The following is a 56312-nucleotide window of genomic DNA, read 5'->3' on the forward strand; positions in this document are numbered from 1 at the left end:
CGGCGCCGGCCGAAGCTGCGGCGCACCGTCCTGCCCCGCCTGGGACAGGACGGGCGCCGCCAGCGCCAGCGCGAGGGTGGAGGCCCCCGCCAGCTTGGCAGCGCTGCCCATCGCTACCTGCCGACGGCCAGGTTGGCCTGCACGTTGACGCTCTGCTGGATCAGCGACGAGAAGCCGTTGTTCTGGCTCACGGTCATGATGCCGGCAGCCGACTGGCCCACGCTGCTCATGGTGTTGGACATGTTGAAGGTGCCGGCGTTGACGGTGTTGCTGCCGCCCTGCCCGCCGCTGCCGCCCTCGCCCGCACCGCCGGCGGCGTTGCCCGCCGTCTGCGTGCCGCCCTGGCCGCCCGCGCCGCCATTGGCTGCGCCGCCCGCCGCGCCCGCGCCGCCGGTATTGCCGCCGCCGCCGGCGCCACCGCTGCCGCCGTCACCGGCCGAGGCGTTGCCGTTGGTGGCCGCACCGCTGCTGCCTGCACCGCCGGTGGCGCCGCCGCCAGCTGCCCCGGCGCCGCCCGTATTGCTGGCCGTGCCGCTGGTGCCGCCGGCCCCGCCTGCCGCCCCGGCTCCGCCCGCACCGCCGCTGCTGGCGCCGTTGCCGCCGGCAGCGCCGCCGCCGCCATTGCCGCCGGTGGCAGCCGCGCCGGCCCCGCCGGTGTTGCTGGCGGAGGCGCCCGCGCCGCCGCCGCCGCTGGTGTTGGTGCCGCCGTCGCCGGCCGCGCCGCCGGCGTTGCTGGCCGCAGCACCGGCTCCGCCGTCACCGGACGCGCCGCCGGCCGCGCCCGCGCCGCCCGCGCCCGAGGTGGGCGCACCCGACGTGGCGCCATTGGTGCCGGCGCTGGGCGAGCCGCCGGTTCCGGCACCGGACGTGGCGTCGGCACTCTGGCCGCCGCCGACGCCCGGCATGCCGCCGCCGCCCGGCAGGCCGGTGGACGAGGCCGAGGCCGTGCTGGCTGCGGCGCCGCCCTGCCCGTTGCCGCCGTAGGCGGTCTGCTGGGCCGACGCGTTGCCGCTGGAGGCCGAGCCGCTGGCCCCGCCGGCGCCGCCGTAGCCTGCCGCGCCGCTGCCGCCGCCGTTGCCGCCGCTTGCCGCGCCGGTGCCGCCGCCATAGCCGCCGTTCGCGCCACCGGCGCTGCCCGAATTGCCGCCGGCGCCGCCGTTGGCGTTACCGGTGGCGCCGCCCGCGCCGCCCGAGGCCAGCCCGCCGGCGCCGCCATTGCCGCCATAGCCGCCGTTGCTGGCGCCCGCCGCGCCGCCGTTGCCGCCGTAGCCGCCCATGCCGCCGTCACCGGCCCGGCCGCTGTTGGCGTTGCTGGCGTTGCCGCCGTTGCCGCCGTTGGCCCCCATGGCTTCGCCGCCGGCGGCCGCGCCGGAACTGGCGCTGCCATTTTGCGCGGTACCGCCGGTACCGCCGTTGCCGCCGGCGCCGCCGAAGGCCGAGGCGCCGCTGCCGCCTGCGCCGCCGAACGCGGTGGCGCCATTGCCGCCGTTCGCCCCGCTGTTCGAGCCGCCCGTCGCATTGCCGCCGTAGCCGCCTTGCGCGCTGCCGCCATTGCTGCCGCCCCAGTTGCCGGCGGTGTTGCCAATGTGGTGGACCGCGTTGCCGCTGACCGAGCCGTTCAGGCGGCTGATCGCCGTGGCGGACGACCGATTGAAGGCGTTGCTCAGATTCGACGTCGCGGTGGCGCCGCGGTCCGCCGCCGCCTTGGCGTCGGACAGGGCGCGCGCCATGGCGTCGGCGTTGGTTTCAGGGTCGCTTTGAGCATATGCGCTTGAGCAGCAGAGCATCGCGATGGTTGTTGCCAGCAATGTTATCTTCATTTCCATGCCTCACCAGGTTAAAAGTTCAACGTTAAAGAGCGCCGGGAACTGGCCCCGGTCAGAGGCTGATTTGCAAGCGCGATGCCAGCCCGGCGCGGCGCGCCAAGTGCTTGATAACGCTGGCTAATTTCTGGAACACCGGAGGAAAGGGGAAGCTATGGCGGCGGACCCGTCACAGCTTCGTGACATGCTCAGCCGCAGATTTCAGGCAAAGAAAGCTGATCTGGCTGGGCAGCGCCCGCGTCCCGCGTGTAACACGCTTGTGGCGGACGCGACGCTATGAGGGAGGCCGGGCTATTTGCCGCGCACGCGCGCCGGGTGGCTGATGCCGTGCTTGGCCATCAGGCGGTACAAGGTCATGCGCGACACCCCCAGTTCCCCGGCCACCTGGGTCATGCTTTTGCCCAGGCCGAGGCCAAATTCGATGGCTTGCCGCTCGGCACGAACGCGCACCCCTCCCAGCGGCTCGCAGCCCTCCGGCGCGGCCTCGCCGTCCAGGCCAAGATCGGCTGGCTGGATCAGCTTGCCTTCTGCCATGATCAGCGCGCGCCGGATGCGGTTGATCAGCTCGCGCACATTGCCGGGCCAGTCGTAGCGCCGCATGGCCGCCAGGGCCGCCGCGCTGTAACCCCGGATGCGTGGCGCGCGCTCGGCGGCGTACTGTTCGAAGAAATGTTCAGCCAGCAGCGGCAGGTCGTCTTTGCGGTCGCGCAGCGCCGGCACGCGCAGCGCCAGCACATTGAGGCGGTAGTACAAATCCTGGCGGAAGGCGCCGCGCGCCACCGCCGCCTCGAGGTCAACGTGCGAGGCAGCGACCACGCGCGCATTGACCGGCACGCTGCGCGTGCCGCCCACGCGCAGCACGCACTTTTCTTGCAGGAAGCGCAACAGATTGGCTTGCAGCTCCAGCGGCAGGTCGCCTATCTCGTCCAGGAAAATGGTGCCGCCGTCGGCCGATTCCAGCAGCCCGCGCCGGTCTTGCGCCGCGCCGGTAAAGGCGCCGCGCACATAGCCGAACAGCTCGGACTGCGCCAGGCTGGGTGCAATGGCGGCGCAATTGACCGCCACGAAGGGCCCGGCCGCCGCACCGGAGCGGGCGTGTATGGCATGCGCCACCAGTTCCTTGCCGGTACCGCTCTCGCCCCAGATCAGCACGGCCGCATCGGCCGGGGCCACGCGCGCAATCTGGCCCTGCAGGCGCCGCATGGCGGGGGCGTGGCCAATCAGCCGGCTGCGCCCGGACGGCCCGGACCAGGCGCCCGCCGCCGCGCCGGCAAGCGCCTGGCCGCCTTGCGCCGGCTCGGGCGCCGGCAAAGGTGCGGCCCGCAGCGCAGCCAGGCCGAGCGCGTGACCCAGCGTGTGCTGCAGGCGGGCGCCATCCAGCGGCCAGGTGTGGAAATCGCTGCAGTGTTCGCGCACCAGCTGGCGGCACGGCTCGCGCTGCAGCAGCGCGCGGTGGCACACGGCGATCCAGTACGGCTGGTGGTGTTCGCGCAGGAAGGCGTCCATGCCGGCCAGCAACGGACCGGGGTCGGCCCCGTCCGGCTCGAAATCCAGCAGCAACAGGCCTACACTGAAGCGGCGCCCGCGCAGCCGGCGGCTGGCGTCGCGCAGATTGGCGGCCTGGCACAGTTCCCATCCCGGCAGCAAGGCCTCCAGCTCGCGCGGCGAAGCAGCGGACCAGGCGGACGTGGCGGACGTCCCCAGGGTAAGGCAAAGCAGTATTTTTGTTGTCATTGCGTAGTCTCCGTGCTGGCCTGCTTGGCAATAGTGACAAAACAGCAATGCATACTGTATCAGAGCTCAATCTGCTGAGCGTTGTTTTCCTGTTGAGCAGCCGTGCGGCGGCGCGCCGCGCTTGCCGCGGCCTTTCCACCCGGATAGAATGTCGGCGCACTTTTTCCGACAGGCAAGCAGACCAATATGAACAATGATCAACTGAAACCGGCAGACCTGCCCAAGCTGGGCCAGCGTGTCGCGCTGCGCGTGTTGACGCTGTTCGGCTGGCGCGTGCTGTACCGGCCGCTGCCCGGTCCGCGCGGCATTTGCGTGGTGTATCCGCACACCTCGAACTGGGACTTCATGGTCGGCATCTTCACCAAATGGGCGCTGAACCTGCCGTTCCGCTGGCTGGCCAAGGACACGCTGTTCAAGATCCCGCTGCTGGGAACATGGTTCCGCGCCATGGGCGGCGAACCGGTCGACCGCAGCGCCAAGACCGGCATGATACAACGCCAGGCCGAGCGCATGCACGCCGCCGACTGGTACTGGCTGGGCATTACGCCCGAAGCCACGCGCGGCTACCGCGCCAGCTGGAAAAGCGGCTTTTACCACCTGGCGCTGGCGGCTAAAGTGCCGCTGTGCCTGGTGTACATCGATTACCCGAACAAGACCCTGGGCATCCGGGACCATTTGTTCCTGAGCGGCGACCAGGACGCCGACATGGCCGCCATCCGCGCGGTGTACGCAGGCCACCAGGGCCTGCATCCGGAGAACGCGGCGCCCATCGTGCTGTCGGACCGCAAGCCGAACTAGGCGGCCAGCAGCAGCATGCCGGTGGCGGCAATGCCGGCGCCGGTGATGCGCACCATGTCCAGCCCGGCCGCCCGGCCGAACCAGCGCCCACCCAGCATCAGCGCGCCGCTCGCGGCCAGGAAGCCAAAGGCGCTGCCCGCCAGCGGCAGCTCGTGGCCATGCGCGTTGCCGTGCAATACCGCAAAGGCGGCGATCAGCGCGGCGCTGGCCCACAGTGGCAGGCGCGCGGCCATGGCGATCAGCACCCCGGCCAGCACCACGGTGGCGGCGATGCCCGCTTCCAGTCCCGGGATAGTGGCGCCCGCCACGCCGCTCAGCGCCCCCAGCAGCATCGCCCCCAGGAACACCAGCGGCAGCGCCTTGCCCTGCGGCTGGCGCGCGCTCCAGATGCCGACCGACAGCATGGCCAGCAGGTGGTCGAAGCCGGTGAAAGGATGCAGGAGACCAGCCTGGAAGGCGTCCATCCAGCTGGCCTGGGCGGCAGCCAGCAGCGGCTCGGCGGCGCCGGCATGGGCGTGCGCGATGCCGGCGGCGTCCGGATGGGCCAGCGCCGGCAGGCACGCCCCTGCCGTCAACAGCACCAGTATGGCGTTACGCGGGGTCAGCTTGACGCTCATGTTCAGGCTTGCTTTCATGCTTGCTCCTTGTGCGCCTGTTCCAGCAGGCCTTGTTCGCGGATAAAGTCGATCACGGCGGCCACCCCTTCGCCGCTGCGCAGATTGGTAAACAGGAACGGCCTTGCGCCGCGCTGCTGTTTGGCGTCGCGCGCCATGACGGCCAGGTCGGCGCCGACGTGCGGCGCCAGATCGGTCTTGTTAATGATGAGCAGGTCCGAGCGCGTGATGCCGGGCCCGCCCTTGCGCGGTATCTTCTCGCCGCCAGCCACGTCGATCACGTAGATGGTGAGGTCGGACAGCTCGGGGCTGAAGGTGGCGGCCAGGTTGTCGCCGCCCGATTCGACCAGGATCAGGTCCAGGTCCGGGAAGTCGGCCTGCATGCGGGCGATCGCTTCCAGGTTGATGGAGGCATCCTCGCGGATGGCGGTGTGCGGACAGCCGCCGGTCTCCACGCCCATCAGGCGCTCGGCCGGCAAGGCGTCCGCGCGCAGCAGGATCTCCATGTCCTCCTTGGTGTAGATGTCGTTGGTGATGACTGCCATGTCGTAGTGGTCGCGCATGCCTTTGCACAGCATTTCGCACAGCGCGGTCTTGCCGGAGCCGACCGGGCCGCCGATGCCGACGCGCAGCGGGTTGGATGGGTTCATGTCATTTTCCTTCTTTAAGATCGGTATAAACGGCTGTACTGCACCTCGTGCCGCATCGACAGCAGCGACAGGCCGGGCGCCCAGTTGCTCAGGTCTTCGTCGGCCAGCTGCTGCGCATGCAGCGCAGCCGCCTCCAGATCGGGGCGCAGCGACAGCAGCATGCGCTGCCCCGCCACCTGCCCGAGCGGGACCGACTTGACGCACACCAGCACCTGGTTCTCGGTCCAAGCGAACAGCATGGCCAGCAAGGCTTCCTGGTGCGGGATGTCGAGCGCGGCCACCGCGCAGGCGTAGGCGACCGGCAGCGCCAGCTCGGTTTCCGGCGGCAGCATGGCGGTGACGGCGGCGTCGGCGATGCCCAGTTCGGCCGTCAGGCGGGCCAGCGAATAGCCCATCTGCAGCGTCTCGGCGCGGAATTCGGCGCTGTCGCGCGAGGCCAGGAAGCGCTCGCTCCACTGCGCCACGGCCTGCGCATCGCGGCGCCGGAATGCCTGCATCAGGCGCCAGCAGACCGGCGCTTCCCATTGCGCCATCACCTCGTGCAGCTGGCGCGCGATCCACGCGCGGGCCGTGTCCGCGTTGTGCACGGCGCCGCACTCGAGCGCCGCTTCCAGTCCTTGCGAATAGCTGTAGGCGCCGATCGGCAAGGCCGGGCTGGCGAACTGCAGCAGGTGCAGCAAGGCCGACGCGTGCATCATGGAGCGGCACCGGTTTGGCGGGCTACGCGCAGGCAGCGCAGGTCCGCAGGGCGGGTTAGCCGGCACGGCGTATCCCGCCCTGCCGCGGCGACGCGACGCGTGCTCATGCCGCACTGTCCCCGGGACGGTGTATTTTTTGGCGCAGCGGAATGGGGGCCAAGGGATGGCCGCCGTGGGCGTGGCTGTCGTGGCTGTGGCCATGGCCGCCGCCGTAGGCACCCGATTCCGGTTCGAATGCGGCGTCTTCGGCCACCACGGTGGCGCCCAGCCCGGCCAGCATCTCTTTCAGCACCGCGTCCGCGCGGATGCGCAGGAAGCCGTCGCCCACCTGCGCCTGCGTGTGGCGGTTGCCAAGGTGGAAAGCGCAGCGCAGCAAGGTGTGGGGGTCGGCGCAGGTGACCTTGTAGGTCGGTTCGCGCGCGGCCACCACCTGCACCACCTTGCTGCGGTCTTCGCCCACCAGCAGGTCGCCGTCGCGCAGCACCGTGCCGCGCACGGTGAATACGCCCACTTCTTCGCCGTTGCTGAGCACCGCGCGCAGGCGGCATTTTTCGCGCAGCTCGTAAGGCAGCACCAGGCGCGCGGACGGTTGCACCGCGCCGGGGCCGGCGCTGGCGGGCAGTTTGGTATGGAGGGTAAGCATGCGGGCCTCGTCAGAACAGGAAATAGCGCTGCGCCATCGGCAGCACGGCGGCCGCTTCGCAGACCAGCAACTGGCCGTCGGCGCGCACTTCATAGGTTTCGGGATCGACTTCCATGTGCGGCGTGGCGCCGTTGTGGATCATGTCGCGCTTGCGCAGGGTGCGCATGTTTTTCACGGCGATGGTCTGCTTCTGCAGCCGCAGCTGGCCGCCGATATCGGCGTCGAACGCGGCCTGCGACACAAAGGTGAAGGACTTGCGCAGCCCGCCGCCGTAGGCGCCGAACATCATGCGGTAGTGCACCGGCTGCGGCGTGGGAATCGACGCGTTCGGGTCGCCCATCTGCGCGGCGGCGATCATGCCGCCCTTCAGTATCATGGACGGCTTGACGCCGAAGAAGGCCGGCTTCCACAGCACGATGTCGGCGATCTTGCCCACTTCCAGCGAACCGACCACGTGCGAAATGCCGTGCGTGATGGCGGGGTTGATGGTGTACTTGGCGATGTAGCGCCGGGCGCGGAAATTGTCGTGCCGCGCGCTGTCCTCGGCCAGCGATCCGCGCTGTACCTTCATCTTGTGTGCGGTCTGCCAGGTGCGCATGATGACCTCTCCCACCCGGCCCATGGCCTGCGAGTCCGACGACATCATGGAAATGGCGCCGATGTCGTGCAGGATGTCCTCGGCGGCGATGGTCTCGCGCCGGATGCGCGATTCGGCAAAGGCCACGTCCTCGGCGATGGCCGGGTCGAGGTGATGGCACACCATCAGCATGTCGAGGTGCTCGTCGAGCGTGTTGACCGTGTAGGGCCGGGTCGGATTGGTCGACGAGGGCAGCACATTGCCCTGCCCCACCGCCGCGATGATGTCCGGCGCATGCCCGCCGCCCGCGCCTTCGGTGTGGAAGGTGTGGATGGTGCGGTCCTTGAAGGCGGCCAGCGTGTGCTCCAGGAAGCCGCCCTCGTTCAGCGTGTCGCTGTGGATGGCCACCTGCACGTCGAGCCGGTCGGCCACGGACAGGCAGTTGTCGATGGCGGCCGGGGTGGTGCCCCAGTCCTCGTGCAGCTTCAGGCCGATGGCGCCGGCCCGGATCTGCTCCTCCAGCGGTACGGGCTGGCTGACATTGCCCTTGCCGAGAAAGCCCAGGTTCATGGGGAAAGCGTCGGCCGCGCTCAGCATGGCGTGCAAATGCCAGGGGCCGGGCGTGCAGGTGGTGGCGGCGGTGCCCACGGCCGGGCCGGTGCCGCCGCCCAGCATGGTGGTCACGCCGCTCATCAAGGCTTCCTCGATCTGCTGCGGGCAGATGAAGTGGATGTGCGAGTCGATGCCGCCGGCGGTGACGATCAGCCCTTCGCCGGCGATGATCTCGGTGGCCGCGCCAATCGCCATGGTCACGCCGGACTGGATATCGGGATTGCCGGCCTTGCCGATGGCGGCGATCAGGCCGTTCTTCAGGCCGATGTCGGCCTTGACGATGCCCCAGTGGTCCAGGATCACCGCATTGGTGATGACGGTGTCCATCACCTCGGCGTGCGGGCGCTGCGACTGGCCCATGCCGTCGCGGATCACTTTGCCGCCGCCGAATTTCACTTCCTCGCCGTAGATGGCGTAGTCGTGCTCGATCTCGATGAACAGTTCGGTGTCCGCCAGGCGGATGCGGTCCCCGGTGGTGGGGCCGTACATTTCGGCATAGGCGGCGCGCGGGATGGTGGCCATGTTTTACGCTTTCGGCGGAGTGTCGGCCAGCTTGCCGTTGACGGCGCCGTTAAAGCCGTGCACCACGCGGTCGCCGGCCAGCTTCACCAGTTCGATGGTGCGGGTCTGGCCCGGCTCGAAGCGCACGGCGGTGCCGGCGGCGATGTTCAGGCGCATGCCGTAGGCTTTCCAGCGCTCGAACCCCAGCGCGGGGTTGACCTCGAAAAAGTGGAAGTGCGAGCCGACCTGGATCGGGCGGTCGCCCCGGTTGGCGACGACGACGGTGACGGTTTCACGGCCCTGGTTGAGGCCGATCTCTCCTTCTTCGAGCATGAATTCACCAGGGATCATGATGTGCTCCTTAAGGTATGGGGTGGTGTACGGTGACGAGCTTGGAGCCGTCGGGGAATGTCGCTTCGACCTGGATGTCGGGGATCATCTCGGGCACGCCCTCCATGACGTCGGCGCGCGTGAGGATCTGCGCGCCGTCGGACATGAGTTCGGCCACGCTGCGGCCGTCGCGCGCGCCTTCCATGATGGCGGCGCTGATCAGCGCCACCGCTTCCGGATAGTTCAGTTTCAGGCCGCGCGCGCGGCGGCGCTCGGCCAGCAGGGCGGCAGTGAAGATCAGCAGCTTGTCTTTTTCGCGTGGGGTCAGGTCCATATTCTTGTCCTAGGTGCGCCAGCTGCGCGGGTCGAAGGGGGCGCGGCCGAGCAGTGCCGGCCGCAGGGTGCGCCAGGCTGCCAGCATGATTTCACGGGCGGCCTCGCTGTCGTCGCCGAGGTAGCGCACGGCCAGCAGGCCTTTCATTTGGGTGGCGCCGAATACGGCTGCGCTGGAGGCGGCGCCGGGCATGGCGGAGCCGCTGCCGGTCGCGGCGGCGCCGTCGCGGCGGATGGCGGCCAGCACGCTGGCCGGCAGCGGGGCGCCCACCGCCAGCAAGGTGGCGCACACGCTATGCCCGTCCATGCCCAGCGGGCTGGCGATGCCGTGCGGCGTGAGCGCACCCTGCTCCCACCACAGCAGCCGCGCGCCCTGGCGGATGCGGGTGCGCTGCGCCACGCGGCCGCTGCGGAAGGTTTCGCCTGACGCGCGCCGGCCCATGCACAGGATTTCGCAGCCGATGTAGCTGGCCCCCGCCTCCAGCGTGATGTCCTGCGCCAGTTCCACGCGGGCGTCGTCAAAGAAAATGGTTTCCTGAGGCAGCCACTCGATGGCGGCGCCGGCGCCCGCGTGCAGGCGCACCGTCTGGCGCGACACCTTGCCGTTGGCCTTGTACCACTTGGCCGCGCCGGGGGTGGTCAGGAAGGCGTGCGCGCCCTCGCCCACCGTGGCGCCCAGTTCGAGCTTGTCGCCGCCGACCACGCCGCCGGGAGGATGGACGATGATGGCATGGCAGACCGCGCCGCCTTCCGGGTACAGCGGCTTCTGCAAGCGCAGCGGGCCGCTGTGGCGGCGCTCCACCAGGCGCGTGGTGCCCTGGTCGTCGGCGAACCGCAGCGACAGGCTGGCCTGCCACGGCGGATGCGCAGCGTCCGCCCCGGCCGGTGGGGCGACCGGGGCGGTGCTGGAGGCGCTCATCGCGCTGGTAGCGCTATACAGCGGGTCTGCGCTGGCGGCGGTGTCGGGCATGCGGCGGATTTCTGGTCTCGTTATGTACTGGACATGCATTACGCAAGTAGCATGCCAGCACTTGCGTGCTTTTACCTCGCCGCTGGCTGGACGGAGCGCACCAATTCGGACCGCACGCACCAACTTGGCGCAAGGCCGGTCCGCCCCCCTTCGCCCGCCGCCCGTCCCGCAGCAATGCCGCGCCATTGCAGCAAAGCACAGCGTATATTGTTCCAGCATGAGTACCACTCTCTGGTTCATCCTGATCGGCTGCCTGATGCTGGCGCGCGGACTGGCCGCCACCACGCTGGCGCGCCTGCCCGTCACCTCGGCTATCGTCTATCTGGGCGTGGGGCTGGCGCTGGGGCCGGCCTTCTTCGGCGTGTTCGCGGTCGATCCCTATGCCGAGGCCGGCGTGCTGGAAGTGATGACCGAACTGGCGGTGCTGATTTCCCTCTTTTCGGCCGGCGTGAAAATGCCGGTGCCGTTCTCGCTGGCGCGCTGGGCGCCGTCGTTGCGCCTGGCGTGGCTGTCGATGAGTATTTCGGTAGGGCTGATGGCGGCCTTCGGCACGCTGGTGCTGGGCCTGCCGCTCGGCGCGGCCGTGCTGCTGGGCGCCATCCTGGCGCCGACCGACCCGGTGCTGGCCACCGATGTGCAGGTGCGCCACGCCGGCGACCGCGACCAGCTGCGCTTCGCCCTGACCAGCGAAGCCGGCATGAACGACGGCAGCGCCTTCCCCTTCGTGATGCTGGGGCTGGGCTTGCTGGGCCTGCACGAGCTGGGCGACTTCGGCTGGCGGTGGCTGGCAATGGATGTCCTGTGGGGCACGATGGGCGCGGTGTTGATCGGCATCGCGGGCGGCGCGGCGCTGGCGCAGCTGGGCTGGGCGCTGCGCAACACCGATCCCAGGCACGACGTGCTGGACGACCTGGTGGGCCTGGGGCTGATTGCGGTGGTGTACGGCGCCTGCCTGTGGCTGCACGCCTGGGGCTTCCTGGCGGTGTTCTTCGCCGGCGTGGCGCTGCGCCAGCGCGAGCTGGTGCTGGCGGGCGCCGGCAAGGACCGCCATGGCTTGCTCAAGGAGCCCTGCGCGGGCCAGGCGGCGGCAGGCGCGGCCACGCAGCAAGCACCGGGCGCCGCCACGCTGGCAGCAACGGGCGCGGCGGCGGCCGCCAGCCAGGGCGAAGCACGGCCCGGCGCGTCCCATGCGCCGGCACCCACCGCTACCGCTGCCGGTCCCGCAGCGGCAGCGGCGGAAACGCCGGCCGAAGCGCCGCTCACCGTCAGCGGCGAATCGCTGATCTTCAAGGAGCACCTGGAGCGGCTGTCGGAACTGACGCTGGTGCTGCTGCTGGGCGGCGCCGTCACGGCGCAGGCATGGGATTGGCGCGCCTGGAGCACGGCGCTGTTCCTGTTTGCGGTGGCGCGGCCGCTGAGCGTCTACCTGGGCCTGGTGCGCTCCACCGTACGCGGCCGGGTGCGCGGCATCAGCGCCTGGTTCGGCGTGCGCGGCATCGGCTCCGTGTACTACCTGATGTACGCGATCAACCACGGCCTGCCCCAGGCACTGGCGCGGGAGCTAATCGACATCACGCTGGTGGTCATCATGCTGTCCATCGCGGTGCACGGCATCAGCGTCAAGCCCCTGTTCGACCGTTTCTGGAGCGACTAGGCCGGCCCTGCCGGAGTTGCCTATATGATATTATCCGCCCTTTCATCTTTCAGGCGAATCCGCATGCGCCCACCGGGCATTGCTTTATTACTGCTACTGCTGCAAGCATCCGCCGCAGCCGAAGTCGATGTCCAGCTGAAACTGCTGTCGCCTGAGGCGCTGGAAGTGAGCTACACGCTGCCCGCCGCATGCCGCGCACTCCCCTTCGCCAAGCATGGCGACGCCGGACGCGCCACGCGCGAAGCCTGGCAGGCGCTGGACGGCTGCGGCACGGCCGGCGCCGGCGAGCTCGCCCGCCAGGACGCCGCCTGCTCCACCCTGCGCTTCCGCGTGCCCGCCGCCACCCGCCAGGCCGGCTACCCGGCCGCCTTCCCGATGGGCCAGGGCTTGTACGCGCACCTGTCGAACTACGCCGTGGGCGACGGCTGCGGCAAGGTGAACTACCGCTTCGCCGCGCCCGGCATCGCCGTCAACGGCCGCAGCTACGAGCACGCCGCCGAGGCGCAGTCCGGCGCCGACACCGCCGCCCTGCTGCTGGCCGCCCCGCTGGCGCAGCCAGGCGCCGAAACGCCAAGCTACTTCGATCCGCGCCTGCCGGCGGCCACCGTGGCCCACATCGGCATGGTGGCCGCCGGCACGGTGGGCTACCTGCGCAAGGCGCTGCCGGACGCCGTCTTCCAGCGCCCCATCGTCGCCGCCGCCTACGTGGCGGCCCCGGGCGGTGTGTATATAGGCGGCGACGCCAGCGACGTGCTGCGCCTGGCGCTGTACAACTGGCCGCGCGCCCCTTCCGCCGCCGACCAGGCCAAGGCCACGCTGCTGGTGGCGCACGAATTCAGCCACCGCTTCCAGCTGCGCGACGCCGTCGACGACTATCCCGACGCGCGCCTGATCCACGAAGGCGGCGGTGAATTCCTGCGCTGGATGGCCTCGATCCACAACGGCTGGCTGACGCCGGCGCAGGCCGCCGAAGAACTGGACGACGCGTTGGCCACTTGCATCCTGTACAGCGAACCGAAAAGCTGGCGCGCACTCACGCCGCGCCAGGTCGGCGGCAACCGGCTGGAGTACAAGTGCGGCCTGCCCGCGTACGTCTACGCGCTCGCTGCGCGCCAGGGCCAGGGCAGCGCCATGGCGCGCATCAATGGCTTCTACCGCAGCCTCCGGCAAGGGGCCCGGCCCGATTTTGCCCACGCCATGGAATGCGGCGCAGGTCCGGCCGCAACCCCGGCCTGCCAGCCGCGCTGGCTCCCCAAGCTGCTGGGCGCGGACGGCTCCATGGAACAACAATGGGACTCCATGCTGGACCGCACTGCCCTGGCCACGCCGCAGCCGCCCACGCAAGCCATGCGCGACGCCATGGTGCTGCGCGCTGTCGTCAAGCTGATGCAGGACGATTGCGGCGGCCGCAGCGGCACCACCGAAACGCCGCACGGCGTCATCCTGGACGGCATGAAAGCCTGCAAGATCTTCCTGCAGGAAGCCCATGCGACCACCATCGAAGGGCTGCCCGTGTTCGGCCATCCCGGCACCGGCCAGGCGATGGCGGCGGCCTGCACCGCGCGCCGCCAGGTGCTGCTCGGCCTGCAGGACGGCGGCACGCTGGCGGTGCCGTGCCAGCACCCCTACCGCATGCGGCAACAGTTCCACCGCGCCGACATCGACAAGGTGCTGAACGCGCTGCGGGCTGGGTAAAGCGCAACAAAAATCTGCAGCACTATTGACGCATTCGTAGTCCCGCCAGCTAACGGCGTGAAATATTGGTCACTCCCCTCGTCCCGGAGTACCGATGATTTCCTTCCTGCATCAAGCCTGGCACAGAGCGGCCTGGTCCAACTGGCTATCGCTGCTGCTGCACTTCGCCTTCTTCTGGATGGTGGCGGCGGCCAGCTTTTCCGGCTATATCGGCAAATGGGGCCTGCGCGACAACACCCCGCGCTTCTCGCTCGAAGCCATGCTGGAGGCCACCGCCGACCGTCCCTTCGTTTACCGCCAGCTGCTGCCGCTGATCGCCAACGCCGCCGACCGGGCAGTGCCCGAGCACATCAAAGCCCGCGTGGCCGACAAGCTCAATCCCAGCAAGGTCTACGTCAAGACCTACGGCGCGGCACGGCCGGCCTACGGTTTCCGCTACGTGGTGGTGTACTACCTGTCGTTCCTGTCGCTGCTGGGCAGCCTGTTCCTGCTGCACCGCATCGCGCTGGACGCCGGCACGGGCCGGCTGGCGGCCATCTTCGCGCCGACCGTGCTGTCGCTGGCCTTCCCTTACATGCAAACGCTGGGCGGCTATTTCTACGACACCGCCGAACTGCTGTTCTTCTGCCTGGCCTACCTGCTGGTGTCGCGCCGCCGCATCGCGTGGTTCTTCGCCATGCTGATCCCGGCCACGCTGAACAAGGAATCGTTCTTCTTCTATATCATCACGCTGCTGCCGCTGCTGCTGGCCGCGTATCCGAAGACCAAAGCCGTCGCCGCCACGGCGGCGGCGGTGCTGGTGTCCGGACTGGTGAACGTGGCCGCCAAGCTGCAGTTCGCCGCGGCGGGCGGAACCCCGGTCGAGCTGCATCTGGCCGACAACCTGGTGGCCTACCTGTCGCCGCAAACCTATAGCCAGATGGAGCTAACGTACGGCATCATGGGGCCGCGCCAGGCTTTTGTACTGACGCTGGTGCTGATTGCCGCCGTGGTCACGCGCGGCTGGCGCGCCAGTCCCAAGCAAGCGCGCCAGCATATCCTGCTGGCGGCAGCCATCAACCTGCCGCTGTTCGCCGCCTTCGCCGCCGTGGGCGAGTTGCGCAACCTGAGCCTGATGTATGTGGGCTTTACGATTCTGATAGGCAAGGCACTGGAAGCCGAGCCCGTGGCGCAGCCGGTGGCGGTCAGGCAGGCCGGGCGAATCGTCCAGCCCGGGCACTTGCAGCAGGCGCCCGAGACGCCCCCAGCACGCCGCGAATCCAGCTAAATGCCGTACTCGGCGGCCGCTTTGGCGGCCCACACCGCCTGGTCGCGGCTGGGGAAAGGCTGGTCGTAGTCATCCACCTCGCCGTCCGGGCCGACAAAGCAGGTCCACCAGCCCGCGTCGTCATGCCGGATGGCAATGCAGTTCGGTTTGCAATGTTCCAGCACGGCTTCGCCATCGTCCAAGGTGACAATGGCAACGCCGCGGTGCGTGATTTTGCTTGCCATGGGGAGTCCTTTCAGTCGTCCCTACAGTGTAGTCCGCCCCGCGCGCGGCCGCAAAGCAAACCGTAGCGCGCTCACTCGTCCTTGGGATACGGGCTCTTGCCGCCTTCCGCGATGAAAGTATCGATGCGCGCATGCAGCACCGGCAGCGGCACCGAACCCAGGTTGAGCACCGTGTCGTGGAAGGCGCGGATGTCGAATTTCGGCCCCAGCGCCGCTTCCGCCTTCTTGCGCGCCTGCTGCACCGCCATCTGTCCCAGGTAGTAGGACAGCGCCTGGCCAGGCCAGGAAATATAGCGGTCCACCTCGGTGGTGACTTCGTGCTCGGACAGCGCCGTGTTCTCGCGCAGGTAGGCCTGGGCCTGCGCGCGGGTCCAGCCCTTGGCGTGCACGCCGGTATCGACCACCAGGCGCGACGCGCGCCAGGCCTGGTAGCTCAGCATGCCGAAAATTTCGTACGGCGTCTCGTAGATGCCCATTTCCACGCCCAGCCGTTCGGTGTACAGCGCCCATCCCTCGCCGTAGGCCGAGATGTAGGCGTTGCGGAAGGCCGGACGGCCTTTCTGTTCCAGCGCGATCGGCATCTGGAACGCGTGGCCCGGGGCCGACTCGTGCAGCGTCAGCGCCGGCAGGCTGTACAGGGGGCGCGCCGGCAGGTTGTAGGTGTTGACCATGTAGACGCCGGGGCCGCCGCGGCCGGAGGTATAGTACGGCGCAATGTCCGGCGCCACCGGAATGATGGCGAAGCGGCTGCGCGGCAGGTAGCCGAAGTAGTCGCCCACCTTGGCGTCGAAGCGCTTGGCCACGTAGGCCGCGCGCATCAGCAGCTCCTCCGGGGTGCGCGCGTAAAAGCGCGGGTCGGTGCGCAGGAACTGCAGGAATTCCGGCAAGCCGCCCTGGAAACCGACCTGCTTGATCACCTCCAGCATCTCGGCGCGGATCTTGGCCATTTCGGCCAGGCCGGTCTGGTGGATCTGCTCGGCGCTCAGCGATGTGGTGGTGTACTCGCTGATCTTGGACTGGTAATACGCTTTGCCGTCGGGCAGGCGCTCGGCCGCCAGCGCCTCGGCCGCGCCCGGCAGGTACTCGGTGCGCAGGAAGGCCAGCAAGCGCTGGTGGGCCGGCACCACCGACTCGCGCAGCGCCTTGAGCGCGGCGGCGCGCAGCTCGGCCTGGCGCGCGGCCGGGATGGCGGCCGGCATGTCCTTGAACGGCCGGTAGAAGGCCAGTTTCTCCAGCGTCTTTTCCTCGGCCACGGCGGCCACCGATTTGTCGCGTCCCAGCAGCGTCACGCGCGGCGGCGTGAAGCCGCGCTGCAGGCCCGCGCGCATATTGGCGGTGGCTTCGGCGAAGTAGCGCGGCATGTCGTTCAGCTGCCGCACGTAGGCCGCGTATTCGGCCTCGCTGCGGAAACTCTTGTCGGCCTCGCCGGCGATGTTGGACCAGAAGGCCGAATCGGAGTTGAGCGGCTTTTCGTATTCGCGGAAGCGCTGGTTCTCGATCAGCGCAGCGATCTGCGCGCGGTACACCGCGTAATCGATGCGCTGCGCCGGCTCCAGCGCGGCCACCGGGATCGCGTCCAGCCTGGCCAGCACGCGCTGCCAGTAAGCCAGGCGCGCCTGCTGGGTGGCGGCGTCGATGCGCGGCAGGTCGGGCCGGATGCCGTTGACGTCGTCCTCCTCGTCCTCCAGGCGCTGGGCCATGCGCCATTGCCACTCCTCGGTGTAGAGCGCCTTGAAGGCGGCGCTTTCGCCGGCGGCATGGGCGGGCAGCGCGGGAACGGTGGCAGCGCCCAGCGCCAACAGCACGCCGGCGGCCAGGGAGGCAGCGGTTCTCTTCATGGACTTCCTTATTCCGGTAACAGGTTGAGCAAGCGCTTTTCACGCAGCAGCGCGGTGTAGGCGCCGGCCGCCAGCGGCCGGCTGAAGTAGTAGCCCTGCATTTCGTCGCAGCCGTGCGCCGCCAGGAACTCGACCTGTTCGCGCGTTTCCACGCCCTCGGCGATCACGCGCATGTTCAGGTTGTGCGCCAGCGAGATCACCGACAGCGCGATGGCCGCGTCGCTGGCCTTGGTGGTCACGTCGTCGACGAAGGATTTGTCGATCTTCAGCACGTCGATCGGGAAGCGTTTCAGGTAGGCCAGCGAGGAGTAGCCGGTACCGAAATCGTCCAGCGAAATGGCCACGCCGATATCCTTCAATCGGCCCAGCGCGGCCACCGCCTTGTCCGGATCGCCCATCACCGTGCCTTCGGTGATCTCCAGCCCCAGCGAGGCCGGCGGCACGCCGTGGCGGCGCAGCGCCTGCTCCACGCTGGCCACCGTGCTGTCGTGCGCGAACTGGCTGCCGGCCAGGTTGACCGCCACCTTCAGCGTGCCCAGGCCCTGCGCCTGCCAGGCCGCGATCTGCGCGCACACGGTGTCCAGCACCCAGACACCGATGGCGGAAATCAGGCCGTACTCCTCGGCCAGCGGGATGAAGCGGTTGGGCGGCACCTGGCCCAGCACCGGGTTGTGCCAGCGCAGCAGCGCCTCCGCGCCCAGCATGGTCCCGGTGCGCAAGCACATCTGCGGCTGGTAGTGCACCTCGAACTCGCCGCGCGCAATGGCGCCGCGCAGCTGCGCCTGGATGGCCAGCTTGGCGCGGATGTCGGCGTCCATGCGCTCGGTGAAGAAGGCATAGTTGTCGCGGCCGACCTCCTTGGCGCGGTACAGCGCGGTGTCGGCATTGCGCAGCAGCTCGTCGAAAGTGCTGCCGTCGGCCGGGCACACGGCAATGCCGATGCTGGTGGTCAGTCCCAGGTGCTGGGTGGACAACTGGGGCGATGGCTGGGCAGCTTGCGCCGCCCCCTCGGCTGCCGCCATGGCCAGCGGCAAGCCGTCGCGCAGCCCGGCCAGGATGGCTTGCGCGGCAGCCACGGTGGCGCCCAGCTGGGCGTCGTCCGGCACGATGATCTGGAACTCGTCGCCGCCCTGGCGCGACACGGTGGCCCCGTCCGGCACGCAGCTGCGCAACAGGCGCGCCACCGCTTGCAAGGCCTGGTCGCCGACCGGCGCGCCGTAGGAATCGTTCACGCTCTTGAAGCGGTCCAGGTCCAGGCACATCACGCCCACGCACTGGCCGTTGCGCTGCGCGGCCGCTTGCGCCTCGTCGAAGCACTGGCGCGCCAGCAGCCGGTTGGGCAGGCCGGTCAGCGCGTCGTGGTAGGACAGGAAGTCGATCATGTGCTGCTCGGCCTTGCGCTCGGTGATGTCCATGAACACGACGATGTAGTTCTCCACCTCGCCATTGGCGCCGGCCACGGTGGACACGCTCAGCAGGCCGGGGAAGGTGGCGCCGTTCTTGCGCCGCGCCAGCATCTCGCCCGACCAGTGGCCATGGCCGGCCAGCGCCGCCATCATGGCGTGGTAGGCACTGGTGTTGTGCTGCACGGTCTGCAGGGTGCTGACATGGCGCCCCACCATCTCGCTGCTGTCGTAGCCTGAAATGTCGGTGAAGGCCGGATTGGTGGCCACGATGGTGCCGCCGGCGTCGGCGATGACGATGGCGTCCTGGGTGGCGGCGAACACGCGCGCGGCCAGGCGCAGCGTGTCCTCGTTGGCGCGGCGGCGCTCCACCTCGCGCTCCAGCGAGGCGGCCAGCTCGGCCAGCTCGGCGGTACGCTCATGCACGCGCAGCTCCAGGTGGGCGCGTTCGGCGGCCAGCGCCAGCTGCGCGCGCCCCAGGCGCACCTGGGCATCGGTGCGGGCCAGGATTTCCTCGGCCTGGAACGGCTTGGCGATGAAGTCGGCGCCGCCCAGCGCAAAGCCGCGCACCTTGTCGTCCGTGTCGTGCTGGGCGGACAGGAAAATCACCGGCACATGGGCCGTGGCCGGCGAGGATTTCAGGCGGCGGCACACCTCGAAGCCGTCGATGCCGGGCATGCGCACGTCGAGCAGGATCAGCTCCGGCGGGCGCGACTGCACCGTCCACAGCGCCAGCTCGCCGTTGGGCGCCTGGCGCACGTAGTAGCCGGCCTCCGTCAACAGGTCGCTGAGCAGCTTGAGCGAAGCCGGCGTGTCCTCCACGATCAACACTTCGCCCTTGCTGCCTTGTTCCGACAAATCCCGATGCATCGCCTTGCGTCCTCTCCTGATCCAGAATCCCTCGCCACCCTACCATAGAATGGACCAGCCCCCAAGGGCAGCCGGCCTACAGTCCGGGTGCGTCCAGCGGCAGCCGCATGGCGAAGCGGGTGCGGCCAGGCGCGCTGGCCGCCTCAATGGCGCCGCCCAGCACATTGACCACCAGGTTGTGCACGATGTGCAGCCCCAGCCCGCTGCTGCGCCCCATGCTGGCGGTGTTGAACGGCTCGAACAGCCGCGCCATGCCGTCCGGCGCAATGCCGGCGCCGTTGTCCTCGAATTCCAGCAGCGCCGCCGCGCCGTCGGCCGCCATGCGCACGGTGATGGCGCCGCCGTCCGGCCCGAATCCGTGCAGCAGCGCGTTGCGGGTGAGCTGGGTCAGTATCTGGCACAGCGCGCCCGGGTAGCTGTCCATGGCAAGTCCGCCCACCGCCTCCACCCGCAGCGTTGCGCCGGCCGCGCGCAGCGACGGCGCCAGCGTCTTGGCCATGCCGTCCACCAGACTGGCCAGCTCGAAGCTGCGGCGCTGCGAACTGGTCTGGTCCACCGCGACCTGCTTGAAGCACTCGATCAGGTCGGCCGCCTTGTGCAGGTTGCGCAGCAGCAGTGCCGTGGCCTGGGCCGTGTCTGCGCCATAGCGCTCCAGCGCCGAACGGCGCACGCCGGCGCCTTCGGCCAGCGCGCCGAAAAAGGCGCGGCTGCGGTCCTCCAGCGCGCTGGCGGCCAGCACGCCGTTGCCGATCGGGGTATTCAGTTCGTGCGCCACGCCCGCCACCAGAGCACCCAGCGCCGCCAGCCGCTCCGAGCGCACGATCTCGGCGTGCGCCGAGCCCAGCTCATCCAGCGTACGCGTGAGCTGCGCATTGCTGGCGGCCAGCGCCTGCTGCGCGCGCGACAGCTGGATGTGGACGTGCATGCGCGCCAGCACCTCCTCGGACTGGTAAGGCTTGGCGATGAAGTCGACCGCGCCGGCGCGGAAGCCGCGCACCTTGTCATCGGTATCGTACTGCGCCGACAGGAAAATCACCGGAATCTCCTTCAGGCCGGGATCGGCCTTCAGCTGCCGGCACACTTCAAAGCCGTCGATGCCGGGCATGCGGATGTCGAGCAGGATCAGTTCCGGCGGACGGGCTTGCGCGCTCCACAGCGCCAGCTCGCCGTCCGGCGCCTGGCGCACCAGGTAGCCCGCGTTGCCCAGCAATTCGCTGAGCAGCTTGAGCGAGGCCGGCGTATCTTCCACCACCAGGATTTCGCCGCTTGAGTTCTGGTCTGCGCGCTGCATCATGCCGCCCCCTGCCCTGCATCGTGCGCCGCCGGCGCCAGCAGCGCGCATAGCTGCGGATACTGGTGCAGCGCCAGCATGCGCCCGACCGCGGCCGCCGTGCCTGCGCAGGCCGGCGGCAACGCTTGCAGCAGCCGCGCCGCGCGGGCCAGGTTCAGCTGCTGCACCGCTTCCCGCAACGCATCGGCGGCGCCCGCCGGCAGCGCGGCCAGCGCCGCCGCCGTCAGCGCCGCGCCACCGTTCTCGTCACCCCCGGCGCCGTCCAATGCGCTCGCCGCGCCGGCGGCGCCGTCCCGCGCGCCGGCCAGCGCCAGTCCGGCCGATACCCCGGCCGGCACCGCGAAGCGGAACACCGCGCCCTCGCCCAGCGCCGAATGCACGGTCAGCTCGCCGCCCATCAACTGCACGAACTCGCGCGAAATGGCCAGCCCCAGGCCGGTGCCTTCGGCCACGCCGTCCTGGCCGGCCTGCACGAAAGGTTCGAAAATGCGTTCGTGGTCGGCCGCCGCGATGCCTGGACCGCTGTCGCTGACGGCGAATTCGAGCTGCCAGCACCCGCTCCCGGCCGGGCCCGCGCCGTCCGTCCAGCTGGCCCGCGCCTGCAGCACGATGCCCCCGGCACGGGTGAACTTGACCGCGTTCGACATCAGGTTCAGCAGCACCTGGCGCAGCTTGGTGCCGTCCAGCTGCGCGCGCAGCGGCAGCTGGCGGCTGTCCAGGCGCAGCGTCACGCCCGGCGCCGCGCGCATGCTCACCATGTCCGTCACTTCCTGCAGCATCTCGGTCAGCAGCACCGGCTCGTTTTGCAGCGCGATGCGGCCGGCCTCGATCTTGGACAGCTCCAGGATATCGTTAATCAGCGTCAGCAAGTGCTGGCCGGAGCGGTGGATGATGCCCAGGTTGCGCTTGTCCCCGGCCTGCATGCCGGGCGCATCGGCCATCAGGCGCGAAAAGCCGATCACCGCGTTCAGGGGAGTGCGCAGCTCGTGGCTCATATTGGCCAGGAACACGCTCTTGGCCTGGCTGGCCGCCTGCGCCTGCGCCACCGCCACCGACAGCGCGCGCGTGCGGTCGGCCACCAGCTCTTCCAGGTGGTGGCGGTGCTGGCGCAGTTCCTGCTGCGCCGCCTTGTGCGCGCTGATGTCGTAGTTGACGCCTACCATGCGTAGCGGCCGCCCGGCGCCGTCGCGGAACAGCATCGAGTCGGCCTGGATATGGCGCACCGAGCCGTCCGGCCAGACGATGCGGAAAGCCTGGTCGAACTGGCCGCCGCCGTCCAGCGTGCGCTGCAGCGCAGCCTCGGCCTGCGCCTTGTCCTCCGGATGCAGCGCTTCGCGCCACAGTTGCAGCGGCTCGGCCACGGGCGCGCGCTGCACGCCGAACAGGCGGTACATTTGCTCGTCCCACTCCACCACCCCGCTGCCGATATCCCAGTCCCAGATGCCGATGGCGGCCGCCCGGGTGGCGATCTGCAGGCGCTGCTCGCTGGCGTGCATGGCGCGATAGCGGCTCTCGAGCAGCGCGATCATTTCGCGCAGCGAGGCCTGCAGGCTCTTCAGTTCGCCGAACAGCCAGGCGCGCGGGGCCGGCGCGGCGGGGTTCAGCCCGGCCTTGACGTCGGCCGCGTAGCGCCCGATGGCTTGCACCGGCTTGAGCATCATGTGCCACAGCACCAGGTACAGGCCGGCCACCAGCGCCACGTCCAGCACCAGTATCATGCCGGCGATGGCGTAGCTGCGGCTGCGCAGTTCGGCCAGCAGCCTGGCCGGCGAGGCGTACAGCGTGATGCTGCCGATATCCTGGTTCGCCGCCCGCATGGCGCGCCGCTCCTGCAGCAATTCGGCGCCGGCCGGGGCCTTGTCCACGCCGTGCAGCCGGCCGTCGGCGCCGCGCACCAGGATGTAGGGACGCACGCCGGCCGGCGCCACCATGCTGGCGTGCAGCCCCCGGTTGCTCAGCCCGCTTTTCATGATGGTAACGATTTGCGCTTCGTCGTAGTTCCACACCGGCAGCGCTGCCGCCGCCGCCAGTTCATCCGCGCTGGCGGCCAGGTCGGCCCGCAGCTGCGCCCAGCGCTGCGCTTTTTCGCTCTGGTAGAAATAGGCGGCGAAGGCGGCCAGCACCAGCGTCACCACTGCCGTCACCGCCACGCTGACCAGCAGCGCGATCGAGATCTCGCCCTTGGCGCGCAAACCGGCGACGCGGTGCGCGGGCGAGTGCATCAGAATTCTTCCCAGTCGCCGTCGGTTGCCGCCGGCACCGCCTTCAAGTGGCGCGGAGCGGCAGTTGCCTGGGCCGGGGACCGCGCCGCCGGCTTGGCGCCCCCCTTCCCCGGCTGGGCCAGGGCGGCGCGCGCCGGCTGCAGCGCTGGCCGAACGGCCGGGCGCCCGCCTTGCGCGGGGCGCGCTGCCGCCGCCGGCGCGCTGCGGGCCGCCGTGCGCAGCGCGCCGGCATCCAGCTTGAATACGCTCACCGCCTGCTCCAGCGTCCGCGCCTGGTCCTGCAAGGATTCGGCGGCCGCCGCAGCCTGCTCCACCAGCGCCGCGTTCTGCTGGGTGACAGTGTCCATCTCGGCCACCGCCTGGTTGATCTGTTCGATACCCGAGCTCTGCTCCACGCTGGCCGACAGGATGGACGACATCATGCCCGTCACGCGCTCCACGCTGGTGACCACTTCCTGCATGGTGGCGCCGGCCTGGTCCACCAGCTTGCTGCCCGCGCCGACGTGGGCCACCGAGTCGCCGATCAGTTCCTTGATTTCCTTGGCCGCCGCCGCCGAGCGCTGCGCCAGGTTGCGCACTTCCGAGGCCACCACGGCAAAGCCGCGTCCCTGCTCGCCGGCGCGCGCCGCTTCCACCGCCGCGTTCAGCGCCAGGATATTGGTCTGGAAAGCGATGCCGTCGATGGTGCCGATGATGTCGGCGATCTTGTTGGAGGACTGGTTGATCGCCCCCATGGTGGCCACCACCTGCGCCACCACTGCGCCGCCGCGCTGCGCCACCGCCGCCGCTTCGTGGGCCAGGGTGTCGGCCGCGCGCGCGCTTTCGGTGTTGTGCTGCACCGTGGAGGTCAGCTCTTCCATCGAGCTGGCGGTCTCCTCCAGGCTGGACGCCTGCGTTTCGGTGCGCGAGGACAGGTCGGCATTGCCGCTGGCGATCTCGCCGGAGGCCACGGTGATGGTTTCCGTGCCCTGCCGCACCTGCGCCACGATCGTCGCCAGGCTGTCGTTCATGCGCTTTAGCGCGGCCGTCAGCTGGCCCATCTCATCGTTCGAACTGACCTCGATGCGTTGCGTCAGGTCGCCCGCCGCCACCGCCTCGGCCACGCCGATGGCGCCGCGCAACGGGACCAGGATGGCGCGCAGCAGCCAGTAGCCCATCACCGCACCCACCGCCACGCCCAGCACGATGGAGGCGATGGATATGGCGCGGAAAGTGCTATAGCGCGCCTGCGAATCCGCATATTCCTGCTTGCCCACCGCCAGTTGCAGCGCCACCAGCGCTTCGAGCGCATGGTCGGCCGCCGCCATGGCCGGGTCCAGCTTCTTGTGCTGCAATTCCGCCGCCCGCTCGCGCTCGCCCGCCGCCAGCGCCGCCGCCATCGGCTGCATGGCCTGCTCGCGCATGGCGGCGTGGCTGGCCGCGAAGGCCTTGGCCAGCACCGCCTCGTCCGGTGTCAGGTAGGTGGCCATGTAGGCCGCCCACACCTTGTCGATCTCGCCGCCGCGCTGTTGCGCCTGGGCCAGCAGCGTGCTGTGGCCGCCGTCCTGCGCGTCCACCGCGTTGCCCAGCGCGATCTGCTGGTACAGCAGGCCGGTGCCGATCTGGTTCAGCATGCCCATCGCCACCAGGCGGTCGTCGTACACCGTCTGCAGCGACGCGTTGGTGCGGCTCAGGCTGTTCAGGCCGGCAAAGCCGATGGCCGCCAGCAGCACGGTCAGAAATGCGATGGCGGCGATAAGCCGGGCTTTGATCGTGAGGTTTTTCATGATGGTATCCCTGGTCGTCTTATGGTTATGGCTGGTGAGCGGCGGCCTGCTGCAGGGCGGCCAGCAGATCCTGCGAAGCGAAGGGCTTGCGCAGGTAGGCCAGGCAGCCCAGCCGCTGCGCCGCCGCCTCCATGCCGCCGTCGATCTGGCTGGTGACGAACACGATGGGCGGCGCGTTGCCGGCGCCGACCAGCATTTGCTGCAACTCGATGCCGGACAGGCCGCCCAGGTCGATGTCGAGGATCAGGCAGGCAATGTGGCTATGGTCGCCGCGCTGCAGATACTGCTCGGCCGACGCATAAAGCTGGGCCATATAGCCGGCCGCGCGCAGCAGCCGGCCCAGTGCCTTGAGCATGCCGGCGTCGTTTTCCACGACGGCAACGACGAGTTTTCCTGTTTCCATGACGCCATCCCTAAGGTGCAAGCACCGATAGTTATGACTGTAGGGAGATTTCACACGGCTGTAACGTGTCCTTTGGTACAGGTAGCGCGCGGACGCGCCGGCAAGGCGCTAGGCGGCAACCAGCCCCAGGCGGTTGGCCATCTGTACCAGCTCGGCCAGCGAACCGGCGCCCAGCTTTTCCATCAGGCTGTGGCGGTGCGCTTTCACGGTGCGCTCGGTGTTGCCCAGTTCGAAGGCGATCTGCTTGTTCAGCATGCCCTGCACCACCAGCACGAACACCTCGCGCTCGCGCGCGGTCAGCGTGGCGGCGCGCTTGCGCAGTTCGCTGAGCTGGCTGTTGTGCTGCGCCGCCGCCTCGTAGCGCAGCATGGCGCGGCCTATGGCGTCCAGCAACGCGTCCTTGCCGATGGGCTTGGACAGGAAATCCTCGGCGCCGGCCTTGATGGCGCGCACGCTCATGGCGATGTCGCCATTTCCCGTGAGAAATACAATGGGCAGGATGCTGTTGCGCGCACGCAAATGATCCTGCAGTTGCAGGCCGGTCAAGCCGGGCATGTCCACGTCCAGCAGGATGCAGCCGGCCTCGTCGCCGGTTTCCGCCTGCACGAAGGCGTCGCCCGATTCGTAGGCGCTGACCCGGTAGCCGCAGGCGCCCAGCAGGCGCGACAGCGCGGTGCGCAGCGGCTCGTCATCGTCGATGATGTGGATCTTCACGCCGCCGCCCCCGCCCTGGCCGCCAGCGGCAAGGCAAAGCCCACCGTGGCGCCGCCGCCGGGATTGTTGTCGGCCCAGATCCGGCCGCCGTGCGCCTGCACGATGGCCGCCGCGATCGACAGGCCCAGCCCCATGCCGTGCGCCTTGGTGGTGAAGAAGGACTCGAACAGGCGTTCCCGGTTGCCGCCGAAGCCGCAGCCATGGTCGCTCACCTGGACCTCGGCCATGGCGGCGTCGCGGCGGCGCGCGCACAGCGTGATCCGGCGCGGCTTGGCCGGCGCCGCGGCGGCGCCGCCCTGCGGCGGCTCGCCCATGGCGTCCATGCCGTTCAGGACCAGGTTGATCAGGATTTGCTGCAATTGCACCGGATCGGCCGACACCATCAGCGGCAGCGGGGCCGGCTCGGTGTGCAGCTGCACGCGCCGCATGCGCGCCTCGCTGCCCAGCAAGGCCGCCACCTGCGCCATGGCCTCGTTCAGGTCCAGCCGCTGCGCCACCGGATCGGACTTCTTCAGCATTTCGCGCATGCGCTGTATCAGCTCGCTGGCGCGGCGGTCGTCGCGCCGGATGTCGCCCAGGATTTCCTCCACGTCGGCCAGCGCCGGCGGATCCATCTTCAGGAACAGCTCGGCCGCCTCGGCATTGCTCATGATGGCCGCCAGCGGCTGGTTCAGCTCGTGCACCAGCGCCGCGCAATACACCGAGGCGCTGGCGTTGCGGTTCATGTGGGCGATTTCGGCCAAACGCTGGCGCGACTCGCGCTGCAGCTGGTCGTTGTGCGCCGCCAACTGCTGCTGCAGGCGGCGGATCTTGAGGTGCGCCATGACGCGCGCATTCACTTCCTCGAACTGGAAGGGCTTGGAGATGAAATCCACGCCGCCCACCTGGAAGCCGCGCAGCTTGTCGTCAGTGTCGCTGTGGGCCGACAGGAAGATCACCGGCACCTCGTCCAGGCCGGGCATCTTCTTCAGGCGGCTGCACACTTCGTAGCCGTCTATGCCCGGCATGCGGATGTCAAGCAGCACCAGTTCGGGCGCCTGGGCCTGCGCGCTCCACAGCGCCAGTTCGCCGTTGGGTGCCTCGCGCACGCGGTAACCGGCGTCGGTCAGCAGCTTGGACAACAGTTGCAGCGAAGCCGGCGTGTCCTCGACCACCAGGATATCGCCGCGCACCGGGTCCGGCTGCGCGTCGGCCCGCACCTGCTGTGCCTCGTCCCTGGCTTGCTCCCGCCGCCCTGCTGCTTCCATTCCCGCTCCTGTCTACGACGTCGCCCGCACGCGCGGTGCCCAGACGATATCGGCCACGACGGTATATTGCAAGCGTGTGTGGCCGCCGCGCTACAGTGTGGCCATGATCAGCGAAGCATGCGCCGACACCCCGGCCAGCACCCCGGCGGCGCTGGCCAGCGTGCCGTTGTGGCGCGCGGCGGCCGCGTCGCCCGCCGCGAACACGCCTGGCACGCTGGTCTGCTGTCCGGCATCGACCTGGATATGCGGGCCGGTCGGGCCCTGCTCGAAGGCGCAGCCCAGCTGTTCCGCGAGCGGCGACGCCATGCTGGTGACCGGCGCGGTAAACACCGCGCTCAGCGGCAGCACGCGGCCATCGGCCAGGCGCACCGCCTCCAGCTGCGGCGCACTGCCCAGCAGGGCCACCACCGGCACCCGCTCCACGCGCGTGCCGCGCGATTGCAATTGCGCAGCCTCCTCGGCGCTGGGTTCGTGCAAGCCTTGCGTAAAGTAAGTGGTATCGCCCCAGTCGGGCAGCAGCAAGCCCTGGTGCACCGATTGCGGGAACGCCGCCAGCACCCCCAGCGCGCCGCCGCTCACCTCGAAACCGTGGCAATACGGGCAATGCAGCACCGTCCGCCCCCAGCGTTCTGCCAGGCCGTCGATCGCGGGCAGCGTATCCTTGACGCCGGTGGCCAGCACCAGGCGCGCCGCGCGCTGCGCTGCGGCCGCCCCAGGCGGCAGCCCGTGCGCCTTGGCCGCGTCCCCGCCAGCGTCCGCCGGATGGGCCGGCGTCCATTGGACCACGAAACCGTCGGCATCCCTGTCGGCGCACTGCGCCGTCCCCGCCGCATAGGAAAACGTCGGATAAGCCCGCAACTGGCGCAGCGCCTGCGCGCGGATGTCCGCCGGCGCCATGCCATCCAGGGCCAGGAAGCCGTGCACCGCCGGCGACCAGCGGTTGCGCGGCTGGCCGCCATCGATCAGCAGCACCCTGCGCCGCGCCCGCGCCAGCTGCATCGCCGCCGACAAGCCCGCAAAGCTGCCACCCACCACAATTGCATCGTACTGATTCATGCCGCCCTCCAGTTTACGTATCATTGAAAGTTACATGATAGCAGCAATGCCGGCTAACGTAACTTTTCTTGTTACGCAAACTGGAAAACGCTAAGATGGGTGCATGAGACAAGACAGCCGCCTATCCCGCATGCTCCACGTGCTGATCCACATGGAGCGCCGCGGCGAACCCGCCACTTCGGAAGACATCGCCCAGATGCTGGGCACCAATCCCGTGGTCGTGCGCCGCACCATGGCGGGGCTGCGCAATGAAGGCTATGTCAGGTCGGGAAAAGGCCACGGCGGCGGCTGGGCGCTGGCGCGCCCGCTGAAGGCCATCACGCTGCTGGACGTGCACCGCGCGCTCGGCAACCCGTCCGTGTTCGCCATGGGCGTGGAGCAGGAAAATCCCAGCTGCCTGGTGGAACAGGCGGTCAACGCCGCGCTGGCGGACGCCATGCGGCAAGCGGAACAGATCTTGCTGGACCGATTGGGCAGCGTCACGCTGGCCGACCTGGCCACCGACGTCGACCGCCGCTTCTGCGGCTAGGCCGGGCCGGCGCGGGACATGCGCCGCGCGTCAGCCCAGCTGGCCCAGTTCCGCCTCGGTGAAGCCGGCCAGGCGGCGCGCCGCCAGGTTGAACGGGCCTTTCAGCACCGGCGCCCGGTAGCGCAGTGCCAGTTCGTCATATGTGGCGCGCGGCTCCAGCCCGCGCAGCTCGCACATATAGCGATACCAGCGGTTGCCGATCTCCACATGGCCGATCTCGTCGTGCAGGATGATGTCCAGAATGGCGGCCGCCGCCATGTCGCCGGCCTGCGCAATCTTGGCGCGCAGCGGCGGAATCGCGTCCAGCCCGCGCGCCTCCAGCGTGCGCGGCACCAGCGCCATGCGCGCCGTGATGTCTTCGCGGGTGCGCTCCACCATCTCCCACAGGCTGTCATGGGCCGTGAAATCGCCGTACTGGTAGCCCAGCGTTTGCAGGTGCGCCGACAGCATGGAGAAGTGGTAAGCCTCCTCTTTCGCCACGCGCAGCCAGTCGGTGTAGTACGCGGCCGGCATGCCGGGGAAGCGCCACAGCGCGTCCAGCGCCAGGTTGACCGCGTTGAATTCGATGTGCGACAGCGCGTGCACCAGCATTGCCCTGCCCTCCAGCGTGGCCATCGAGCGGCGCCCCACCAGGCGCGGCGGCACCAATTCGGGCCGCGCCGGACGGCCCGGGATGGCGCCGTCGGGCTGCGGGCCGGCGGCCGGATCCAGCGTCAACGCGCCGCCGGCCCAGGCTTGCGCCATGGCGGCGACAGCCTGGGCCTTGGCGGCGGGATCGTTTTCAAGCAAGCATTGCAGCGCCAGCGCGCGCAGCTCCTGCAATTGTGATGGGTACGGCATGAGGCAAACCTGCGGCGAAGAAAAGGACGCAGTGTACCAAACCGCCGCGCCCGCAGGGTGTCAGGCGGCAGCAGCGGCGCCGGCCGGCGCCATGCGCAGCTGCAGCTTGTCCCACAGCCGGTCGTGATAAGGCAAGGCGATCACGTTCAGTATGGGTTCCAGCACCGCCGCCAGGCCGCCCATGGCCATCGAACCGGTAGCCCACCACAGCATCAGGAAGGCCACGGTCGCGTGCATCAGGGTCTGGCTGATCTTCTCGCCGGCCAGGGCGGCATAGCGGGCGCGGGCCGCCACGGCGCGGGAGCGCAGCTGATGCCATGCGCGTTCATGGAACGGCAGCAGCAGCACATTGACCACCGGTTCCAGCACTGCGGCCAGTCCGCCGAAGACGACCGAGCCGGTCATCACATACATCAGGCTGAACGCAATACCCGTATGGGCGGCTACCTGGCTGACTTTTTTCGCGGCGGTGAGCATGAAAACCTCTTATTGACTGAGCGTGTCAGCAAATAATAACGATTCTCATTTAACTTTGAAAGACAATTGTTTTTACCGCATCGATAGATTTTTCCTAAGACGCCTGGGCAATCTCGCGCACCACCCTGCAAGGATTGCCCACCGCCAAACTATTGGCCGGAATCGACTTGCTCACCACGCTGCCGGCGCCGATGGTGCAGTTGTCGCCGATGGTGACCCCGTGCAGGATGGTGACGTTGGCGCCTATCCACACATGGTTGCCGATGGTGATGGGCAGCGCCTCGAACACGCCGGCCGCGCGCGCCACCGGGTCCACCGGGTGGCTGGCGGCCGAGATCACGGTGTTCGGGCCGATCAGCACGTGGCTGCCCAGGGTCACCGGCGCGCAATCCAGGATCACCAGGTTATGGTTGGCGAAGCAATGCTCGCCCACGCTGATGTTGTAGCCATAGTCGCAGAAGAATGGCGCCTCGAAATGCGCATTGTTCGGCTTGCGCAGCAATTGCTCGAGGATCGCGGCGCGCTTGGCCACGTCGTCCTCGCGGTTGAAGGCGGCGCACAGCAGCTTGGCTGCGCGGCGTTCCACGCTGCCCGGCGATTCGCCGGGGCGGTAAGGTTTGTCCTGCTGGTCCTGCATGTCTACTCCTAAATGTGTTCCGCCATGCCGCCTTCGCGGCCCTCTTGCAGCGCATTGCACGCCATCGCCGTGCTGAGGAAAATGGGGCCGCTCAACTGCTGCAGCAGATCGCTCTGGCGCAGGCGGTCCAGCACCGGCCCCTTGACCTCCGCCAGGTGCAGCGCCACGCCGCGCCGGCGCATGCCCGCATTCCATTCCGACAGCGCAAACAATGCCGTGGTGTCGATCGAACTGACGGCCGTCATCGCCAGCACCAGGTGGCGCGCCGACGGATGCGCCCGCAGTTCGTCCTCGATACGCTCGCCCACCGCTTCCACGTTGCCGAAGAACAGATTGGCGTCGATGCGCAGCACCAGCACCTCGGCCTGCGTTTCAGCCCGGTAGCGTTCGATATTGCGGTAGTGCTCGCTGCCCGGAATACGGCCCAGCACCGCGATGTGCGGCCGGCTGGCGCGCCAGATCAGCGTGCCCATCGACAATAACACGCCGACCACCACGCCCGCTTCCACGCCCAGCGCCAGCACGCCGGCGGCAGTGGCGCCCCAGGCGGCGGCGTCGCCCCTGTCATAGCGCCAGGCCATGCGCAGCGTGTCGAATTCCAGCAAGCCCAGCACGGCCACGATGATGGTGGCGGCCAGCGTCGGCAAAGGCAGCAGCGCCAGCCAGCCGGTGGGTGCCAGCAAGGCCAGCGTCAGCAGGCCCGACGTGATGATGCTGGCCAGCGGCGTGTTGGCGCCGGCCGAAAAATTGACTGCCGAGCGCGACATGCCGCCGGTGACCGGGAAGCCGCCGGACACCATGCTGGCCACGTTGGCCGCGCCCAGGCCGAACAGCTCCTGGTTGGCCACCAGCTTCTCGTTGCGCTTGAGCGCCAGCGACTGCGCGGCGGACATACTCAGCAGGAAGATGATAAAGCCGATCAGCAGGCCCGGCTGCAGCAGCGCGCGCCAATGGCTGGACGAGGTAGCCAGGTTCAGCTGCGGCAGGCCGGACGGCACCGCGCCCGTGGTCTGGACGCCCAGCGCCTGCAGGCCCAGCTGCGGCACGGCGGCCGTGGCAGCCAGCACCACCAGCATCGGCACCAGGCGCGCGCCCAGCTCCGCATGCGCGGCCGGCAGGCCGCACCGCCGCAGCAGGCCCGCCGCATAGCGCTTGCCCAGCACCAGCAGCAGCAATGACACGCCGCCCAGCACGGCGCTGGGCGCGTGGAAGGCGGGCAAAGTCGCGCCCAGCAGCGGCTTGACCTGGCCAGCGGCGATGATGACGACGGAACCGACCGTAAAGCCGCTCATGACCGGACGCGAGAAGAAATTAGCCAGGAAGCCCATGCGCAGCGCGCCGCACAACAGCAGCACCACGCCGGCCACCAGCGCCAGCTGCGCCGCCAGCACGCCATACAGCGCCGAGCCCGCCGGCGCCAGCGGCCCGATCACGGCCGCCGTCATCAGCGCCACGATGGCCATCGGGCCGACCGACTGCGTCATGCTGCTGCCGAACAGGGCGTAGAGCACCGGAGGCAGGATGCTGGCGTAAATCCCCGCCACCGGCGGCAAGCCGGCCACCAGCGCATACGCCATGCCCTGCGGGATCATCATCATCGCCACCACGATGCCGGCGCTGATGTCGCCCGGCAACATGGCACGCCGGTATTGCCTCAACCAATGCAGCATGCTCTAGCCTGTTCCGCCTTGAAAATAAGCGAAGCCTACCATACGGGCAACGCATATGGATATACGGAAAACGGATATGGCGCCTGCGCCTGGCGGCCGGGCTATGCCGGCCAGCTTGTACCGCCGCCACGGCCGGTTTCGCTCCGCCGCACGCCGGTTTCGTCGCAAACCGGTGGCCCGGCCGCGCGCCGCGCCGCATAGTGAGCCCACTTGCCTTATTCCACCCGACACCAACGGAGTCCACATGCTGCAGCAAATCCTGTCCCACACCCCGGCCTACGTCTGGGCCATCCTCGCCTTCCTGGTCTATCGCGGCGTAGCGGCCAGCCAGGACCGCGTGGTCCACTACCGCAGCGTGTTCATCATTCCGGGGGGGATGCTGGTGCTGGGACTGAACAGCGTGGCGACCGGCTTTGGTCTCTGGACGCCGGCCGGGGCCGCCTGGCTGGCGGCAACATTGGCGGGCGCGGCGCTGGCCCGGACCCGGGCGGGCGGCGATGGCGCAAAGGCCGTGGACCACGCGGCCGGCACCGTGACGCAGCGCGGCAGCTGGATGCCGCTGGCGCTGATGATGGCGGTGTTCTGCTGTAAGTACGCAGTCGGCGCCGCATTGGCAGTGCAGCCCGCATTGCGCGGCGACATGCGTTTTGCGGTGCCCGCCTGCATGGCGTTCGGGCTGTTCAACGGCATCCTCCTGGGCCGCTTGCTGCGCACCGCCGCCGCCTGGCAGGCGCTGCGCCCGGCCGCCGCCAGCCCCGCCTGAGGCCGCTCCTCCGGCCCGCCAGCGCGGCGCGCCGCCGGGCGCAGCGGCCTGCGGCGGTCAGGCGGACCGCGCCTGCCGTCCCCGCTCCAGCGCCGCCACCACCGCCGCCAGCACTTCCTCCGACTGGGCCGGGTCGGCCATCACGCGGGACAGCACCAGGCCGCCCACCATGCTGGCATAGTCGGCGATCGCTTGCTGCCGTTTCGCAGCGCCATCCGCGCCCGGCTCCAGCTCGGCCAGCAGTTTCAGCTGGGCCTGCACGCCGTCGGACATCGCCTTGCGCACTTCCGGCCCGGCCCGCGCCGCATCCGTGCCCAGCGTGCTGACCGCGCAGCCCTTGCCCGGCGCGTCGCGGTGCGCAACCGACAGATAGGATGCGGCAATCGCCGCCACCGGCTGTTCCGGCGCCCGGTCGGCCAGCTTGCGCCACGTCGTCACCGACTTTTCCAGCGCCTTGGCGGCCGCTTCGGCCAGCAACAGCTCCTTGGAGCCGAAATGGCCATAGAAGCCGCCATGGGTCAGGCCGGCGCCCTTCATCAGGTCGGCCACGCCGATGCCGTCAAAACCTTTTTCGCGGAACAGCCTGGCCGCTGTCTCCACGATGCGTTCGCGGTTCAACGCCGCCTGCTCCCTGCTCACCTTCATGTTGCTCTCCTTCCGCAAAGTTCTGCCTGACATTATACATTATGAACGTAATATATGAAGTATTGATGACGATCGTCATTCAACCGACGGCCAGCGTGCGCGAACTGGGCATCGATCCGGCGGTGGTGCAGATCGACGGAAGCGGCATGGCTATCGGCCACCCGCTGGGCGCCACCGGCGCGCGCATCACCGGCAAAGCCGCTGCGCGCAGGCCACCCAATGCGTCGGCGGCGGCCAAGGCGTCGCCACCGCCCTCGAAGCCCCCTAATGCAAGCAATCTCAGCAGCATCCCCCCACTTCGGGGTCAGACCCCGCAGCAGGCAGCATGCGGCTCAGTCCGTGTGTAGGAAATACGGCAAACGCGAAGGAGTTGACACCAGAACGCGTAGGAAACGCCTTCGCCTACCGCGCGCACGCCCCTGTCAACAAAGCGAACTGAGCCGCATTTTCCACACCCCGGGGTCTGACCCCGAAGTGGGGGGGATGCGGCTGAGGCTGGTTGGGCTTAGGAGGCCATGGCGAGTTCGACGCAGTTGCGGCCGGCGCGCTTGGCGCGGTGCAGGGCGGCGTCCAGGCGTTCGAGCAGGGTGGCGGCGCCCTCTTCGGGACCGGCCTGCGCCACGCCCAGGCTGATGGTCACCGCTTCGCAACCCGGCAGCTCGGTGCCGGCTATCGTTTCGCGCAGCTTTTCGGCCAGCTTGAGCGCGTCGATGGCGGCGGTGTGGGTGGCGATGATGAGAAATTCTTCGCCCCGCATGCGCACCAGCATGTCCGACGTGCGCAGCCGGCCCAGCACGGTCTGCGCCACCGCCCGCAACGCCTGGTCGCCGCACGGATAGCCGTAGATGTCGTTGACCGAACGGAAATTGTCGATGTCGAAGGCGATCACGCCCAGCGGCATGCCGTAGCGCCGCGCGCGGCGCATCTCATTGGCCAGCTCGCCCTCGCCGTGGCGCCGGTTGTACGCGCCGGTCAGCGCGTCCACCGTGGTGATCTGGGTCAGCTTGCCGGCCAGCGCGTCGTTTTGATGCTTGAGCTCGCTCATCGCCAGGCCGAAGCTGATGAACTGGGCCAGGCTGCCCAAGCCGGAAAACTGTTCGCGCGAAAACCCGATGTGGCGGTCGAACATCAGGCTGACCGCACCCTGCACCGGCCCGCCGGCCTCGCTGCGCAGCGGCAGCGCCAGCACCATGCGCGCGCCCTTGTCGTGCAGCGTCATCGCCAGTTCGGGATCGCCGGCCTTTTCCGGCGCGTCCAGCAGCACCATCTCGCCGCTGCCCACCGCCATCAGCGGCGGGAAACTGTGGGACAGCTCCGCCTGCAACAGCCGCTCGCTGCGCTGCAGCAGCCGGACCATGTCCAGATGGTTGCGCGATTCCTGCGCGGCCAGCACCAGGTTGCCGCGCTCCCGCATATGGAACAGCGCCGCGTGCCGCACGCCGGGGAAGCTGCACAGCGCGTTGCAGATGCGCGCCGCCATCACGTCCAGCTCGTCCATGCCGACCAGCGCCCGTTGCACGCTGCGCTGGATGGCCAGCAGGTCGCGCAGCTCCTTCTCCTTGTCCAGCAGTGCCTGCTGCGCGCTGGCCGCCGCATCCAGCGGCGCGGTCAGCGCCTGGCTCACGGATTGCTGCAAGTCTTCGCTGAGGAGCGGGCTGATACGGTAGGTCAGCGGCCCGGCCGCCATCAGCTCCGGCAGCCACGACGTGTTCCCGTAGGGGCACAGCACCAGCACCGGCGCGCCGTGCCGGGCACGGATCAGTACGCTGGCCGCAGCCAGGTCGCCGTTGTCGGCGAAGCCGTCCAGGTCAAGCACCAGCAGGTCCACCGGCTGACGCGCCAGCATGGCGGTGGCGCCGTCGAACGTTTCCGTGAGCAACAGGCGGTTGAACAGCTCGCCGCAGCTGGCCTGGAACTCGCCCCGCCGTTCACTGGCCAGATTGAGAAAAAGCCCTACCCGCCGGGCATGGCTGTCGATGTCTGCGGTCATGAGATATCCCCAAGTATTCTTATAGATTCTTCTACAGTTTGCCATAAAGTTCACAATTAGCAACGTAGGTGGGCTAAAAATACAGCTTTATGTGTGAAACCGCACGGTCAGCGCAGCACGCCGTCTGAATACTGGCTGCTTGGAGAGGAAGGAGAGCGTCATGCCAAATTCGGAAAACAGGTCGGCGGAATCCGCCGGCAGCATGCAGCGTGCTGTCCAGCAAGAGCAGGACCGGCGCGACCAGATCCAGGGCCAGCACAAGGAAAGCCAGGACGCGGTGCAAACCAGCCGCCACGACCAGCCCAGCCCGCCGCTGCCCCAGCAGCACCTGGAGAAACCGGGCAGCGAAGCGGACATGGAACTGAAACCGCGCTTCCTGGCGCCGGACTATTGCGGCAGCGGCAAGCTGAGCGGCATGGCGGCCATCATCACCGGCGGCGATTCGGGCATCGGCCGCGCGGTGGCGGTGCTGTACGCGCGCGAGGGCGCCGACGTGGCCATCGTCTACCTGAACGAACACGACGATGCGGCCGAAACCAAGCGTTACGTGGAGGCCGAGGGCCAGAGCTGCCTGCTGCTGCCGGGCGACGTGTGCGACCCGGAATTTTGCCGCCGCGCCGTGGAGCAGACGGTGGCCGAATTCGGCCATCTCGACATCCTGGTCAACAACGCGGCCTTCCAGGAGCATGCCGGTTCGCTGACGGAACTGAGCGAGGAGCGCTTCGATCTGACCATGAAGACCAATATCTACGGCTACTTCCACATGGCCAAGTCGGCGGTGCCGCACTTGCAGCGCGGCGCCGCCATCATCAACACCGGTTCGGTGACCGGGCTGCAGGGCTCGGCGCACCTGCTGGACTATTCCACCACCAAGGGCGCCATCCACGCCTTCACGATGTCGCTGGCGTCCAACCTGCTGGACAAGGGCATCCGCGTGAACGCCGTGGCGCCGGGGCCGGTCTGGACCCCGCTCAACCCGGCCGACCAGCCGCCCGACAAGATCGCCCAGTTCGGCGCCACGTCCGACATGAAGCGCCCTGCCCAGCCCGAGGAGCTGTCGCCGGCATATGTGTTCCTGGCCGCACCCAGCTGCTCCAGCTACATCACGGGCATCGTGCTGCCGATCACCGGCAGCGTGGGCGGATAGGGAGGAATGGCGCCATGGCTCGCTCATTGTGGAAAGGCGCCATCAGCTTCGGCCTGGTGCACATCCCGGTCGAGATGCACACGGCCGTGCAGTCGCACGACCTGGACCTGACCATGCTGGACAAGCGCGACTTCTCGCCCATCGGCTTCAAGCGCTACAACAAGGGGACGGGCAAGGAAGTCACCTGGGACAACATCATCAAGGGCTACGAGTACAAGGACGGCGAGTACGTGGTGCTGTCGGACGAGGACCTGCGCCAGGCCAACGTGGAGGCGACGCAAACCATCGACATCCTGGCCTTTGTGGACGCCGCCGACGTGCCGCTGACCTATTTTGAAACGCCCTATTACCTGGCGCCGGGACGCGGCGGCGACAAGGTCTACGCGCTGCTGCGCGAAACCTTGCGCAAAGCCGGCCGCATTGCCATCGCCACGGTGGTGATACGGGTGCGCCAGCACCTGTGCGCGCTGGTGTGCGTGGACGACGCGATCATCCTCAACACCTTGCGCTTCGCCGAGGAAATCCGCAGCAAGGCGGAACTGAAGCTGCCGCCCCGGACGGTCAAGTCGGCCGGCATCACGGACAAGGAGCTGCAGATGGCCTTGTCGCTGGTGGAAGGCATGACGGAGGAATGGGATCCCGAACAGTACCACGACACGTACAAGAACGACGTGCTGGCACTGGTGGAGAAAAAGGTCAAGGCCAGGCAGACCAAGTCGATCACCGTGCCGGCCCCGGAGAAGAAGCAGGCCGCCAGCAGCAACGTGGTGGACCTGGTGGCGCTGCTCAAGCAGAGCCTGGGCGGCAAGGGCAAAGGCAAGGCCGCCCCGGCCGAAGAGCCGGAGCAGGCGGCAGTGTCGGAACAATCGGACGAGGACGTGGACAGCGCCCCGCGCGCGCGCAAGCCGGCCGCAGCCAAGGCCGGCGCCAGCAAGGCGCGGCCGGCGAGGAGCGCCGGCACGGCAGCCAAAACCGCAGCCAAGACTGCCGCCAAGACTGCGGCAAAGGCCAAGCCCCGCAGCGCCGCCGCCTCGCGCCGCAAGGCCGCCTGAACAGCCACAGCGCCGCGGCCGCCCGCGCTATTCCGGCAAGGCGGCCTGCGACACGCAGCCCCAGCCGTCATTGCGGCCGCCGAACAGCTTGGCGGCCCTGGCCAGTTCATCCTCGTAACCGGTGATGCTCTCGTGGGTGGGCACCATGAAGGGATGAGCTTGCACTTGCCATGGCAAGTCGGCATTGCCTTCGTACGGCGCAAACGAGACCTTCTGCCCGTCGCGCAGAAGCTGGGTGGCAAACTTCAGCGCCCCCTCTTCAGAGGGGAAGATGACGGAGAAATCCATCTCCCTGGGAATTTCCAGGTCGTCCCCGTCCTGGTCCATGCCCCACAGCACGCCACCGTTTTCATCGTCTGGAAATTGGGAATAGTCGCGTAACATACTTACCTCCGCTGGATGCATTGCGGGTCCATGACAGTGCGCTGCTACTCTGCCACAAAACCCAGTTCCTTCATGGCCGCGCCTATGCTCCTGGCGGCGCTGTCGTAACCCTCCCATGGCAGGTTGCCTTCGTCAAGCCGGGTGTGTACCGTGCTCACGCTCCAGTGGTCGCCCCCCTTCAGATGGGACAGCTCTTCCCAGCGCACCGGCACCGAAATGCCGAGCCCGGGCCGGGTGCGCGCGGACCAGGCGCAGACCGTGGTCGCGCCCCGTCCGTTGCGCAGGTAGTCGATGAATATCTTGCCCACCCGGTTCTTTGGCCCGCTCTTGAGCGCGAACCGGTCCGGCAATGTGGCGGCCATGTGCTCGACAATGGCTTTGGAGAAGGACTTCACCGTGTCCCAGTCGTAGCCGGGCTTGACCGGGACCACCACGTGCAGACCCTTGCCGCCGCTGGTCTTCAGGAAGGCTGGCAGGCCCAGCTGGTCGAGGAAGGCGCGCATCAGTTCCGCCGCCTCCTGGATGGCCGGCCAGTCCACGCCCTTGCCGGGGTCGAGGTCGAACACCATGCGGTTGGGCTTTTCGTAGGTGCGGGCCACGGCGTTCTGCGTGTGGATCTCCACCACATTCCACTGCGCGGCAGACAGCAGGCCATCCACGCTCTTGACCGCCAGCATGGGCGGATGGTCGGGGTCCAGGTCCTGGTCGAGGTGCATCAGGCCGGGCATCCTGGTGACGTCGGCATGCTTCTGGAAGAACAGTTCCCCGCCCACGCCGGCCGGCGCGCGCACCAGCGACACCGGGCGCCCCTTGAGATGTTCCATCATCAGCCCGCCCACCAGGGCGTAGTAGCGCACCAGCGCGATCTTGGTGGTGCCGCTTTCGGCATCGATGACGCGCTCCGGGTTGGTGACCTTGAGCGTCTCGGGCAGCGTGCCGTGCAGCGCCGCCGGGGCGGCAGCGGCACCTGGCTCGGGCTGGCCGCCGCCCTGCGCAGGCGCCTTGCCACCGGCCTTGCCGCCGGCTTGGGCCCCGGCGCCGCTGCGGGCGCTCTTGCGCGCGGGCTTGTCAGGCTCAGCGTAGGCCAGGTCTTCCACGTGCGCCGGCTGTTCGCGCGTGATCATCTTCGGCGCCTTGTCGTTGCGCAGGCCCTGGAACACGGCGTGCCGCACCGAGCCGCTGCGCGTCCACTCGCCGAAGCTGACTTCCGCCACCAGGGTGGGCTTGACCCAGTGCGCTTTCTTGGCGATGGCCCGGGTGGGCGCGAACGGGCTCTCGCCGGCCGCCAGCTTGTCCAGGCTGGCCTTCAGTGTTGTCAGGCTGGCCTGGTTAAAGCCGCTGCCCACGTTGCCCGCGTAATGCAGCTTGCCGCCCTTGCCGCCCTTGTCGTAAGTACCCAGCAGCAGCGAGCCGATGCCGGTGCGCGAGCCTTGCGGGTCGGTATAGCCGCCGATGACGAACTCCTGCCGCTGCCCGCATTTGAGCTTGATCCAGTCGCCCGAGCGGCGCGAGGTGTAGCCCGAATCGCGGCGCTTGCCGATGATGCCCTCCAGTCCCATCTTGCAGGCCGCCGCCACCATCTCTTCCGGCAGCGCGTCCAGCTGCGCGCTCAGGCGCACCATGGCCGCCTCGTGCTTGGCCATGACGGCGGCCAGCAGCTCGCGCCGCTGCACCAGCGGCACGCTGCGCAAGTCATAGCCGTCCAGGTAAGGCGCATCGAAAACAAAGTAAACGATATTGCTGGTCTTCTCGTTGTCAAACGATTGCTGCAGCAGCCCGAAGTCCGGCCGGCCGTTCTCGTCGTGCACCACGATTTCACCGTCGTACCAGCCGCGCGGCAGCTTCATTTTCAGCAGCGCGGCGTGCAGTGGCTTGAGCTTGTGGGTCCAGTCGTTGCCGTTGCGCGTAAACAGCTTGATGTCCTTGCCATCCACCCGCGCCAGGATGCGGTAACCGTCGAACTTGATCTCGAACAGCCAGTCTTCCGGATTGCCCGGGGCCTTGTCCACCAGCGTGGCCAGTTCGGGGGCCAGCGTGGCGGGGAGTTCGGCTTTTTCAGCAGCCACGCCGGCGCCGGCGTCCGAGGCGGCTGCGGCGGGCCGCTTGGCGGCGGGGCTGGACGCGGCGGCGCTGCGCTTCTGCGCCTTCGGCATGCCCAGCTTTTTCACGCTGTCAGGCATCTCGTCGACCACGCTGAACTCGGCGGCCGGCCGCGCATACTCGTCCTTCTCCTTGATGAGCAGCCAGGGTTCCTGCTTTTCGCCGCGCCCTTTCATTCGCACCAGCGCCCAGCGCCCGTGCAGCTTGTGTCCGCGCAGCTCGAACTTCAGGCTGCCTGCCTTGTAGCCCTTGCGCGGATCGTCCAGCGGATGCCAGGTGCCCTTGTCCCAGATGATGACCTTGCCGGCGCCGTACTGCTTTTCCGGGATGGTGCCCTCGAAGGCATTGTAGGAAATCGGATGGTCTTCCACGTGCACGGCCATGCGCTTGTCATGCGTGTCGTAGCTGGGGCCTTTCGGCACCGCCCAGCTTTTCATGGCGCCGTCCAGCTCCAGCCGGAAGTCGTAGTGCAGGCGCGAGGCCCAGTGCTTCTGGATGACGAACGACAGGTGCTCGCCACCCTCCTCGCCGCCATCGGCCGGTTCGGGCGTCACGGCGAAGTTGCGCTTGGCCTTGTAGGTTTTCAGTGCGTCGCTCATAGCGCAAACTCTACGCCCGCAGCCATTGCGCTACGGTTAGCCAGCTAACTTAGCCAGCCAACTTAGCCAGCCAACTTGGGGCGGCCAGCGGCGCCGTCAGCATGGATTGCAGGAATTTCATTGTTGCGTCTCCCGGACGCTTATGGTGGTCAACCATGCTATGCCCGGGCCGCAACGGCATCCAGCGGATGGTCGGCAGCGCATCGACACCGTTTCAAAGACGCAACAGTCCGGCATGCTGCTGAGAATTGCGGTCGCCGCGGCGGTAGCTGCGGAAGGTCAGCGCCCCATCCGCGCCGCGCGCACAGCAAGTGCAGCCGCCCACGTGCTCGAATCCGCCCAGCCCCGCGCGTTCAAGCTCGTGCTGCGCCAGGGCCCGCAAATCCAGGTGGCGCTCGCTCGGCAGGATGGTGGCCGACGGCAGCGCCGCGTAGCGGCGCAGGAAGTCTTGCGCCAGTTCCTCGCTCACTTCATAGCACGCTGCGCAGATGGTGGGGCCGATGGCGGCCACCCAGTCGGACGGCCGTTCGCCGCGTTCGCGCAGCGCATGCCAGAACTGGCCGATGATGCCGGCGTACAGGCCGCGCCAGCCGGCGTGCAGCGCCGCCACCATGGCGCCGTCGCGCCGCGCCATCAGCAGCGGCACGCAATCGGCGGTGATCACGCTCACCGGAATGCCGCTGGCGGAGGTGTAGAACGCATCGGCCTCGCCCGCAGCCTGCTGCATCGCGGTGATGCGCACCGATCGCGTGCCGTGCACCTGGCGCTTGGCCGGGCGCAGCTCCCACGCCGCTTGCAGCGGCTCCGGCACCAGCGCGGAAGCGGTGCCAAAACCGTGTTGAATACCCGGCACTGCCGCCAGCAAAGCACTCGTTATCAAACTGCCCTCTTTATCAAATCAGCCAGCCAGCATGATAAACCAATGGCCGCGGGGCCGCAGTTGATCGGAGCGTGAAATGCGCCTATAGTCTGGAGCCATCCCTCCCTCAAAAGGACGAGCCATGACCAGGACATGCTCGCGGCCATCGCTACGGCCGACACGGCTCCCCCTGCTGGCTGTTTTGCTGTCCGCGCTGCTGCCGGCCGCCGCGCTTGCCGCGCCGCCGCTGACTTTCGTCATGCAGGTTTTCCCGCCATTTAACGACGTCAAGGGCGGCCAGCCTGTCGGCGTCTTCCCCGAAGTCTTGCGGGAAGTCTGCGCGGCCATGCAGACCGAGTGCAAGCTCGAGGTCTATCCCTGGCGGCGCGCTTACGCGCTGGCCCAGAGCGGCATGGCCGACGGCATCCTGTTGCTGCTCAAGACGCCGCAGCGCGAACAGATTTTCCACATGGGCGCCCCGGTTATCCAGTCGTCCTACGTCCTGTACGCCCAGCAGCAAAATCCCATGCGCTACACCGGCCCGGCCGACCTGGCCGGCTACACCATAGGGGCGTACGGACCGTCCGGCACCTCCTACGCCGCCACCGACCTGATCCAGGCCATACCGGATGCGCGCCTGGAGGTGGAGATGGACAATCCCACCGCGCTGCGCAAACTGCGGCTGGGCCGCTACGGCGCCAAGGGCGCGGTGTTCATCAACCTGGACCTGGCGTTGCACCTGATGAAGCAGGAAGGCGACGCGGGCCTGAAGCAGGTCGGTGAAGTGCAGAAGGTTGAATACTACATCGGCCTGTCGCGCAAGAAAATGTCGGTGCGGCAGGCCGAACTGTTTCATGCCACGCTGCGCCAGCTGCAGCGTGACGGCACGGTGGCCGCCATCGCCCGCAAACACGGCCTGAAAGCCGCAGCGCCGCGCTAAGCCGGGCACGCACTCAGTGCCCCTCGCCCCCTGTATGTGGCGCTGCCGGCGCCGGTCCGGCGTGCGGCTTGCGCTCGAATTTGCGCGCGAAGGTGCGCAGGATGACGTAGAACACCGGCGTGAGGAACAGGCCGAAGAAGGTCACGCCCAGCATGCCGGCGAACACGGCCACACCCATCGCGTGCCGCATTTCCGACCCGGCCCCGCTGGAGAACACCAGAGGCAGCACGCCCATGATGAAAGCGATGGACGTCATCAGGATGGGCCGCAGCCGCAGGCGGCAGGCTTCCAGCGCCGCCTGCAGGATGGTGCGGCCGTGGTCCTCCAGCTCGCGCGCGAATTCCACGATCAGGATGGCGTTTTTCGACGCCAGTCCCACCAGCACGAACAGCGCAATCTGCGTGAACACGTTGTTGTCGCCGCCGGTGAGCTTCACGCCGGCCAGCGCGCACAGGATGGACATGGGCACGATCAGGATCACCGCCAGCGGCAAGGTCCAGCTCTCGTACTGCGCCGCCAGCACCAGGAACACCAGCAGCACGCACAGCGGGAACACGTAGACCATGGTGTTCCCGGACAGGATGTCCTGGTAGGTCAGCTCGGTCCATTCGTAGCCGATCCCCTTGGGCAGCACTTCGCGCGCCAGCTTCTCCAGCGCTTCCTGCGCCTGCCCGGAAGACACGCCCGGCGCCGGGCCGCCGTTCAGGTCCGCCGCCACGTAAGCGTTGTAGCGCTGCACCATGTCCGGCCCGTAGGTGTCGCTGACCCGCATCAGCGACGACAGCGGTATCATCTCGCCGCGGTCGCTGCGCACCTTGAGCTGGGCAATCTGCTCCACGCGCGAGCGGAACTGCGCATCGGCCTGCACCCGCACCTGGTAGGTGCGGCCGAACTGGTTGAAGTCGTTCACGTAAAGGGAGCCAAGGTTGATCTGCAAGGTCTGGTAGATGGTGGGCAGCGCCACCCCCAATTGCTTGGCGCGGGTGCGGTCGATGTCGGCGAACAGCTGCGGCACATTGATCTGGTAGCTGGAGAACACGCCCGCCAGCTTCGGCTCCTGCCAGGCTTTCATCTGCAGGGCCTGCACCGCCTTGTACAACTCGTCATAGCCCAGGTTGCCCCGGTCTTCTATCATCATCTTGAAGCCGCCGATGGTGCCCAGGCCGTTCACCGGCGGCGGCGGGAACACCATGATGAACGCGTCCTGGATGGCGCCCATGCGCTTGTTTACTTCGGCAGCGATGCCGAGCCCGGATTCGGCGTCGCCGTGCCGTTCATGGAAGGGTTTCAGGCCGATGAAGACGATGCCCGCGTTGGGAGCGTTGGTGAAGCCGTTGATCGACAGGCCGGGAAATGCGATCGAGTCCTGCACGCCGGGCACGCCAGTGGCGACGTCGGACATGCGCCGGATCACCGCGTCGGTGCGGTCCAGCGACGCGGCGTCCGGCAGTTGCGCGAAGCCGACCAGGTATTGCTTGTCCTGCCCCGGCACGAAACCTTCCGGCACGGCGCGGAACATCAGGCCGGCCGCCACCACCAGCAGCAGGTAGACGCCGACCGCGCCCGCTTTGCGTTTCAGCACCCCTCCCACGCCATCCTCGTAGCGCGCCGAGGCGCGCCCGAACACCTTGTTAAACCAGTGGAAGAAGCGGCCGAACAGCTTGTCCATCAGCCGCGTCAGCGGATCTTTCGGCGCGTCGTGCGGCTGCAGCAGCGAGGCGGCCAGCGCCGGCGCCAGCGTGAGCGAACTGAAGGCCGAGATCACGGTCGAGATGGCGATGGTGAGCGCGAACTGACGGTAGAACTGGCCGGACAGGCCGGACACGAAGGCGATCGGCACGAACACGGCGCACAGCACCAGCGCAATGGCGATGATGGGCCCGCTCACTTCCTTCATGGCCTGGATGGTGGCGTCGTGCGGCGTGAGGCCGTTGGCGATATTGCGCTCCACGTTTTCCACCACCACGATGGCGTCGTCCACCACGATGCCGATCGCCAGCACCAGGCCGAACAGCGACAGCGTGTTGATGGAAAAGCCGAACATCAGCATCACCGCGAAGGTGCCGACAATCGACACCGGCACCGCCAGCAGCGGGATGATGGAGGCGCGCCAGGTTTGCAGGAACACGATCACCACCAGCACCACCAGCGCCACCGCTTCCAGCAGCGTATGGATCACGGCCTTGATCGATTCGCGCACGAACTGGGTCGGGTCGTAGACCACGTCGAAGTCCACGCCCTCCGGGAAGTCCTTCTTCAGTTCCGCCAGCGTCTTGCGCACGTCGGTCGAGAGCTGCAGCGCGTTGGCGCCGGGCGCCTCGAAAATGCCGATGGCGGCGGCCGACTTGTTGTTCAGCAGAGAACGCAGCGAATAAGAGTTGGAGCCCAGCTCCACCCGCGCCACGTCGCGCAGCAGCGTGGTGGCGCCGTCGCCGCTGGTCTTGACCACGATGGCGCCGAAGTCTTCCAGTGTTTTCAGCCGTCCCTGCGTGTTGACCGTGAGCTGGAACTCGGAGCCGCGCGACGGCGCCGCGCCGATCACGCCGGCCGCCACCTGCACGTTCTGCTCGCGGATGGCCTGCACCACGTCGTTGGCGGTGAGGTTGCGCGCGGCCACCTTCTGCGGGTCCAGCCACACGCGCATGGCGTAGTCGCCGGCGCCGAACAGCTGCACCTCGCCCATGCCCTGGATGCGCGCCAGTTGGTCCTTCACGTTCAGCACCGCGTAGTTGCGCAGGTAGACGTCGTCGTAGCGGCCGTTGGGCGAGACCAGGTGCGCCACCATGGTCAGGTTGGGCGAGGACTTCACGGTGGTCACGCCGATCTGCCGCACTTCTTCCGGCAGGCGCGGCAAGGCGCGCTGCACGCGGTTCTGCACCTGGGTCTCGGCCTGCTCCACATTGGTGCCGATCTTGAACGTCACCGTCAGCGCCAGCGAGCCGTCGGAGGTGTTCTTCGAGTCCATGTACAGCATGTTCTCGACGCCGTTGATCTGCTCCTCCAGCGGCGCGGCCACCGTTTCGGCAATGATCTTGGGGTTGGCGCCCGGGTACTGGGCGCGCACCACCACCGAGGGCGGCACCACGTCCGGGTACTCGGAAATGGGCAGTTCGATGATGGCGATCAGCCCCGCCACGAAGATGATGATGGACAGGACGGCGGCGAAGATGGGTTTATCGACGAAGAAGCGGGAGAAGTTCATTTCGTCCCCTCCGCCCTGGCAGCGCCGGCAGCGTCGGCCACCTTGGTTTCCTTGGCCGGCTTGGGCGGCGCCGCCGGGTCGTAATCCATGCCGACGATCTGCGGCGCGAGGGGCGCGCCCGGCCGCACGCGCTGCAGGCCGCCGACCACGATCTTCTCCCCGCGCTGCAGGCCGGAGCGCACCACCCGCAGGCCGTCGACCGTGGGGCCGAGCGATACCGGGCGGTATTCGGCCTTGCTGTCCTTGCCCACCACGAAGACGAACTTGCGGTTCTGGTCCGTGCCCACGGCGCGCTCGTTGATCAGCAGCGCCTGGCTTGCCTTGCCGTCCTTGCCGCCGCTGACCTGCACCCGCGCGAACAGGCCGGGCACCAGCGTGTTGTCCGCATTGACGAAGGTGGCGCGCATGCGCACGCTGCCGGACTGCGGGTCGAGCCGGTTGTCGACGAACTCCAGTTTGCCTTCGTGCGGGAAGCCCTGCTCGTTGGCCAGCCCCACCCGCACCGGTACCGCCGTGCCCTTGTGCGCCAGCGGCGCCACGCGCAGATAGGTTTCCTCGTCGCCGTCGAAGCTGGCGTAGATCTTGTCGACCGAGACCACGGAAGTCAGCACCGCCGTGGTGTCGACCAGGTTGCCGACGGTGATTTCAGCCTTGCTGACACGGCCCGCGATGGGCGACTGCACCCGCGTGTAGCCCATGTTCAGGCGCGCCGTTTCCAATGCCGCCTGGGCGCCGCGCAGGTCCGCGTCCAGCTCTTTCAGCCCGGCGGCGCGCTCGTCCAGCTCGCGCTGGGCGATGGCGCGGTCGGCGTACAGGCGCTCGGCGCGGGTCAGTTCCAGCTTGGCCAGTTCGGCCTTGGCGCGGTTGGATGCCACCGCCGCTTCGGCCCCGCTCAGCGCCGCCTGGTAGGGACGCGTATCGATCACGAACAGCGCGTCGCCCTTGCGCACGATGCTGCCCGGCGTGAAGTTGACGGCGGTGATATAGCCGCCCACGCGCGGCCGCACTTCGACCCGCTCGATGGCCTCCAGCCGGCCCGAAAATTCCTGGGTCTCGGTGATTTCTTTCTCCACCACCAGCGCGGCGGACACCGGCGCCCCGCCCTGCGGCGGCGCCTCCTTCGGCTTCTCGCCGCAAGCGCCTAACAAGGCGAGCGGCAAGGCGAGCGGCAAAACAAACGGCAATACGGCCAGCAATGACTGTTTCATGGCTTTCCTTCGCTGTCGATTCTGCAAAGAGTCTAGCGAGAAAAGCAATGAAACGCGAGTTAAACGATGTTAAAAAAAACGGCGCCATCACTGGCGCCGTCAAGGGCAAAACGAGAACTACCGGTATAGGATTAACTCAAAATTACTTGGATGCAACAGCCAGCGGTGCGCCGGCATCCCAGCCGCCGCCCAGCGAACGGATCAGCGCCACGGTGGTGACCGCGCGGCTGCCGCGCAGCTGTACCGCCGCGCGTTCCACGCTGGCCAGGTTGCGCTGCGCGTCCAGCAGGTCCAGGTAGCTGGAGCGGCCGGCCGTGTACAGCTTTTGCGCCAGGTCCGCCGAGCGGCGCGCCGAGACCAGCGCGTCGTCGATTTCCTGGGTCTGGCCGGACAGGATGCGCAGGCCGGCCAGGTTGTCTTCCACCTCGGCGAACGCGGTGAGCACGCTCTGGCGGTAGCTGGCGACCGATTCTTCCAGCGCCGCTTCGCTGCGCACCACGTTGTTCTTGTTGCGGCCGCCGTCGATCAGCGGCATGGACATCAGCGCGCCCAGTACCCAGGAACGGCTGCTCCACTTGAACACTTCCGAGAACGTGCCGGCTGCGCCGCCGCCGTTGGCGTTGATGTTCAGCGCCGGGAACATGGCCGCGCGGGCCACGCCAATGCGGGCGTTGGACGCCTCCATGGCGCGCTGCGCGGAGGCAATGTCCGGGCGGCGCTCCAGCAGCGCCGACGGCAGGCCGGCCGGGATGGCCGGCAGCAGCGACGAGTCCAGCAGCGGACTCACGCCTGCCGTGAAGTCGGCCGCCGGTTTGCCCAGCAGCACGGCCAGCGCGTGCTCGGTGGTCACCCGGGTGCGCTGCAGGCCGATGGCTTCGGCGCGCGAGGTGGCCAGTTCGGTCTTGGCGCGCGACAGGTCGAATTCGCCGATGTCGCCCAGGTCGAAGCGGCGCTGGTTGACCTTCACGTTTTCTTCGCGCAGGCGCACGGTCTGCTCCAGGGTGGCCAGTTCGGCGTCGGTGGCGCGCAGCCGGAAGTAAGTCTGCGCCACGTCGGCCTGCACCGCCAGCAGCACCGAGCGGTAGGTCGCTTCCACCGAAGCGGCATCGCTGCGGGCGGCGTCCACGCCGGACGATACGCGGCCGAACAGGTCGACCTCGTAGCTGGCGGTCAGGCTGGCGGTGTAGCTGGTTTGCGGCGCCACCGGCGAGCCGGCCGGCAGGCCGAGCGACTGCGCCGAGTTGCGGGCGCGCTGGGCGCCCACGCCCACGCCGACCTGCGGAATGCGATCCGCTTCGGCGATGCCGGCGATGGCGCGCGCCTGCTTGACGCGGGCGGCCGCCACGGCCAGGTTGGCGTTGGCCTTGGTGGCTTCGCCGATCAGCTGGTTCAGGGCCGGGTCGTTGAAGGCCAGCCACCATTCGCCGCGCGGCTGCTGCTCGGCAGGCTGCGCCTGCTTCCAGCGGCTGCCGTCGGCGGCGGTCTGCACCGCGTTGGCCGAGGTCTGGCCTTCCTTGAAGGCGCTCGGCACGGCGATGTCCGGCTGTTTGAAAGCCGGCGCGGCGCAGGCGGTCAGCAGCAGCGCTGCCACCAGTGGCGCCACGCCCTTGCCGATCATATTCGCGATCATATTCATATTAGTGAGTCCCTTCCAGTTTGGCAGGCGCCGCTGGGGCGTCGGCCGGGGATTTCTTCTCCATGCGCTGGGCCAGCGTGCGCAGCAGGACATAGAACACAGGCGTGAGGAACAGGCCGAAGAAGGTCACGCCCAGCATGCCGGCAAACACCGCCACACCCATGGCGTGGCGCATTTCCGAACCGGCGCCGCTCGAGAACACCAGGGGCACGACACCCATGATGAAAGCGATCGACGTCATCAGGATCGGACGCAGACGCAGGCGGCAGGCTTCCAGGGCGGCTTGCAGCACGGTGCGGCCATGGTCTTCCAGTTCGCGGGCGAATTCCACAATCAGAATAGCATTCTTCGACGCCAACCCCACCAGCACGAACAGCGCAATCTGGGTGAAGATGTTGTTGTCGCCGCCGGTCACCTTGACGCCGATCAGGGCGCACAGGATGGACATCGGCACGATCAGGATCACCGCCAGCGGCAGGGTCCAGCTCTCGTACTGGGCAGCCAGCACCAGGAACACCAGCAGCACGCACAGCGGGAACACATAGATCATGGTGTTACCAGACAGGATCTCCTGGAAAGTCAAATCAGTCCACTCGTAGGCTATCCCTTTTGGCAGAGTCTCTTTGGCGATCTGCTCGAAGATGGCTTGCGCGGTGCCCGAAGAAACGCCCGGCGCCGGGCCGCCGTTCATGTCGGCCGACACGTAGGCGTTGTAACGCTGCACGCGGTCCGGGCCGTAGCTGTCCTTGACGCGCATCAGCGACGACAGCGGAATCATCTCGCCCTTGTCGTTGCGCACTTTCAGCTGCGAGATCTGCTCGGCCTGCGAACGGAACGGCGCGTCAGCCTGCACGCGCACCTGATAGGTGCGGCCGAACTGGTTGAAGTCGTTCACGTACAGCGAACCCAGGTTGATCTGCAAGGTCTGGTAGATGGTCGCCAGCGGCACGCCCAGCTGCTTGGCCTTGGTGCGGTCCACGTCCGCGAACAGCTGCGGCACGTTGATCTGGAAGCTGGAGAACACGCCTTGCAGCTGCGGATTGCCCCACGCCTTCATCTGCATCGCCTGGCTGGCCTTATACAGTTCGTCGTAGCCGACGTTGCCGCGGTCTTCCAGCATCATCTTGAAGCCGCCGATGGTGCCCAGGCCGTTGACCGGCGGCGGCGGGAACACCATCACGAACGCGTCCTGCACGGCGCCCATGCGCTTGTTGATCTCGGCGGCGATGGCTTCGGCCGACTGGCTCTTGTCCTTGCGCTCGTGGAACGGTTTCAGCGTGGTGAACACGATGCCCGAGTTAGGCGCATTGGTGAAGCCGTTGATCGACAGGCCGGGGAACGCCACGCTGGCTTCCACGCCAGGGATTTCCTGGGCGATGGCCGACATTTTCTTGATCACGGCGTCGGTGCGGTCCAGCGAAGCGGCATCCGGCAGCTGGGCAAAGCCCACCAGGTACTGCTTGTCCTGGCCCGGCACGAAGCCCGACGGCACGGCCTTGAACATGAACACGGCGGCAATGGCCAGCAGCAGGTACACGCCCACTGCCGCCGATTTGCGGCGCAGCACGCCCTTCACGCCCACTTCATACTTGTCCGACGCGCGGCCGAAGAAGCGGTTGAACCAGGCGAAGAAGCGGCCGAAGATCTTGTCCATGCCGCGCGTCAGCGCGTCTTTCGGCGCGTCATGCGGTTTCAGCAGGGCTGCCGACAGGGCCGGGGCCAGCGTCAGCGAGCTGAATGCCGAGATCACGGTCGAGATGGCGATGGTCAGCGCGAACTGGCGGTAGAACTGGCCGGTCAGGCCGGACACGAAAGCGATCGGTACGAACACGGCGCACAGCACCAGCGCGATGGCGATAATCGGGCCGCTCACCTCTTTCATGGCCTGGATGGTCGCGTCGCGCGGGGTCAGGCCGTTGGCGATGTTGCGCTCAACGTTCTCCACCACCACGATGGCGTCATCGACCACGATACCGATGGCCAGCACCAGGCCAAACAGCGACAGCGTGTTGATCGAGAAGCCGAACGCGATCATCACCGCGAAGGTGCCCACCACCGACACCGGCACCGCCAGCAGCGGGATGACGGAGGCGCGCCAGGTTTGCAGGAAGATGATCACCACCAGCGCCACCAGCACGATCGCTTCGATCAGCGTGTGGATTACGGAGTCGATCGACTCGCGCACGAATTGGGTTGGGTCGTACACAATGCTGTATTCGACGCCTTCCGGAAAATCTTTCGACAGCTCGGCCATCTTGGCGCGCACGTCCGAGGACAGCTGCAGCGCGTTGGCGTTGGGCGCTTCGAAAATTGGGATCGCCACGGCGGACTTGTTGTTCAGCAGCGAGCGCAGGGCGTAGGAGTTCGAGCCCATTTCCAGGCGCGCCACATCCTTGAGCAAGGTGACAGCGCCGTCGGCGTTGGTCTTGACGATGATGTTGCCGAATTCCTCGACGCTTTGCAGGCGGCCCTGGGTGTTGACCGTCAGCTGGAAGTCGGCGTCCTTGGCCGGACCCTGGCCGATCACGCCGGCGGCGACCTGCACGTTCTGCTCGCGGATCGAAGCCACCACGTCGCCGGCGGTCAGGTTGCGCGCCGCCACCTTCTGCGGGTCGAGCCAGACGCGCATGGCGTAGTCGCCGGAACCGAACAGCTGGACTTCGCCCATGCCGTTGATGCGGGCCAGCTGGTCCTTCACGTTCAGCACCGCGTAGTTGCGCAGGTACAGGTCGTCATAACGGCCGTCCGGCGACTGCAGGTGGACCACCATGGTCAGGTTGGGCGAGGACTTGACGGTCGTCACGCCGATCTGGCGCACCTCTTCCGGCAGGCGCGGCAGCGCGCGCTGGACGCGGTTCTGCACCTGGGTTTCGGCCTGCTCGACGTTGGTGCCGATCTTGAACGTCACGGTCAGCGCCAGCGCGCCGTCCGAGGTGTTCTGCGACGACATGTAGAGCATGTTCTCGACGCCGTTGATCTGCTCTTCCAGCGGCGCGGCCACGGTTTCGGCAATGATCTTCGGATTGGCGCCCGGATACTGCGCGCGCACCACCACGGAGGGCGGCACCACGTCCGGATACTCGGAGATGGGCAGCTTGAAGATGGAGATCAATCCACCGACGAAAATGATGATCGATAAAACCGCCGCGAAGATCGGTTTATCGACAAAGAAGCGTGAAAAGTTCATGGGTTATTCCTTCGTTATAGCTTCGAAGTTACTGCTTCGAAGTGCTGCCTGCCTTGGCGGCTGCGGCGGCGACTTTCTCTTCTTTTTTAGCTTCAGGCTTGGCGGGGGCCGGGGCCAGTGGATCGAAATCCATCTTCACGATTTCCGCCGTCACCGGGGCGCCTGGACGCACGCGCTGCAGGCCGTTGACCACGATCTTCTCGCCCGGCTTCAGGCCGTCGCGCACCACGCGCAGGCCGTCGATTTGCGGGCCCAGCGTGACCGGACGGTATTCGGCCTTGCTGTCGGCGCCGACCACGAACACGAACTTGCGGTTCTGGTCCGTGCCCACGGCGCGGTCGTTGATCAGCAGCGCTGGCTTGCCGGCGCCGGCGCCTTCCAGCTGCACGCGGGCGAACAGGCCGGGCACCAGCGCGTTGTCGGCGTTGGCGAAGGTGGCGCGCATGCGCACCGAGCCGCTGCGCGGGTCGAGCTGGTTGTCCACGAATTCCAGCTTGCCTTCGTGCGGGAAGCCGGTTTCATTGGCCAGGCCCACTTTCACGGTGACCGGCTGGCCCTTGTTGGCGGCGGTGCCCACGCGCAGGAAGGTGTCTTCATCGCCGTCGAAGCTGGCGTAGATTTTCTCCAGCGAGACCACGGAGGTCAGCACGGCCGACGCATCGACCAGGTTGCCCAGCGTGATTTCCGCTTTCGACACGCGGCCGTTGATCGGCGAGGTCACCTGCGTGTAGGCCACGTTCAGGCGCGCCGCTTCGGCTTGCGCCGTGGCGGCGCGCGCATTGGCGTCCAGCTCTTTCAGGCTGGAGGATTTCTCGTCGTACTCGCGCTGGGCGATGGCCTTGTCGGCCAGCAGCTTCTCGGCGCGGGCCAGTTCCAGCTTGGCCAGGTCGGCCTTGGCGCGCGCCGAATTGGCGGCTGCCTCGGCACGGCTCAGTTCAGCCTGGTAAGGACGGGCGTCGATCTGGAACAGCACGTCGCCCTTCTTGACTTCGCTGCCCGGCTTGAAGTTGACGGCAGTGATGAAGCCGCTCACGCGGGAACGGATCTCGACGCGCTCGATCGCTTCCAGGCGGCCGGAAAACTCCTGGGTCTCGGTAATGTTCTTCTCCACCACGGCGGCGGCGGAGATCGGCGGGCCGCCGGCGGCCGGCGCTTCGGCGGTCTTGCCATTGGCGGTATCGCATCCTGCAAGGCTGACCGCTGCCAGCCCTGCTACAACCATTGCGGCGGCCAACGGGCGCAGCAAGGCGGTGAATGATTTTTCGTTTTTCATATTAATCCCTTTTTGTATGAAAATTTTTAATAGATGCGGCGATACCGCCCGGCACTGCAAATCGTAGGGACAAGACAGCCCCACCGCGCACACGGCGCGGAAAATTGTTACTGCATGGAAATCGGACGTTTACCAATATACCGGCAGGCCGGCAATAAGTAAACGTAAATGTTTATTTACTCATGACGGCGGCAGCTCCGTCCCATCCAGGGCGGCAATGAAGCCGGCAATTTCGCTCAGTGCGAACACCTTGCACGCACATTCGTTGCGTGCCTCGACGTCGGACACGGGCGCCGAGGGCAGGCGCCGCACGGTGGTCTTGATGCCGCAGGAGATCAGCTTGGTGCCGTATTGTTCAGCTTCATCGCGTAAGGGGTCGTCCTCGCCGGACAGGATCAGCGCCGGCGGCAGGTTCTTCAGCCGGCTCGACTGCAGCGGCGAAGCATAAGGATGCGTACGGTCGGCCGCATTGGGCAGATAACCGCGATAGCCGGCGGCGCAGACATCGGCCGCCTTGGCCTTGTCGGTGCATGTCGGCAGCTCCCGCATGGAGCTGCTCGACAGGCCCGGGTCCAGCATGGGCATGATGAGGATCTGGCCCGACAGCGCCGGGCCGCCGCGGTCGCGCGACATCAGCGAACTGACGGCGGCCAGGTTGGCGCCGGCTTCGATGCCGGCCACCACCAGGCGCTTGCCATTCCAGCCCAGCTTGGTTTTGTTCTTCTTGGCCCACAGCAGTACCGCGTGGGCATCTTCCACCGCCGCCGGGAAGGGGCTGGTGGTGGCAAGGGTGTAATTGCTGGCCAGTACCAGGTAGCCGGAGTTGCAGCTGACCAGGCCGCGCAGGAACTCGTCCGCCTCGTCCAGGTCGCCGCTGACAAAACCGCCGCCGGGGAAAAAGACGATCAGCGTATCGCGCTTGCCGGTCGGCGCACCCGAAAATGCGCCGCTGTACAGGCGGGCGGCCAACGGGCCATGGGCCCCGGCCACTTCGATATCACGCATCTTCAGCTGCGCCGGCACCGGATCCATCATTGCTGCACCGCCGCAGAATTGCTCTTGGCCAGGCTGTCCGCATTGGCCACCATGCCACCGCCGATGACCTCGTGGGTCAGCGCGTTGACGCCACGAACTTCCGTACCGGCAGCGGCCGAGTACAAGTCGGTGTACATCATTCCGGCCAAGGCGAACGAGCTCAGCGCTAACGCGATCGTTGCAAAGATTCCATCCCGATGTTTCATGGTAAAACTCCTAGTGGCACTGCGTTACATTTCTGCATGCATGAACTATAGTCTTGATCTACAATCCGATAAATAGCTCGAAGTCGAATTGATTGTTCAGAATCCCGAACAATAAGGAAATAGATGAACAAACTGCTAGCAATGGAAGTGTTCGTGCAGGTGGTCGACGCGGGCGGCTTCACGCGTGCCGCCGAAAACATGCAACTGCCCAAGGCCACCGTGTCGACCCTGGTGCAAGGACTGGAAACCGTCCTCGCGGTCAAGCTGCTGCACCGCACCACGCGCCAGATCAGCGTCACCGCCGACGGCGCCGCCTATTACGAACGCTGCCTGCGCATCCTGTCCGACGTGCGCGAGGCCGAGGAATCGCTGTCGCGCACCAAGCTCAGCCCCAGCGGACGGCTGCGGGTGGACGCGCCCACCGGCCTGGCCAGTGAAGTGCTAGTGCCTGCCCTGCCCGACTTCTTCGAGCGCTACCCGGACATCACGCTGGAACTGGGCTGCAGCGACCGCCCGGTGGACCTGATCGAGGAAGGCGTCGATTGCGCGGTGCGCGGCGGCGTCCTGGGCGATTCGGCGCTGATCGCGCGCCGCATTGGTGTGCTCAGCTTCGTCACCTGCGCCGCCCCCTCTTATCTGCAGCGCTACGGCGTGCCGCAGCACCCGCGCGACCTCGAGCGCCACCGCTGCGTCAATTACTTCTCGGCCAAGACCGGCAAAATCTACGACTGGGACTTTACGCTGAACGGCGAACGCATCCAGACGCCGCTGCCGGGCGTCATCGCGCTCAACGACAGCAACGCCTACGTGGCGGCCGGGCTGGCCGGGCTGGGCATCGTGCAGATGACCGACTTTGCGCTGGAAGAATACCTGCGCGACGGCCGCCTGGTGCAGGTGCTGGCCGACTGGATTACCGACCCGATCCCGATTCATGTAGTCTATCCGCAGAACCGCCACCTGTCGGCCAAGGTCCGCGTGTTCGTGGAATGGGTGGCCGAGCATTTTGCCGCCCATCCCGGCATGCGCATCCGGACCACGCCCAACTTCCTTCCCACACAGCAGGCAGCCTGATGAACGATCACAATATAGTCTTCCTCGACCGCGAAAGCCTGATCGCCAACGTGCGCCGCCCCGGCTTCAGCCATAGCTGGACCGAGTTCGCGGCCACCGCGGCCGGCGACGCCGCCAGCCGCCTGGCCGGCGCCAGCATCGCCATCACCAACAAGGTGCCGCTGCGCGCGGACACGCTGGCGCGGCTGCCGGACCTGAAGATGATCGCCGTGGCCGCCACCGGCACCGACATCATCGACCTGGCCGCCTGCCGGGAGCGCGGCATCGTGGTGTCCAACATCCGCAACTACGCCTACGCCACCTTGCCGGAACACGTGTTCGCCATGATCCTGGCGCTGCGCCGCAATCTGCTGGCCTACCGGGCCGACGTGCAGGCCGGCAAGTGGCAGAAGTCCGACAAGTTCTGCCTGTTCGACCACCCCATCGCCGACCTGGCCGGCAGCAAACTGGGCCTGCTGGGCTATGGCGCACTGGGGCAGGCGGTGGCCCGGCTGGGGCGCGCCTTCGGCATGGACATCCTGGTGCACAAGCGCACCCCGGTGGAAGAAGACGGCGTCAGGAACGTGTCGTGGGACGAGCTGCTGGAAAGCTCTGACGTGCTCAGCCTGCATGCCCCGCTGAACGACCAGACCCGCAACTGCATCGCTGCGCCCGAGCTGAAACGGATGAAGCGCTCCGCCCTGCTGATCAACACCGCGCGCGGCGGCCTGGTGGACGAGGCCGCGCTGGCCAGGGCGCTGACCACCGGCGTGATCGCCGGCGCGGGCTTCGACGTGCTGGTCAAGGAGCCGCCGCCGGAGGACAACGTGCTGCTCAACCTGCACCTGCCCAACTTCATCCTGACCCCGCACATCGCCTGGGCCAGCACGCAAGCGATGCAGATCCTGGCCGACCAGCTGATCGACAACATCGAGGCTTTCGTGGCCGGC

Annotated in this window: 47 protein-coding genes and 1 pseudogene (1 of these 48 running past the window's edge); 12 read left to right on the forward strand and 36 right to left on the reverse strand. The window is 67.9% G+C overall.

The window, feature by feature from the left end; all coding sequences use genetic code 11:
* Positions 1 to 113 precede the first annotated feature (113 nt).
* A complete protein-coding gene (locus tag AC6H42_RS13725) occupies positions 114 to 1820 on the reverse strand; it encodes a hypothetical protein (protein WP_497548281.1) in 1707 nt (568 codons plus the stop codon).
* A 294-nt stretch (positions 1821 to 2114) separates the two neighbouring features.
* Positions 2115 to 3557 (reverse strand): sigma-54 dependent transcriptional regulator, encoded by a 1443-nt coding sequence (locus AC6H42_RS13730; RefSeq protein ID WP_497548282.1) that lies wholly within the window; start codon positions 3555 to 3557, stop codon positions 2115 to 2117.
* Between the two features lie 186 nt (positions 3558 to 3743).
* Between AC6H42_RS13730 and AC6H42_RS13735 the strand changes: the two genes are divergently transcribed.
* Positions 3744 to 4355: a 1-acyl-sn-glycerol-3-phosphate acyltransferase gene (locus tag AC6H42_RS13735; protein ID WP_057156918.1), complete on the forward strand. Its 612-nt coding sequence runs from the start codon at positions 3744 to 3746 to the stop codon at positions 4353 to 4355.
* On the opposite strand, the gene AC6H42_RS13740 is transcribed toward AC6H42_RS13735, so the two are convergent.
* From AC6H42_RS13740 to AC6H42_RS13775, 8 genes are all read right to left on the reverse strand, one after another.
* Positions 4352 to 4990 (reverse strand): HupE/UreJ family protein, encoded by a 639-nt coding sequence (locus AC6H42_RS13740; RefSeq protein ID WP_497548283.1) that lies wholly within the window; start codon positions 4988 to 4990, stop codon positions 4352 to 4354. The two genes, AC6H42_RS13735 and AC6H42_RS13740, sit on opposite strands and share 4 nt — an antisense overlap.
* The gene (gene ureG, locus AC6H42_RS13745) at positions 4987 to 5619 is read right to left on the reverse strand and encodes an urease accessory protein UreG (RefSeq protein ID WP_057156917.1); all 633 of its coding nucleotides are present in this window, start codon (positions 5617 to 5619) and stop codon (positions 4987 to 4989) included. The genes AC6H42_RS13740 and ureG overlap by 4 nt, the downstream gene beginning before the upstream one ends.
* Before the next feature lie 14 nt (positions 5620 to 5633).
* The gene (locus AC6H42_RS13750; RefSeq protein ID WP_057157308.1) at positions 5634 to 6314 is read right to left on the reverse strand and encodes an urease accessory protein UreF; all 681 of its coding nucleotides are present in this window, start codon (positions 6312 to 6314) and stop codon (positions 5634 to 5636) included.
* A gap of 106 nt (positions 6315 to 6420) precedes the next feature.
* Positions 6421 to 6960 (reverse strand): urease accessory protein UreE, encoded by a 540-nt coding sequence (gene ureE, locus AC6H42_RS13755; RefSeq protein WP_497548284.1) that lies wholly within the window; start codon positions 6958 to 6960, stop codon positions 6421 to 6423.
* Between the two features lie 10 nt (positions 6961 to 6970).
* Positions 6971 to 8671 (reverse strand): urease subunit alpha, encoded by a 1701-nt coding sequence (gene ureC / locus AC6H42_RS13760; RefSeq protein WP_057156915.1) that lies wholly within the window; start codon positions 8669 to 8671, stop codon positions 6971 to 6973.
* Positions 8672 to 8674: 3 nt separating this feature from the next.
* Entirely contained in the window at positions 8675 to 9001 is a 327-nt protein-coding gene (locus AC6H42_RS13765; RefSeq protein ID WP_057156914.1) for an urease subunit beta, read from the reverse strand.
* Positions 9002 to 9011: 10 nt separating this feature from the next.
* On the reverse strand, positions 9012 to 9314 hold the full coding sequence (locus AC6H42_RS13770) for an urease subunit gamma (protein ID WP_057156913.1): 303 nt from the start codon (positions 9312 to 9314) through the stop codon (positions 9012 to 9014).
* 9 nt (positions 9315 to 9323) lie between these two features.
* Positions 9324 to 10283, reverse strand: a complete 960-nt coding sequence (locus tag AC6H42_RS13775; RefSeq protein ID WP_497548285.1) for an urease accessory protein UreD — start codon at positions 10281 to 10283, stop codon at positions 9324 to 9326.
* 217 nt (positions 10284 to 10500) lie between these two features.
* Between AC6H42_RS13775 and AC6H42_RS13780 the strand changes: the two genes are divergently transcribed.
* The 3 genes from AC6H42_RS13780 (at position 10501) to AC6H42_RS13790 (ending at position 14899) form a co-directional block, all read left to right on the forward strand.
* Complete coding sequence (locus AC6H42_RS13780) at positions 10501 to 11937, forward strand: cation:proton antiporter (RefSeq protein WP_057156912.1); 1437 nt, start codon at positions 10501 to 10503, stop codon at positions 11935 to 11937.
* A gap of 63 nt (positions 11938 to 12000) precedes the next feature.
* Positions 12001 to 13632 (forward strand): hypothetical protein, encoded by a 1632-nt coding sequence (locus tag AC6H42_RS13785; RefSeq protein ID WP_497548286.1) that lies wholly within the window; start codon positions 12001 to 12003, stop codon positions 13630 to 13632.
* Positions 13633 to 13726: 94 nt separating this feature from the next.
* On the forward strand, positions 13727 to 14899 hold the full coding sequence (locus AC6H42_RS13790) for a hypothetical protein (protein ID WP_057156910.1): 1173 nt from the start codon (positions 13727 to 13729) through the stop codon (positions 14897 to 14899).
* Here the strand turns inward: AC6H42_RS13790 and AC6H42_RS13795 are convergent.
* The 10 genes from AC6H42_RS13795 to AC6H42_RS13840 form a co-directional block, all read right to left on the reverse strand.
* Positions 14896 to 15123, reverse strand: a complete 228-nt coding sequence (locus AC6H42_RS13795; RefSeq protein ID WP_057156909.1) for a hypothetical protein — start codon at positions 15121 to 15123, stop codon at positions 14896 to 14898. The genes AC6H42_RS13790 and AC6H42_RS13795 overlap by 4 nt on opposite strands.
* 71 nt (positions 15124 to 15194) lie before the next feature.
* The gene (locus AC6H42_RS13800; RefSeq protein WP_057156908.1) at positions 15195 to 16961 is read right to left on the reverse strand and encodes a DUF885 domain-containing protein; all 1767 of its coding nucleotides are present in this window, start codon (positions 16959 to 16961) and stop codon (positions 15195 to 15197) included.
* An 8-nt stretch (positions 16962 to 16969) separates the two neighbouring features.
* Positions 16970 to 19234, reverse strand: a complete 2265-nt coding sequence (locus AC6H42_RS13805; RefSeq protein ID WP_057156907.1) for a two-component system response regulator — start codon at positions 19232 to 19234, stop codon at positions 16970 to 16972.
* Positions 19235 to 19310: 76 nt separating this feature from the next.
* Positions 19311 to 20528: a sensor histidine kinase gene (locus AC6H42_RS13810; RefSeq protein WP_497548287.1), complete on the reverse strand. Its 1218-nt coding sequence runs from the start codon at positions 20526 to 20528 to the stop codon at positions 19311 to 19313.
* Positions 20525 to 22747 carry a PAS domain-containing sensor histidine kinase gene (locus tag AC6H42_RS13815; protein WP_497548288.1) on the reverse strand — a complete coding sequence of 741 codons (2223 nt, stop codon included), beginning with the start codon at positions 22745 to 22747 and terminating at the stop codon, positions 20525 to 20527. Before AC6H42_RS13815 ends, AC6H42_RS13810 begins: the two co-directional genes overlap by 4 nt.
* Positions 22747 to 24513: a methyl-accepting chemotaxis protein gene (locus tag AC6H42_RS13820; protein ID WP_082552004.1), complete on the reverse strand. Its 1767-nt coding sequence runs from the start codon at positions 24511 to 24513 to the stop codon at positions 22747 to 22749. Before AC6H42_RS13820 ends, AC6H42_RS13815 begins: the two co-directional genes overlap by 1 nt.
* 25 nt (positions 24514 to 24538) lie before the next feature.
* On the reverse strand, positions 24539 to 24916 hold the full coding sequence (locus tag AC6H42_RS13825; protein WP_057156903.1) for a response regulator transcription factor: 378 nt from the start codon (positions 24914 to 24916) through the stop codon (positions 24539 to 24541).
* A 108-nt stretch (positions 24917 to 25024) separates the two neighbouring features.
* Positions 25025 to 25630: a response regulator transcription factor gene (locus AC6H42_RS13830; protein WP_057156902.1), complete on the reverse strand. Its 606-nt coding sequence runs from the start codon at positions 25628 to 25630 to the stop codon at positions 25025 to 25027.
* Entirely contained in the window at positions 25627 to 26877 is a 1251-nt protein-coding gene (locus AC6H42_RS13835) for a sensor histidine kinase (RefSeq protein ID WP_497548289.1), read from the reverse strand. Before AC6H42_RS13835 ends, AC6H42_RS13830 begins: the two co-directional genes overlap by 4 nt.
* 90 nt (positions 26878 to 26967) lie before the next feature.
* A complete protein-coding gene (locus tag AC6H42_RS13840) occupies positions 26968 to 27933 on the reverse strand; it encodes an NAD(P)/FAD-dependent oxidoreductase (protein WP_497548290.1) in 966 nt (321 codons plus the stop codon).
* Positions 27934 to 28036: 103 nt separating this feature from the next.
* Here AC6H42_RS13840 and AC6H42_RS13845 point away from each other — a divergent pair.
* Positions 28037 to 28490: pseudogene (locus AC6H42_RS13845) on the forward strand (Rrf2 family transcriptional regulator); the annotation flags it as partial.
* 2 nt (positions 28491 to 28492) lie between these two features.
* Here the strand turns inward: AC6H42_RS13845 and AC6H42_RS13850 are convergent.
* From AC6H42_RS13850 to AC6H42_RS13865, 4 genes are all read right to left on the reverse strand, one after another.
* Positions 28493 to 29302, reverse strand: coding sequence for a ferritin-like domain-containing protein (locus AC6H42_RS13850; protein ID WP_057156898.1), 810 nt, complete (start codon positions 29300 to 29302; stop codon positions 28493 to 28495).
* A 60-nt stretch (positions 29303 to 29362) separates the two neighbouring features.
* Positions 29363 to 29779 (reverse strand): DUF2061 domain-containing protein, encoded by a 417-nt coding sequence (locus AC6H42_RS13855; protein ID WP_057156897.1) that lies wholly within the window; start codon positions 29777 to 29779, stop codon positions 29363 to 29365.
* 94 nt (positions 29780 to 29873) lie between these two features.
* Entirely contained in the window at positions 29874 to 30416 is a 543-nt protein-coding gene (locus AC6H42_RS13860; RefSeq protein ID WP_057156896.1) for a sugar O-acetyltransferase, read from the reverse strand.
* Between the two features lie 8 nt (positions 30417 to 30424).
* The gene (locus tag AC6H42_RS13865; RefSeq protein ID WP_497548291.1) at positions 30425 to 32086 is read right to left on the reverse strand and encodes a SulP family inorganic anion transporter; all 1662 of its coding nucleotides are present in this window, start codon (positions 32084 to 32086) and stop codon (positions 30425 to 30427) included.
* Positions 32087 to 32189: 103 nt separating this feature from the next.
* Between AC6H42_RS13865 and AC6H42_RS13870 the strand changes: the two genes are divergently transcribed.
* Positions 32190 to 32849 carry a DUF6622 family protein gene (locus AC6H42_RS13870; protein WP_497548303.1) on the forward strand — a complete coding sequence of 220 codons (660 nt, stop codon included), beginning with the start codon at positions 32190 to 32192 and terminating at the stop codon, positions 32847 to 32849.
* A gap of 57 nt (positions 32850 to 32906) precedes the next feature.
* On the opposite strand, the gene AC6H42_RS13875 is transcribed toward AC6H42_RS13870, so the two are convergent.
* Positions 32907 to 33494 (reverse strand): TetR/AcrR family transcriptional regulator, encoded by a 588-nt coding sequence (locus tag AC6H42_RS13875; protein WP_057156893.1) that lies wholly within the window; start codon positions 33492 to 33494, stop codon positions 32907 to 32909.
* A 65-nt stretch (positions 33495 to 33559) separates the two neighbouring features.
* Here AC6H42_RS13875 and AC6H42_RS13880 point away from each other — a divergent pair, with 65 nt between their 5' ends.
* Complete coding sequence (locus AC6H42_RS13880; protein WP_497548292.1) at positions 33560 to 33841, forward strand: hypothetical protein; 282 nt, start codon at positions 33560 to 33562, stop codon at positions 33839 to 33841.
* Positions 33842 to 33999: 158 nt separating this feature from the next.
* Here the strand turns inward: AC6H42_RS13880 and AC6H42_RS13885 are convergent, their stop codons facing one another.
* Complete coding sequence (locus AC6H42_RS13885; RefSeq protein ID WP_497548293.1) at positions 34000 to 35484, reverse strand: GGDEF domain-containing protein; 1485 nt, start codon at positions 35482 to 35484, stop codon at positions 34000 to 34002.
* A gap of 160 nt (positions 35485 to 35644) precedes the next feature.
* On the opposite strand from AC6H42_RS13885, the gene AC6H42_RS13890 reads away from it, so the two are divergent.
* Both AC6H42_RS13890 and ku read left to right on the forward strand, forming a co-directional pair.
* Positions 35645 to 36631 (forward strand): SDR family oxidoreductase, encoded by a 987-nt coding sequence (locus AC6H42_RS13890; protein WP_497548294.1) that lies wholly within the window; start codon positions 35645 to 35647, stop codon positions 36629 to 36631.
* A gap of 14 nt (positions 36632 to 36645) precedes the next feature.
* Positions 36646 to 37683, forward strand: a complete 1038-nt coding sequence (gene ku / locus AC6H42_RS13895) for a non-homologous end joining protein Ku (protein WP_057156890.1) — start codon at positions 36646 to 36648, stop codon at positions 37681 to 37683.
* A gap of 27 nt (positions 37684 to 37710) precedes the next feature.
* On the opposite strand, the gene AC6H42_RS13900 is transcribed toward ku, so the two are convergent.
* From AC6H42_RS13900 to AC6H42_RS13910, 3 genes are all read right to left on the reverse strand, one after another.
* Positions 37711 to 38067, reverse strand: a complete 357-nt coding sequence (locus AC6H42_RS13900; protein WP_057156889.1) for a ribonuclease E inhibitor RraB — start codon at positions 38065 to 38067, stop codon at positions 37711 to 37713.
* Positions 38068 to 38111: 44 nt separating this feature from the next.
* Positions 38112 to 40766 (reverse strand): DNA ligase D, encoded by a 2655-nt coding sequence (ligD, locus tag AC6H42_RS13905; protein WP_497548295.1) that lies wholly within the window; start codon positions 40764 to 40766, stop codon positions 38112 to 38114.
* Positions 40767 to 40980: 214 nt separating this feature from the next.
* Complete coding sequence (locus AC6H42_RS13910) at positions 40981 to 41619, reverse strand: purine nucleoside phosphorylase YfiH/LACC1 family protein (protein ID WP_497548296.1); 639 nt, start codon at positions 41617 to 41619, stop codon at positions 40981 to 40983.
* A 148-nt stretch (positions 41620 to 41767) separates the two neighbouring features.
* Here AC6H42_RS13910 and AC6H42_RS13915 point away from each other — a divergent pair, with 148 nt between their 5' ends.
* On the forward strand, positions 41768 to 42565 hold the full coding sequence (locus AC6H42_RS13915) for a substrate-binding periplasmic protein (RefSeq protein ID WP_082552003.1): 798 nt from the start codon (positions 41768 to 41770) through the stop codon (positions 42563 to 42565).
* A 13-nt stretch (positions 42566 to 42578) separates the two neighbouring features.
* Here AC6H42_RS13915 and AC6H42_RS13920 read toward each other — a convergent pair whose 3' ends face one another.
* From AC6H42_RS13920 to AC6H42_RS13950, 7 genes are all read right to left on the reverse strand, one after another.
* Complete coding sequence (locus AC6H42_RS13920) at positions 42579 to 45767, reverse strand: efflux RND transporter permease subunit (RefSeq protein ID WP_057156885.1); 3189 nt, start codon at positions 45765 to 45767, stop codon at positions 42579 to 42581.
* A complete protein-coding gene (locus AC6H42_RS13925) occupies positions 45764 to 46975 on the reverse strand; it encodes an efflux RND transporter periplasmic adaptor subunit (protein ID WP_082552002.1) in 1212 nt (403 codons plus the stop codon). Before AC6H42_RS13925 ends, AC6H42_RS13920 begins: the two co-directional genes overlap by 4 nt.
* A 142-nt stretch (positions 46976 to 47117) precedes the next feature.
* Positions 47118 to 48611, reverse strand: coding sequence for an efflux transporter outer membrane subunit (locus AC6H42_RS13930; protein ID WP_497548297.1), 1494 nt, complete (start codon positions 48609 to 48611; stop codon positions 47118 to 47120).
* 1 nt (position 48612) lies between these two features.
* Positions 48613 to 51798: an efflux RND transporter permease subunit gene (locus tag AC6H42_RS13935; protein ID WP_497548298.1), complete on the reverse strand. Its 3186-nt coding sequence runs from the start codon at positions 51796 to 51798 to the stop codon at positions 48613 to 48615.
* Positions 51799 to 51826: 28 nt separating this feature from the next.
* Positions 51827 to 53071 (reverse strand): efflux RND transporter periplasmic adaptor subunit, encoded by a 1245-nt coding sequence (locus AC6H42_RS13940; RefSeq protein ID WP_057156882.1) that lies wholly within the window; start codon positions 53069 to 53071, stop codon positions 51827 to 51829.
* Between the two features lie 180 nt (positions 53072 to 53251).
* On the reverse strand, positions 53252 to 54106 hold the full coding sequence (locus AC6H42_RS13945; protein WP_373888194.1) for an alpha/beta hydrolase: 855 nt from the start codon (positions 54104 to 54106) through the stop codon (positions 53252 to 53254).
* Positions 54103 to 54312 carry a hypothetical protein gene (locus AC6H42_RS13950; protein WP_057156881.1) on the reverse strand — a complete coding sequence of 70 codons (210 nt, stop codon included), beginning with the start codon at positions 54310 to 54312 and terminating at the stop codon, positions 54103 to 54105. The genes AC6H42_RS13945 and AC6H42_RS13950 overlap by 4 nt, the downstream gene beginning before the upstream one ends.
* 123 nt (positions 54313 to 54435) lie before the next feature.
* On the opposite strand from AC6H42_RS13950, the gene AC6H42_RS13955 reads away from it, so the two are divergent.
* A complete protein-coding gene (locus AC6H42_RS13955) occupies positions 54436 to 55383 on the forward strand; it encodes a LysR family transcriptional regulator (RefSeq protein WP_057156880.1) in 948 nt (315 codons plus the stop codon).
* On the forward strand, positions 55383 to 56312 hold the 5' portion of the coding sequence (locus AC6H42_RS13960; protein ID WP_057156879.1) for a D-2-hydroxyacid dehydrogenase. It continues 24 nt past the right edge of the window; only the first 930 of its 954 coding nucleotides appear in the window; it begins with the start codon at positions 55383 to 55385; its stop codon lies beyond the right edge, outside the window. The genes AC6H42_RS13955 and AC6H42_RS13960 overlap by 1 nt, the downstream gene beginning before the upstream one ends.

Source organism: Massilia sp. NBRC 108631 (genome assembly GCF_059704565.1).

Bases quoted from the DNA above. Each gene is read 5' to 3' on its own strand.
- AC6H42_RS13725 (WP_497548281.1), bottom strand. From the start codon at position 1,820: ATGAAGATAACATTGCTGGCAACAACCATCGCGATGCTCTGCTGCTCA.
- AC6H42_RS13730 (WP_497548282.1), bottom strand. From the start codon at position 3,557: ATGACAACAAAAATACTGCTTTGCCTTACCCTGGGGACGTCCGCCACG.
- AC6H42_RS13735 (WP_057156918.1), top strand. From the start codon at position 3,744: ATGAACAATGATCAACTGAAACCGGCAGACCTGCCCAAGCTGGGCCAG.
- AC6H42_RS13740 (WP_497548283.1), bottom strand. From the start codon at position 4,990: ATGAAAGCAAGCCTGAACATGAGCGTCAAGCTGACCCCGCGTAACGCC.
- ureG (WP_057156917.1), bottom strand. From the start codon at position 5,619: ATGAACCCATCCAACCCGCTGCGCGTCGGCATCGGCGGCCCGGTCGGC.
- AC6H42_RS13750 (WP_057157308.1), bottom strand. From the start codon at position 6,314: ATGCACGCGTCGGCCTTGCTGCACCTGCTGCAGTTCGCCAGCCCGGCC.
- ureE (WP_497548284.1), bottom strand. From the start codon at position 6,960: ATGCTTACCCTCCATACCAAACTGCCCGCCAGCGCCGGCCCCGGCGCG.
- ureC (WP_057156915.1), bottom strand. From the start codon at position 8,671: ATGGCCACCATCCCGCGCGCCGCCTATGCCGAAATGTACGGCCCCACC.
- AC6H42_RS13765 (WP_057156914.1), bottom strand. From the start codon at position 9,001: ATGATCCCTGGTGAATTCATGCTCGAAGAAGGAGAGATCGGCCTCAAC.
- AC6H42_RS13770 (WP_057156913.1), bottom strand. From the start codon at position 9,314: ATGGACCTGACCCCACGCGAAAAAGACAAGCTGCTGATCTTCACTGCC.
- AC6H42_RS13775 (WP_497548285.1), bottom strand. From the start codon at position 10,283: ATGCCCGACACCGCCGCCAGCGCAGACCCGCTGTATAGCGCTACCAGC.
- AC6H42_RS13780 (WP_057156912.1), top strand. From the start codon at position 10,501: ATGAGTACCACTCTCTGGTTCATCCTGATCGGCTGCCTGATGCTGGCG.
- AC6H42_RS13785 (WP_497548286.1), top strand. From the start codon at position 12,001: ATGCGCCCACCGGGCATTGCTTTATTACTGCTACTGCTGCAAGCATCC.
- AC6H42_RS13790 (WP_057156910.1), top strand. From the start codon at position 13,727: ATGATTTCCTTCCTGCATCAAGCCTGGCACAGAGCGGCCTGGTCCAAC.
- AC6H42_RS13795 (WP_057156909.1), bottom strand. From the start codon at position 15,123: ATGGCAAGCAAAATCACGCACCGCGGCGTTGCCATTGTCACCTTGGAC.
- AC6H42_RS13800 (WP_057156908.1), bottom strand. From the start codon at position 16,961: ATGAAGAGAACCGCTGCCTCCCTGGCCGCCGGCGTGCTGTTGGCGCTG.
- AC6H42_RS13805 (WP_057156907.1), bottom strand. From the start codon at position 19,234: ATGCATCGGGATTTGTCGGAACAAGGCAGCAAGGGCGAAGTGTTGATC.
- AC6H42_RS13810 (WP_497548287.1), bottom strand. From the start codon at position 20,528: ATGATGCAGCGCGCAGACCAGAACTCAAGCGGCGAAATCCTGGTGGTG.
- AC6H42_RS13815 (WP_497548288.1), bottom strand. From the start codon at position 22,747: ATGCACTCGCCCGCGCACCGCGTCGCCGGTTTGCGCGCCAAGGGCGAG.
- AC6H42_RS13820 (WP_082552004.1), bottom strand. From the start codon at position 24,513: ATGAAAAACCTCACGATCAAAGCCCGGCTTATCGCCGCCATCGCATTT.
- AC6H42_RS13825 (WP_057156903.1), bottom strand. From the start codon at position 24,916: ATGGAAACAGGAAAACTCGTCGTTGCCGTCGTGGAAAACGACGCCGGC.
- AC6H42_RS13835 (WP_497548289.1), bottom strand. From the start codon at position 26,877: ATGGAAGCAGCAGGGCGGCGGGAGCAAGCCAGGGACGAGGCACAGCAG.
- AC6H42_RS13840 (WP_497548290.1), bottom strand. From the start codon at position 27,933: ATGAATCAGTACGATGCAATTGTGGTGGGTGGCAGCTTTGCGGGCTTG.
- AC6H42_RS13850 (WP_057156898.1), bottom strand. From the start codon at position 29,302: ATGCCGTACCCATCACAATTGCAGGAGCTGCGCGCGCTGGCGCTGCAA.
- AC6H42_RS13855 (WP_057156897.1), bottom strand. From the start codon at position 29,779: ATGCTCACCGCCGCGAAAAAAGTCAGCCAGGTAGCCGCCCATACGGGT.
- AC6H42_RS13860 (WP_057156896.1), bottom strand. From the start codon at position 30,416: ATGCAGGACCAGCAGGACAAACCTTACCGCCCCGGCGAATCGCCGGGC.
- AC6H42_RS13865 (WP_497548291.1), bottom strand. From the start codon at position 32,086: ATGCTGCATTGGTTGAGGCAATACCGGCGTGCCATGTTGCCGGGCGAC.
- AC6H42_RS13870 (WP_497548303.1), top strand. From the start codon at position 32,190: ATGCCGGCCAGCTTGTACCGCCGCCACGGCCGGTTTCGCTCCGCCGCA.
- AC6H42_RS13875 (WP_057156893.1), bottom strand. From the start codon at position 33,494: ATGAAGGTGAGCAGGGAGCAGGCGGCGTTGAACCGCGAACGCATCGTG.
- AC6H42_RS13880 (WP_497548292.1), top strand. From the start codon at position 33,560: ATGACGATCGTCATTCAACCGACGGCCAGCGTGCGCGAACTGGGCATC.
- AC6H42_RS13885 (WP_497548293.1), bottom strand. From the start codon at position 35,484: ATGACCGCAGACATCGACAGCCATGCCCGGCGGGTAGGGCTTTTTCTC.
- AC6H42_RS13890 (WP_497548294.1), top strand. From the start codon at position 35,645: ATGCCAAATTCGGAAAACAGGTCGGCGGAATCCGCCGGCAGCATGCAG.
- ku (WP_057156890.1), top strand. From the start codon at position 36,646: ATGGCTCGCTCATTGTGGAAAGGCGCCATCAGCTTCGGCCTGGTGCAC.
- AC6H42_RS13900 (WP_057156889.1), bottom strand. From the start codon at position 38,067: ATGTTACGCGACTATTCCCAATTTCCAGACGATGAAAACGGTGGCGTG.
- ligD (WP_497548295.1), bottom strand. From the start codon at position 40,766: ATGAGCGACGCACTGAAAACCTACAAGGCCAAGCGCAACTTCGCCGTG.
- AC6H42_RS13915 (WP_082552003.1), top strand. From the start codon at position 41,768: ATGACCAGGACATGCTCGCGGCCATCGCTACGGCCGACACGGCTCCCC.
- AC6H42_RS13920 (WP_057156885.1), bottom strand. From the start codon at position 45,767: ATGAACTTCTCCCGCTTCTTCGTCGATAAACCCATCTTCGCCGCCGTC.
- AC6H42_RS13925 (WP_082552002.1), bottom strand. From the start codon at position 46,975: ATGAAACAGTCATTGCTGGCCGTATTGCCGTTTGTTTTGCCGCTCGCC.
- AC6H42_RS13930 (WP_497548297.1), bottom strand. From the start codon at position 48,611: ATGAATATGATCGCGAATATGATCGGCAAGGGCGTGGCGCCACTGGTG.
- AC6H42_RS13935 (WP_497548298.1), bottom strand. From the start codon at position 51,798: ATGAACTTTTCACGCTTCTTTGTCGATAAACCGATCTTCGCGGCGGTT.
- AC6H42_RS13940 (WP_057156882.1), bottom strand. From the start codon at position 53,071: ATGAAAAACGAAAAATCATTCACCGCCTTGCTGCGCCCGTTGGCCGCC.
- AC6H42_RS13945 (WP_373888194.1), bottom strand. From the start codon at position 54,106: ATGATGGATCCGGTGCCGGCGCAGCTGAAGATGCGTGATATCGAAGTG.
- AC6H42_RS13950 (WP_057156881.1), bottom strand. From the start codon at position 54,312: ATGAAACATCGGGATGGAATCTTTGCAACGATCGCGTTAGCGCTGAGC.
- AC6H42_RS13955 (WP_057156880.1), top strand. From the start codon at position 54,436: ATGAACAAACTGCTAGCAATGGAAGTGTTCGTGCAGGTGGTCGACGCG.